This is a genomic window from Streptococcus sp. 9.1, from assembly GCF_016648815.1.
Taxonomy (GTDB): domain Bacteria; phylum Bacillota; class Bacilli; order Lactobacillales; family Streptococcaceae; genus Streptococcus; species Streptococcus salivarius_E.
Genome location: NZ_JACLQS010000003.1, coordinates 114,633 through 172,303 on the forward strand (window position 1 = coordinate 114,633; position 57,671 = coordinate 172,303).

At 40.9% G+C, this 57,671-nt stretch carries 54 protein-coding genes, 1 tRNA gene, 1 other RNA gene and 2 pseudogenes (2 of these 58 cut by a window edge); 51 read left to right on the forward strand and 7 right to left on the reverse strand.

Going from position 1 to position 57,671, the window contains the following annotated elements:
• The 20 genes and pseudogenes from H7T93_RS03870 to ilvC form a co-directional block, all read left to right on the forward strand.
• Nucleotides 1-287 carry the end of a gamma-glutamylcysteine synthetase gene (locus tag H7T93_RS03870; RefSeq protein WP_195968946.1) on the forward strand. It extends 1,009 nt beyond the left edge of the window, so only the last 287 of its 1,296 coding nucleotides appear in the window; its start codon lies beyond the left edge, outside the window; its stop codon occupies nt 285-287.
• A gap of 191 nt (nt 288-478) precedes the next feature.
• Nucleotides 479-564, forward strand: a tRNA-Leu gene (locus H7T93_RS03875).
• Between the two features lie 145 nt (nt 565-709).
• Nucleotides 710-1,591: a class II fructose-bisphosphate aldolase gene (locus H7T93_RS03880; protein WP_002885816.1), complete on the forward strand. Its 882-nt coding sequence runs from the start codon at nt 710-712 to the stop codon at nt 1,589-1,591.
• Between the two features lie 402 nt (nt 1,592-1,993).
• A complete protein-coding gene (locus tag H7T93_RS03885) occupies nt 1,994-2,350 on the forward strand; it encodes a hypothetical protein (RefSeq protein ID WP_201041625.1) in 357 nt (118 codons plus the stop codon).
• A gap of 32 nt (nt 2,351-2,382) precedes the next feature.
• Nucleotides 2,383-2,721: a hypothetical protein gene (locus H7T93_RS03890; protein ID WP_080978435.1), complete on the forward strand. Its 339-nt coding sequence runs from the start codon at nt 2,383-2,385 to the stop codon at nt 2,719-2,721.
• Nucleotides 2,722-2,736: 15 nt separating this feature from the next.
• Nucleotides 2,737-3,297: a TIGR01440 family protein gene (locus H7T93_RS03895; RefSeq protein ID WP_048790852.1), complete on the forward strand. Its 561-nt coding sequence runs from the start codon at nt 2,737-2,739 to the stop codon at nt 3,295-3,297.
• A gap of 83 nt (nt 3,298-3,380) precedes the next feature.
• Nucleotides 3,381-4,931 (forward strand): annotated as a pseudogene (locus tag H7T93_RS03900) (glucose PTS transporter subunit IIA); the annotation flags it as partial.
• Nucleotides 4,932-5,002: 71 nt separating this feature from the next.
• The gene (gene treC, locus H7T93_RS03905; RefSeq protein ID WP_175057824.1) at nt 5,003-6,628 is read left to right on the forward strand and encodes an alpha,alpha-phosphotrehalase; all 1,626 of its coding nucleotides are present in this window, start codon (nt 5,003-5,005) and stop codon (nt 6,626-6,628) included.
• 81 nt (nt 6,629-6,709) lie between these two features.
• Complete coding sequence (locus H7T93_RS03910; RefSeq protein ID WP_201041626.1) at nt 6,710-8,605, forward strand: M13 family metallopeptidase; 1,896 nt, start codon at nt 6,710-6,712, stop codon at nt 8,603-8,605.
• 115 nt (nt 8,606-8,720) lie between these two features.
• Nucleotides 8,721-11,333, forward strand: a pseudogene (gene adhE, locus H7T93_RS03915) (bifunctional acetaldehyde-CoA/alcohol dehydrogenase); the annotation flags it as partial.
• A 160-nt stretch (nt 11,334-11,493) separates the two neighbouring features.
• Nucleotides 11,494-12,339 (forward strand): hypothetical protein, encoded by an 846-nt coding sequence (locus H7T93_RS03920; RefSeq protein WP_110980819.1) that lies wholly within the window; start codon nt 11,494-11,496, stop codon nt 12,337-12,339.
• Nucleotides 12,340-12,364: 25 nt separating this feature from the next.
• Entirely contained in the window at nt 12,365-13,342 is a 978-nt protein-coding gene (locus H7T93_RS03925) for a hypothetical protein (protein WP_110980820.1), read from the forward strand.
• Between the two features lie 159 nt (nt 13,343-13,501).
• Nucleotides 13,502-14,986: a threonine synthase gene (thrC, locus tag H7T93_RS03930; protein ID WP_201041627.1), complete on the forward strand. Its 1,485-nt coding sequence runs from the start codon at nt 13,502-13,504 to the stop codon at nt 14,984-14,986.
• 60 nt (nt 14,987-15,046) lie between these two features.
• Nucleotides 15,047-16,333 (forward strand): MATE family efflux transporter, encoded by a 1,287-nt coding sequence (locus H7T93_RS03935; RefSeq protein ID WP_175057820.1) that lies wholly within the window; start codon nt 15,047-15,049, stop codon nt 16,331-16,333.
• Nucleotides 16,334-16,444: 111 nt separating this feature from the next.
• A complete protein-coding gene (locus H7T93_RS03940; protein ID WP_002885694.1) occupies nt 16,445-16,810 on the forward strand; it encodes an Asp23/Gls24 family envelope stress response protein in 366 nt (121 codons plus the stop codon).
• Nucleotides 16,810-18,477 carry a DAK2 domain-containing protein gene (locus H7T93_RS03945; RefSeq protein ID WP_014635125.1) on the forward strand — a complete coding sequence of 556 codons (1,668 nt, stop codon included), beginning with the start codon at nt 16,810-16,812 and terminating at the stop codon, nt 18,475-18,477. Before H7T93_RS03940 ends, H7T93_RS03945 begins: the two co-directional genes overlap by 1 nt.
• Before the next feature lie 169 nt (nt 18,478-18,646).
• Nucleotides 18,647-20,368, forward strand: coding sequence for a dihydroxy-acid dehydratase (gene ilvD / locus H7T93_RS03950; RefSeq protein ID WP_048790860.1), 1,722 nt, complete (start codon nt 18,647-18,649; stop codon nt 20,366-20,368).
• 133 nt (nt 20,369-20,501) lie between these two features.
• Nucleotides 20,502-22,202, forward strand: a complete 1,701-nt coding sequence (locus H7T93_RS03955) for an acetolactate synthase large subunit (protein ID WP_021144691.1) — start codon at nt 20,502-20,504, stop codon at nt 22,200-22,202.
• Nucleotides 22,195-22,671: an acetolactate synthase small subunit gene (gene ilvN / locus H7T93_RS03960; protein ID WP_002887025.1), complete on the forward strand. Its 477-nt coding sequence runs from the start codon at nt 22,195-22,197 to the stop codon at nt 22,669-22,671. Before H7T93_RS03955 ends, ilvN begins: the two co-directional genes overlap by 8 nt.
• Before the next feature lie 75 nt (nt 22,672-22,746).
• Entirely contained in the window at nt 22,747-23,769 is a 1,023-nt protein-coding gene (gene ilvC, locus H7T93_RS03965; RefSeq protein ID WP_002885764.1) for a ketol-acid reductoisomerase, read from the forward strand.
• Nucleotides 23,770-23,895: 126 nt separating this feature from the next.
• On the opposite strand, the gene tyrS is transcribed toward ilvC, so the two are convergent.
• Complete coding sequence (gene tyrS, locus H7T93_RS03970) at nt 23,896-25,152, reverse strand: tyrosine--tRNA ligase (RefSeq protein ID WP_021144690.1); 1,257 nt, start codon at nt 25,150-25,152, stop codon at nt 23,896-23,898.
• Between the two features lie 101 nt (nt 25,153-25,253).
• Here tyrS and pbp1b point away from each other — a divergent pair, with 101 nt between their 5' ends.
• From pbp1b to H7T93_RS04055, 17 genes are all read left to right on the forward strand, one after another.
• Nucleotides 25,254-27,677, forward strand: coding sequence for a penicillin-binding protein PBP1B (gene pbp1b / locus H7T93_RS03975; protein WP_048790862.1), 2,424 nt, complete (start codon nt 25,254-25,256; stop codon nt 27,675-27,677).
• A gap of 359 nt (nt 27,678-28,036) precedes the next feature.
• On the forward strand, nt 28,037-31,618 hold the full coding sequence (rpoB, locus tag H7T93_RS03980; RefSeq protein WP_002885744.1) for a DNA-directed RNA polymerase subunit beta: 3,582 nt from the start codon (nt 28,037-28,039) through the stop codon (nt 31,616-31,618).
• A gap of 99 nt (nt 31,619-31,717) precedes the next feature.
• Complete coding sequence (gene rpoC / locus H7T93_RS03985; RefSeq protein WP_002887020.1) at nt 31,718-35,356, forward strand: DNA-directed RNA polymerase subunit beta'; 3,639 nt, start codon at nt 31,718-31,720, stop codon at nt 35,354-35,356.
• A 162-nt stretch (nt 35,357-35,518) separates the two neighbouring features.
• Nucleotides 35,519-35,881 (forward strand): DUF1033 family protein, encoded by a 363-nt coding sequence (locus H7T93_RS03990; RefSeq protein WP_002887019.1) that lies wholly within the window; start codon nt 35,519-35,521, stop codon nt 35,879-35,881.
• Nucleotides 35,882-35,962: 81 nt separating this feature from the next.
• Nucleotides 35,963-36,904 carry a competence type IV pilus ATPase ComGA gene (gene comGA / locus H7T93_RS03995; RefSeq protein WP_002885658.1) on the forward strand — a complete coding sequence of 314 codons (942 nt, stop codon included), beginning with the start codon at nt 35,963-35,965 and terminating at the stop codon, nt 36,902-36,904.
• Nucleotides 36,786-37,886 (forward strand): competence type IV pilus assembly protein ComGB, encoded by a 1,101-nt coding sequence (comGB, locus tag H7T93_RS04000; protein ID WP_175057819.1) that lies wholly within the window; start codon nt 36,786-36,788, stop codon nt 37,884-37,886. Before comGA ends, comGB begins: the two co-directional genes overlap by 119 nt.
• An 8-nt stretch (nt 37,887-37,894) precedes the next feature.
• Entirely contained in the window at nt 37,895-38,209 is a 315-nt protein-coding gene (gene comGC / locus H7T93_RS04005; RefSeq protein WP_037611125.1) for a competence type IV pilus major pilin ComGC, read from the forward strand.
• On the forward strand, nt 38,169-38,597 hold the full coding sequence (gene comGD / locus H7T93_RS04010) for a competence type IV pilus minor pilin ComGD (protein ID WP_253183813.1): 429 nt from the start codon (nt 38,169-38,171) through the stop codon (nt 38,595-38,597). The genes comGC and comGD overlap by 41 nt, the downstream gene beginning before the upstream one ends.
• A 31-nt stretch (nt 38,598-38,628) precedes the next feature.
• Complete coding sequence (gene comGE / locus H7T93_RS04015; RefSeq protein ID WP_021144685.1) at nt 38,629-38,859, forward strand: competence type IV pilus minor pilin ComGE; 231 nt, start codon at nt 38,629-38,631, stop codon at nt 38,857-38,859.
• On the forward strand, nt 38,846-39,283 hold the full coding sequence (gene comGF / locus H7T93_RS04020; RefSeq protein WP_021144684.1) for a competence type IV pilus minor pilin ComGF: 438 nt from the start codon (nt 38,846-38,848) through the stop codon (nt 39,281-39,283). Before comGE ends, comGF begins: the two co-directional genes overlap by 14 nt.
• Entirely contained in the window at nt 39,261-39,578 is a 318-nt protein-coding gene (gene comGG / locus H7T93_RS04025; RefSeq protein ID WP_021144683.1) for a competence type IV pilus minor pilin ComGG, read from the forward strand. Before comGF ends, comGG begins: the two co-directional genes overlap by 23 nt.
• 44 nt (nt 39,579-39,622) lie before the next feature.
• Nucleotides 39,623-40,579, forward strand: coding sequence for a class I SAM-dependent methyltransferase (locus H7T93_RS04030; protein WP_002885753.1), 957 nt, complete (start codon nt 39,623-39,625; stop codon nt 40,577-40,579).
• Between the two features lie 56 nt (nt 40,580-40,635).
• On the forward strand, nt 40,636-41,829 hold the full coding sequence (locus H7T93_RS04035) for an acetate kinase (protein WP_002885831.1): 1,194 nt from the start codon (nt 40,636-40,638) through the stop codon (nt 41,827-41,829).
• Nucleotides 41,830-42,079: 250 nt separating this feature from the next.
• Nucleotides 42,080-42,277, forward strand: a complete 198-nt coding sequence (locus H7T93_RS04040; RefSeq protein ID WP_002885716.1) for a helix-turn-helix transcriptional regulator — start codon at nt 42,080-42,082, stop codon at nt 42,275-42,277.
• A gap of 11 nt (nt 42,278-42,288) precedes the next feature.
• On the forward strand, nt 42,289-42,945 hold the full coding sequence (locus tag H7T93_RS04045; RefSeq protein ID WP_014632546.1) for a CPBP family intramembrane glutamic endopeptidase: 657 nt from the start codon (nt 42,289-42,291) through the stop codon (nt 42,943-42,945).
• 77 nt (nt 42,946-43,022) lie between these two features.
• On the forward strand, nt 43,023-43,469 hold the full coding sequence (locus H7T93_RS04050; RefSeq protein ID WP_175057818.1) for a CAAX protease: 447 nt from the start codon (nt 43,023-43,025) through the stop codon (nt 43,467-43,469).
• Between the two features lie 112 nt (nt 43,470-43,581).
• A complete protein-coding gene (locus tag H7T93_RS04055) occupies nt 43,582-44,244 on the forward strand; it encodes a CPBP family intramembrane glutamic endopeptidase (RefSeq protein WP_175057817.1) in 663 nt (220 codons plus the stop codon).
• Between the two features lie 26 nt (nt 44,245-44,270).
• Here the strand turns inward: H7T93_RS04055 and proC are convergent, their stop codons facing one another.
• Both proC and pepA read right to left on the reverse strand, forming a co-directional pair.
• Nucleotides 44,271-45,041 (reverse strand): pyrroline-5-carboxylate reductase, encoded by a 771-nt coding sequence (proC, locus tag H7T93_RS04060; protein ID WP_013991257.1) that lies wholly within the window; start codon nt 45,039-45,041, stop codon nt 44,271-44,273.
• A gap of 15 nt (nt 45,042-45,056) precedes the next feature.
• The gene (gene pepA, locus H7T93_RS04065) at nt 45,057-46,124 is read right to left on the reverse strand and encodes a glutamyl aminopeptidase (RefSeq protein WP_175057816.1); all 1,068 of its coding nucleotides are present in this window, start codon (nt 46,122-46,124) and stop codon (nt 45,057-45,059) included.
• Nucleotides 46,125-46,223: 99 nt separating this feature from the next.
• Between pepA and H7T93_RS04070 the strand changes: the two genes are divergently transcribed.
• The 7 genes from H7T93_RS04070 (at nt 46,224) to tadA (ending at nt 51,045) form a co-directional block, all read left to right on the forward strand.
• Complete coding sequence (locus tag H7T93_RS04070; RefSeq protein WP_021152625.1) at nt 46,224-46,508, forward strand: DUF4651 domain-containing protein; 285 nt, start codon at nt 46,224-46,226, stop codon at nt 46,506-46,508.
• The gene (locus H7T93_RS04075) at nt 46,505-46,819 is read left to right on the forward strand and encodes a thioredoxin family protein (RefSeq protein ID WP_070475326.1); all 315 of its coding nucleotides are present in this window, start codon (nt 46,505-46,507) and stop codon (nt 46,817-46,819) included. The genes H7T93_RS04070 and H7T93_RS04075 overlap by 4 nt, the downstream gene beginning before the upstream one ends.
• A 3-nt stretch (nt 46,820-46,822) precedes the next feature.
• Nucleotides 46,823-47,347: a hypothetical protein gene (locus H7T93_RS04080; RefSeq protein WP_022496105.1), complete on the forward strand. Its 525-nt coding sequence runs from the start codon at nt 46,823-46,825 to the stop codon at nt 47,345-47,347.
• Nucleotides 47,348-47,378: 31 nt separating this feature from the next.
• Nucleotides 47,379-48,002 (forward strand): YtpR family tRNA-binding protein, encoded by a 624-nt coding sequence (ytpR, locus tag H7T93_RS04085; protein WP_002885779.1) that lies wholly within the window; start codon nt 47,379-47,381, stop codon nt 48,000-48,002.
• A 266-nt stretch (nt 48,003-48,268) separates the two neighbouring features.
• The gene (locus H7T93_RS04090; RefSeq protein ID WP_002887005.1) at nt 48,269-48,946 is read left to right on the forward strand and encodes a CPBP family intramembrane glutamic endopeptidase; all 678 of its coding nucleotides are present in this window, start codon (nt 48,269-48,271) and stop codon (nt 48,944-48,946) included.
• A 428-nt stretch (nt 48,947-49,374) separates the two neighbouring features.
• Nucleotides 49,375-49,767, forward strand: a complete 393-nt coding sequence (locus H7T93_RS04095) for a single-stranded DNA-binding protein (RefSeq protein WP_002885697.1) — start codon at nt 49,375-49,377, stop codon at nt 49,765-49,767.
• Between the two features lie 759 nt (nt 49,768-50,526).
• On the forward strand, nt 50,527-51,045 hold the full coding sequence (gene tadA / locus H7T93_RS04100; RefSeq protein WP_049553956.1) for a tRNA adenosine(34) deaminase TadA: 519 nt from the start codon (nt 50,527-50,529) through the stop codon (nt 51,043-51,045).
• A gap of 84 nt (nt 51,046-51,129) precedes the next feature.
• Here tadA and H7T93_RS04105 read toward each other — a convergent pair whose 3' ends face one another.
• From H7T93_RS04105 to H7T93_RS04115, 3 genes are read right to left on the reverse strand one after another with little or no spacing between them, the layout of a single operon-like run.
• Nucleotides 51,130-51,384: a hypothetical protein gene (locus H7T93_RS04105; RefSeq protein ID WP_038676855.1), complete on the reverse strand. Its 255-nt coding sequence runs from the start codon at nt 51,382-51,384 to the stop codon at nt 51,130-51,132.
• Between the two features lie 47 nt (nt 51,385-51,431).
• Entirely contained in the window at nt 51,432-51,599 is a 168-nt protein-coding gene (locus H7T93_RS04110) for a class IIb bacteriocin, lactobin A/cerein 7B family (protein WP_002885883.1), read from the reverse strand.
• Nucleotides 51,600-51,618: 19 nt separating this feature from the next.
• Nucleotides 51,619-51,777, reverse strand: coding sequence for a class IIb bacteriocin, lactobin A/cerein 7B family (locus H7T93_RS04115; protein ID WP_038676853.1), 159 nt, complete (start codon nt 51,775-51,777; stop codon nt 51,619-51,621).
• 321 nt (nt 51,778-52,098) lie between these two features.
• Between H7T93_RS04115 and ffs the strand changes: the two genes are divergently transcribed.
• From ffs to H7T93_RS04150, 7 genes are all read left to right on the forward strand, one after another.
• Nucleotides 52,099-52,184, forward strand: an RNA gene (ffs, locus tag H7T93_RS04120) — signal recognition particle sRNA small type.
• A gap of 14 nt (nt 52,185-52,198) precedes the next feature.
• A complete protein-coding gene (locus H7T93_RS04125; RefSeq protein ID WP_038676851.1) occupies nt 52,199-53,038 on the forward strand; it encodes a methyltransferase domain-containing protein in 840 nt (279 codons plus the stop codon).
• Nucleotides 53,039-53,151: 113 nt separating this feature from the next.
• Nucleotides 53,152-53,904 carry an HAD family hydrolase gene (locus H7T93_RS04130; RefSeq protein ID WP_038676849.1) on the forward strand — a complete coding sequence of 251 codons (753 nt, stop codon included), beginning with the start codon at nt 53,152-53,154 and terminating at the stop codon, nt 53,902-53,904.
• Nucleotides 53,905-53,989: 85 nt separating this feature from the next.
• Nucleotides 53,990-54,688 (forward strand): 2,3,4,5-tetrahydropyridine-2,6-dicarboxylate N-acetyltransferase, encoded by a 699-nt coding sequence (gene dapD, locus H7T93_RS04135; protein ID WP_002886999.1) that lies wholly within the window; start codon nt 53,990-53,992, stop codon nt 54,686-54,688.
• A gap of 76 nt (nt 54,689-54,764) precedes the next feature.
• Nucleotides 54,765-55,898, forward strand: a complete 1,134-nt coding sequence (locus H7T93_RS04140) for an N-acetyldiaminopimelate deacetylase (RefSeq protein ID WP_021144675.1) — start codon at nt 54,765-54,767, stop codon at nt 55,896-55,898.
• Nucleotides 55,899-55,966: 68 nt separating this feature from the next.
• Nucleotides 55,967-56,494, forward strand: a complete 528-nt coding sequence (locus H7T93_RS04145) for a 5-formyltetrahydrofolate cyclo-ligase (protein ID WP_038676845.1) — start codon at nt 55,967-55,969, stop codon at nt 56,492-56,494.
• Complete coding sequence (locus H7T93_RS04150; protein ID WP_038676843.1) at nt 56,485-57,159, forward strand: rhomboid family intramembrane serine protease; 675 nt, start codon at nt 56,485-56,487, stop codon at nt 57,157-57,159. The genes H7T93_RS04145 and H7T93_RS04150 overlap by 10 nt, the downstream gene beginning before the upstream one ends.
• 45 nt (nt 57,160-57,204) lie before the next feature.
• On the opposite strand, the gene galU is transcribed toward H7T93_RS04150, so the two are convergent.
• A protein-coding gene (gene galU / locus H7T93_RS04155) for a UTP--glucose-1-phosphate uridylyltransferase GalU (protein ID WP_003091906.1) crosses the window boundary here: on the reverse strand, nt 57,205-57,671 show its 3' portion. It continues 448 nt past the right edge of the window; 467 of the gene's 915 nt are visible here — the last part of the coding sequence; the start codon falls outside the window, past its right edge; its stop codon occupies nt 57,205-57,207.

Consider the following 57,671-nt stretch of genomic DNA (forward strand, 5'->3'; position numbering starts at 1 on the left):
TTGCACCAGCAGCTTTTCACCTTGGTCTTTTAGTCAATTTGGAAAATCTAGAAAATATTTTGAATGACGCATCTTTTTTTGAAGCATTTGACTATGATTTTCCTAAAATTCGTCGTTTATTTTCGAAAAAGGATATTTCTGCTACGGACCTCAAAATGATTTTACCTTTGACAGAATCGTTATTGGCTTGTGCTGAGGATGGCTTAAAATCGCGTGGTTTTGGAGAAGAAGTCTACTTAGCTCCCCTTAGAGAGAAATTAGATAAACTGAATAAGAGTTTAGCTTAACCTTTGATAAAAGATATAATAGATAACTTTTGCTAAAAAATTTAAAAAAAGGCAAAAAAGTATTGACGTCAGTAAACAATAAATGGTATTATATAGTAGTTGTTTCGAAAGAGACAAGAGAAAGTTATAAAAACTTTCAAAAAAAGTATTGACACGAGTTGTCAATCTTGATATAATAACTAATGTTGTTAGCGGAAATGGCGGAATTGGCAGACGCGCAGGACTAAGGATCCTGTGACCGCTTTAGGTCGTGAGGGTTCAAGTCCCTCTTTCCGCAGAGTAACCAGTCAGATGACTGGTTTTTTTGTATTAAAAAATCAAAACGCTTACAAATTGTAGAAAAGCTAGTTTTTTGAGTCTAATTGTGATAGAATAAACTTGTAAACGGGTTCAAACCCAAAAAAATATAGGAGGCCTTTATAATGGCAATCGTTTCAGCAGAAAAATTTGTCCAAGCAGCTCGTGATAATGGTTACGCAGTTGGTGGATTTAACACAAACAACCTTGAGTGGACTCAAGCTATCTTGCGTGCAGCAGAAGCTAAACAAGCTCCAGTACTTATCCAAACTTCTATGGGTGCAGCTAAGTACATGGGTGGTTACAAATTGTGTAAAGTCCTTATCGAAGAATTGGTTGAATCAATGGGTATCACTGTACCAGTTGCTATTCACCTTGACCACGGTCACTACAATGACGCTTTGGAATGTATCCGTGTAGGTTACACTTCAGTTATGTTTGACGGTTCACACCTTCCAGTTGAAGAAAACCTTGAAAAAGCAGCTAAAGTTGTTGAATTTGCACACGCTAACGGTGTATCAGTTGAAGCTGAAGTTGGTACAATCGGTGGTGAAGAAGATGGTATCATCGGTGATGGTGAATTGGCACCAATCGAAGATGCTAAAGCTATGGTTGCAACTGGTATCGACTTCCTTGCAGCAGGTATCGGTAACATCCACGGTCCTTACCCAGAAAACTGGAGCGGACTTCACCTTGACCACTTGCAAAAATTGACAGAAGCTGTTCCTAACTTCCCAATCGTATTGCACGGTGGATCAGGTATTCCTGACGATCAAATCCAAGAAGCTATCAAACTTGGTGTTGCTAAAGTTAACGTTAACACTGAATGTCAAATCGCATTTGCTAACGCAACACGTAAATTTGTTGCTGAATACGAAGCAAATGAAGCAGAATACGACAAGAAGAAACTCTTCGACCCACGTAAATTCTTGAAACCAGGTTTCGAAGCTATCACAGAAGCTGTTGAAGAACGTATCGACGTATTCGGTTCAGCAAACAAAGCTTAATTGAAAAAAAGAACAAGGTCTTTTCTGGATCTTGTTTTTTTGTACCCAATAAATAGTTAGTGTCTGCGAATCAATCTGTGATTGGGAGCAAACAAAGCTTAATTAGACTATATAAGCTTGAAAATAAAGGGTTTGTCCAATGTGGACAAGCCTTTTTCTTATGTTTTGCCACAGATTTGCCCCCGATTTCTAAATTTCAGTTCGTTTTGATTATAGAAGTAGCGCAAACAAAGCTTAATTAGCTTATTAAGACAAGGTCCTTTCTGGGTCTTGTTTTTTTGTACCCAAATAAATAGTTAGTATCTGCCAAGTAATCTGTGATTGAGGGTAAACAATTTTAAAGAGTGGATATGGCTTTGGTTGATAGATTCTATTTCCTAACTTTTTAAGATATGCTATAATATGAATATGTTTGATAATTATATTGTACCTGTATTTTTTGGTGGTGGAGCTCTTGCTCTACTAGGTTTAGTGTTATTTGGTTGGGCCTTGCCTTCATTTTTGAAGGGTAAGTGGTCTTATTTGATTTCTTTGCTAGGTTTAGGTTTGGTTGCTTTTGCCTATTTTGATTCGGCGATTGTTATCACTTATAAAATCTGGCTTGGATTGCTAGGTGTTATCATGATTGGTTGGGGACTTCCTTTTAACAATCGTAAGGGACGCCGTGCGATGACTATTTTTTGGGCTGTCATGGCAATCGTTGTAGGTATTGCTGCTATTGCATTCACTATTGCTTATGGTGTTATTAACCGCCACTAACATGAAACTGTAAAACATGCTATAATAATGGCATGTTTTATTTTATGACCCTATCATTTATTATCATGCCTGCCTTGGGCTGCTTCTTAATAGGCTTGGCTTTTGCTAAACCAGATCGTTGGGACTATTCTTGGATCTTATCCTTAATAGGTTTGGCGGCCTTTATTTCTTCTTTTTGGCATATAACACGTGTAGATTTATGGTTTATGCTAAGTTATAGTGTTGGTCCTTTTTTGATGGGATTTGGTTTCTCCTGGGACCTAAGTAAGAAACGTCGTAGGCAGTTATTATTATTAGGGGCATTTTTCCTTGTCTTTTTTGTGATTCTGTACTATCTTATTGTGCGAATCCTGAATACAGCTGTTGTCTAAAGGAGGGCTGTTGTGATGTTGCTAGATTTAGAAGAGAAGACACGTGTGCTTGTAGAAGATATTGTTGAACGTTCAGCTATTGGGAGAGGAGCTATCTTTGTCTTGGGCCTGTCTTCCAGTGAGGTTGCTGGTGGGACTATCGGCAAAGCCTCTAGCCGCGAAATTGGTCAACGAATTGTGAAAACTATTCTTGAGGTTTTGGAACCTAAAGGGATTTATTTGGCTGTTCAGGGCTGTGAACATTTGAATCGTGCTTTGGTTGTCGAGCGTGAGCTTGCCATGGCTAAAGATTTGGAAATTGTTAATGTTCTTCCTACCTTGCACGCTGGGGGAAGTGGTCAGCTGGCTGCTTTCGACTATATGAAGGATCCTGTTGAGGTGGAGGAAATTGTCGCTCAGGCTGGTATTGATATTGGGGATACCTCTATTGGTATGCATGTGAAGAGGATCCAAGTTCCTCTTCGTCCGATTATTCCAGAATTAGGCGGTGCCCATGTGACTGCTTTGGCGAGTCGTCCTAAGTTAATTGGTGGCGCTCGTGCGGAGTATCTAGCAGATCCTATTCGTAAAAACTAAAAAGTATCGGACATTCTTGTCCGATACTTTTTCTGTTAGCTGAGCCCTTTCTTTCAATGACGACGCTTGGCATAATCGACAAACTAGGTGGTAAAACAATTGTTGAAGTCTCAAAATTCTGGGAAGGTGTTAACGAAATTGTTTCGGTTATCAGTGGTGCTATCTTTGGTTTCTTGCCTGTAGGTATTACTTGGTCTGTTTCTCGTAAAATGGGAACTAGCCAAATTCTTGGAATTGTTTTGGGGATCTGTCTGGTGTCACCACAATTGCTTAACGCTTATTCAGTAGCATCGACACCAGCGTCTGAAATTGCTAAGAATTGGGTTTGGGATTTTGGATTCTTTACTGTTAATCGTATAGGTTATCAAGCGCAAGTTATTCCAGCCCTTCTTGCTGGTTTATCACTTTCTTATCTTGAAATTTTCTGGCGTAAACATGTACCAGAAGTAGTATCAATGATTTTTGTACCGTTCTTGTCATTGATTCCAGCCCTTATTTTGGCTCATACTGTTTTAGGTCCTATTGGTTGGACTATTGGCCAAGCCCTCTCAACAGTGGTTCTTGCTGGTTTGACAGGTCCTGTAAAATGGCTTTTCGGTGCTGTTTTTGGTGCACTTTATGCGCCGTTCGTTATTACTGGTCTTCACCACATGACCAATGCTATCGATACTCAGTTAATTGCAGATGCTGGTGGAACAGCTCTTTGGCCTATGATTGCTCTATCAAATATTGCTCAAGGTTCAGCTGTTTTTGCTTACTATATTATGCATCGTCATGATGAACGTGAGGCTCAAATTTCACTTCCAGCTACTATTTCAGCTTATCTTGGTGTTACAGAACCAGCCCTCTTCGGGGTTAACGTCAAATATATTTACCCATTTGTTGCGGGTATGATTGGTTCATCTATCGCAGGTCTTCTATCAGTAACCTTTAACGTTACAGCGGCCTCTATCGGTATTGGTGGTTTGCCTGGTATCCTATCAATTCAACCTAAATATATGATTCCATTTGCAGCAATCATGCTTGTTGCTATCATTGTACCTATGGTCCTAACTTTCTTCTTCCGCAAGGCGGGTCTCTTTACTAAGACAGAAGATGATACAGAACTTAAGGAAGAATTTGCAGCTCAAGAAGAGGCTGAATTTGCATCACATACTGCGACTCCAACTGTTCTTGCTGAATCAGCAGAGGTTGTTAGCCCACTTGCTGGTCAAGTTAAACCACTTAGCCAAGCCACAGACCCAGTTTTCTCATCAGGTGTCATGGGACAGGGGGTAGTCATCGAACCAAGTCAAGGCGAATTGGTTTCACCAGTAAATGGTACAGTGACAGTATTCTTCCCAACTAAGCACGCCGTAGGCATCGTTTCTGAAGAAGGTGTTGAAATGCTAATGCACATTGGTATGGATACCGTTAGCCTTGACGGAAAAGGTTTTGTGGCTCATGTTGAACAAGGTGATAAAGTTGTTGTTGGTCAACAATTGATTAGTTTTGATATGGATGTTATTAAAAAGGCTGGTTTGGTCACTGAGACTCTAGTTATCATTACAAATCAAGATGATTTCCAAGCAGATGTTGAAGGGGATCTTCCACGTGATATCAAACGTGGTGATGCTCTCATGATTGCTCATTGAACAAAATAAGCTGAGGGGGGGAGACGTTACGGTTCCATCTCTTCATATAAAGAACAAAAGAGGAAAATTACATGGCATTAGATAAAACAAAGGTTATATACCAAATTTATCCAAAATCATATAAGGACACTACAGGAAATGGAATCGGTGATTTCAGAGGCATCATTGAAAAAATTCCTTATCTATCAGAGTTAGGCGTGGATATGGTTTGGCTCAATCCTTTCTATCCGAGCCCACAACGTGACAATGGTTACGATATTTCAGACTATACAGCCGTTAACCCTGTCTTTGGAGACATGACTGATTTTGAAGAAATGGTCCGTGTCGGAAAAGAGCACAAGATTGATTTCATGCTAGATATGGTGCTCAACCATTGCTCAACGGAGCATGAGTGGTTCCAAAAAGCTTTGGCTGGAGACCAGTATTATCAAGATTTCTTCTTTATTCAGGACCAACCAACCGATTGGTTGTCTAAATTTGGTGGTTCTGCCTGGGCTCCTTTTGGAGATACAGGGAAATACTATCTTCACCTCTTTGATGAAACACAGGCGGACCTTAATTGGCGCAATCCCAATGTCCGTAAGGAGTTGTTCAAGGTGGTCAACTTCTGGCGGGACAAGGGAGTCAAAGGCTTCCGTTTCGATGTGATCAATTTGATTGGGAAAGATGAAGTCTTGGTAGATTGCCCTGAAAATGAAGGGAAACCAGCTTATACGGATAAACCAATTGTCCATGACTATCTTCGTATGATGAATGAAGCGACCTTTGGTTCTGATGGTAGCTTTATGACAGTTGGAGAGATGTCATCGACAACAATTGACAACTGTGTTCTTTATTCAGCACCGGAGCGTCACGAGTTGTCTATGGCCTTTAACTTCCATCATCTTAAAGTAGATTATGAAGATGGACAAAAATGGACTATTACTCCCTTTGATTTTGAAGAGCTCAAACGTCTCTATCATACCTGGGGTAAGGAAATGAGTGAACGAGGTGGTTGGAGTGCCCTTTTCTGGAATAACCATGACCAACCTCGTGCCTTGAATCGCTTTGTGGATATTAAGAACTTCCGTAATGAAGGAGCGACCATGCTAGCAGCTAGCATTCACCTATCACGTGGAACACCTTATATCTACATGGGCGAAGAAATCGGGATGATTGATCCAGATTATGATTCTATGGCAGATTACGTGGATGTCGAGTCCATCAATGCCTACCAAATGCTCTTGGACCAAGGCGAGTCTCCTGAGCAGGCCTTCAAGATCATTCAAGCCAAATCACGTGATAATTCTCGTACGCCAATGCAATGGGATGCTTCTGAGAATGCAGGTTTTTCAACAGGCACTCCATGGTTGAAAGTCGGTAAATCTTATAAAGACATCAACGTTGAAAATGAAATCGATGGACCAATCTTTAAATTCTATAAAGAATTGATTCGCTTGCGCAAAGAAATGCCTATCATTTCAGAAGGAAGCTATCAGCCAGCATTTGAGGATAATCAACAAGTCTACGCCTTTGAACGCTACTTAGACGATCAAAAACTCTTGGTACTCAATAATTTCTACGGAAGTGAAGTTGAAGTGGCGATTCCAGCAGAATACCAAGCAGGGCGCGTGCTCTTGTCAAACTATGATGATGCAGAGCTTGCTGAAAAGGTAAGTCTTAAACCTTATCAAACCCTAGCAATCTTAGTAAAATAAGCCAAACTTTCCTCAGTAAATGCTTTTGCTGGGGAATTTTGTTATAATGAAAGCACTTTTAATGTTGATGGAGGAAGTGTAATGACACGCTTACAAGATGATTTTTATGAATACGTCAATGGGAAATGGGCTGAGACAGCAGTCATTCCAGATGATAAACCTTCGACTGGTGGCTTTATGGACTTGGATCGAGATATCGAAAACTTGATGTTGGATATCACTGGGAAATGGCAACGAGGAGAAGAGTTGCCTGAAGACAGCATTCTGCAAAACTTTGTCAAATACCATAAGATGGTGGCAGATTTTGATGCTCGGGAAGCAGCTGGTGTAGCACCAGCCATGCCCTTGATCAATGAAATCAAGGCCTTGTCTTCTTTTGAAGACTATACCAGCAAGCTGGGCACCTATGAACTAGCTGGTAAACCAAATCTCATGCCATTTAACGTGTCACCAGACTATATGAATGCCCAAATGAATGTCTTGTGGGGAGAAGCACCGGCTCATATTTTGCCAGATACGACCTACTATGAAGAAGGCAATGAAAAAGGCCCAGAATTACTGGCTATCTGGCGCCAAATGATGGAAAAACTCTTACCAAAATTTGATTTTTCAGAGGAAGAAATCAAGGATATCCTAGATAAAGTCATTGCGTCAGATGCAGAATTGGCCAAATATATCTTGTCAAATGAAGAAAGATCCGAGTACAACAAACTCTACCATCCTTATGAGTGGGATGATTTCAAGGCCTTGGTTCCAGAATTGCCTCTCGATACCTTCTTTACAGAAGTGATCGGACAAACACCAGATAAAATCATCGTGCCAGAAGAGCGTTTCTGGAAGGAATTCGCACCAACATTCTACTCAGCAGCCAACTGGGAAACGATTCATGCAAGATTGAAACTCGGTGCAGCCGTAGATTGGACTTTATTCTTGACCGAAGAAATCCGTGTCTTGGCTGGTGAATATAGTCGTACGATTGCAGGTATTCCAGAACCTCGTCCAAAAGAAAAGGCGGCCTTGTCATTAGCAGAAGTACCATATAGCCAAGCGCTTGGACTCTGGTATGCGGGTGAAAAATTCTCACCAGAAGCGAAAGCAGACGTAGAGCATAAAGTAGCGACCATGATTGAGGTCTACAAGGATCGTCTGGAAAAAGCAGACTGGCTCGCTTCTGAAACTCGCGAAAAAGCTATTGTCAAGCTCAATGTCATCACACCGCATATCGGCTACCCTGAAAAATTACCAGAAACATACGCCAAGAAGATCATCGACGAGAGCAAGACCTTGGTGGAAAATGCTCAAGCCCTCTACGAAATTTCAATTGCTCATAGCTGGAGTAAGTGGAACCAACCAGTTGATCGGAGCGAGTGGCACATGCCAGCAAATATGGTCAATGCCTACTATGATCCGCAACAAAACCAAATCGTCTTCCCAGCAGCGATTTTGCAAGCACCTTTCTATGACCTTCATCAATCGTCATCAGCCAACTACGGCGGAATCGGTGCGGTCATTGCCCATGAAATCTCCCACGCCTTTGACACCAATGGTGCTTCCTTTGACGAGCACGGTAGCTTGAAAGACTGGTGGAAGCCAGAAGATTACGAAGCCTTTACCGCTCGGACTCAAAAGGTCATCGATCAGTTTGAAGGGCAAGACTCTTACGGTGCCAAGATTAACGGGAAATTGACCGTTTCTGAAAACGTGGCAGACCTAGGAGGCATCGCTGCAGCCCTTGAAGCCGCCAAGAAAGAAGCAGACTTCTCAGCAGAAGAATTCTTCACCAACTTTGCTCGCATCTGGCGCATGAAAGCTCGGACAGAATATATGCAACTTCTTGCAAGTGTTGATGTCCACGCACCAGGAAAACTCCGTACCAATGTCCAATTGCCAAACTTTGACGAATTCTTTGAAACCTTTGATGTCAAAGAAGGAGACGGCATGTGGCGTGCCCCAGAAGATCGCGTGATTATTTGGTAATAATGATGAAATCTGTCCAAAAATGGACGGATTTCTTTATTTTTATCGTTGTAAGGGTTTACATAGCGACTAGAAAACGCTATAATATACTTGTGTTAAAGCTTGTGAAGTTTTTAACAAGTATTCAAAGGAGTTTCATATGACTAAACAAACTAAAGATGTTCAAACAGTAATAGATGAATTGGCAACAAAAGGGGTTGAAGCCCTTGATGCTATGGCTAACTTTACGCAGGAGCAAGTGGACCATATTGTTCACCAAGCTGCGATTGCTGCTCTAGATAAACACATGTATTTGGCTAAATTGGCCGTTGATGAAACAGGGCGCGGTATTTACGAAGATAAAGCCATCAAGAACATGTATGCTTCTGAATACATTTGGAATAGTATTAAATATGACAAAACTGTAGGCGTTATTGCTGAAGATAAAGAACAAGGTTTGGTTTCTATCGCTGAGCCGGTTGGTGTTATCTGTGGGGTTACACCAACAACTAACCCAACTTCAACAACCATTTTCAAAGCCCTCATTGCTCTTAAGACACGTAACTCTATCATCTTTGCCTTCCACCCATCAGCTCAGAAATCATCTGCAGAGGCTGCTCGTATTGTTCGTGATGCAGCTATTGAAGCAGGTGCACCTAAGGACTGCATCCAGTGGATTGAAGAGCCATCTATCGAAGCAACTGGTCTTTTGATGAACCATCCTAAGATTGCCACAGTACTTGCGACTGGTGGACCTGGAATGGTTAAGGCTGCTTATTCAACTGGTAAACCAGCGCTTGGTGTAGGAGCCGGAAACGTCCCATCTTATATCGCTGCTGATGCTAAAGTTAAACGTGCGGTCAACGATATCATCGTTTCAAAAACTTTTGATAATGGTATGATTTGTGCATCTGAACAAGCAGCTATCGTTGATGCAGCTATTTATGACGAAGTTAAGGCTGAATTTGAAGCACATCAATGTGTCATCATTTCTAAAAAAGCTGACATTGCTAAATTGGAAAAAGTCGTTCTTAATGAAGCGCGTACAGCTGTAAATGGTGCCATTGTAGGTCACTCAGCTATTGAAATTGCTGAAAAAGCTGGCCTTAAAGTTCCTGCAGGTACAAAAATGCTTTTGGCAGAAATTCCAGATGCAACAATGGAACACCCACTTGCCTTGGAAAAATTGTCTCCAGTACTTGCTCTTATCAAATCTGATGGTGTTGAAGATGGATTCAAAAAAGCAGAAGGCATGCTCAATTTGGGTGGTCTTGGACACACTGCTGTTATCCACACTGAAAATGAAGAGCTCCAACTCCAATATGGTATCCGCATGAAAGCCTGCCGTGTCTTGGTTAATAGCCCATCAGCTGAAGGTGGTATCGGTAATATCTACAATAACATGATTCCATCATTGACTCTTGGTTGTGGTTCACACGGTCATAACTCAGTGTCACACAATGTTAGCTCATTTGATCTCTTGAATGTCAAAACATTGTCAAAGCGTCGCAATAACATGCAATGGTTTCGCGTCCCACCAAAAATCTTCTTCGAAAAAGATTCAATAACTTACTTGCGTCACATTGAAGCTGAGCGCGTGATGTTGGTTTGTGACCCTGGTATGGTTCAGTTTGGTTATGCAGACTTGGTTAAACGCCAATTGGAACTTAACCGCCACAGACCGGCAGTAGATGTTTTCTCAGATGTTGAGCCAAACCCATCTACTAATACCGTTTATAAAGGTCTGGAACGCTTTGTAGATTTCCAACCAGATGTAATCATCGCTCTTGGTGGTGGTTCTGCAATGGACGCTGCTAAGGCTATGTGGATGTTCTTTGAACACCCAGATGTAAGCTTCTTCGGTGCTAAACAAAAATTCTTGGATATCCGTAAACGTACTTACAAGATTCCTTACGCTCAGAAGACACAATTCATCTGTATCCCAACAACTTCAGGGACAGGTTCAGAAGTAACGTCATTTGCGGTTATCACTGATAGTGAAACTCATATCAAGTACCCATTGGCAGATTATGCTTTGACTCCGGACATTGCTATCGTTGACCCTGCTTTGGTTATGAGTGTACCTGCCAGCGTTACAGCAGATACAGGTATGGACGTTTTGACTCACGCCATTGAATCTTATGTATCAGTCATGGCTAGTGACTATACACGTGGGCTTTCACTCCAAGCAATTAAACTTGTTTTTGAAAATCTTGAACATTCTTACCGCTTTGGTGATGAAGAATCACGTGAAAAAATGCATAATGCGTCAACAATGGCTGGTATGGCCTTCGCCAATGCCTTCCTTGGTATCAACCACTCACTAGCTCATAAGGTTGGTCCTATGTTTGACATTCCACACGGACGTACTAATGCGATTTTGATGCCTCACGTTATCCGTTACAACGGTCGTGATCCTCAAAAACACGCTATGTTCCCTAAATATGACTACTTCCGTGCAGACAAAGATTACGCAGATATCGCTCGTTTTATGGGATGGGGTACTGACAAGCAATCAGATGCTGAATTAGTTGAAGTTTTGGCACAAAAAGTATACGAATTGGGTATTGCCGTTGGTATTGCCATGAACTGGAAGGGGCAAGGTGTTACTAAGAAACTTCTTCAAGACACTGCCTATACTTTGGCCGAACATGCTTATGAAGACCAATGTACAACAGCTAATCCGAAAGAACCACTTATTTCAGAATTGAAAGAAATCATCGAAATTGCCTTTGATTATAAAGGATAAGCGATAGACTAAAGTAGCTCTATAAGGGCTACTTTTTTTGCTAGAAACCTTCTATATTAGAGTGTTTATCCAAATTAAAAATAAAGGACTTTCCCGAATAAGATAGAAAAACGCTTTAAGAATTGTTATAATAACCTTACAGCGAGATAAGGAGATTCCTATGACAAAAGAAGAAGGGCTTAGTTTGGGTGAAACAGCACATCCTCTCAAGTCTCGTGAATTGAGGCCACCAGTGGCTTCTGCAGCAGGAAATAGAGCGACTAATAAGTTTAAAGAGTTTAATGCTGATAGGATGGTGAGTGTTCAATTCAATCCTAGTCAACAAGTAAAAGAATCAAAGGAGCCAGTAACCTCAAAGAATATTGTGGGGATGGTATCAGGTGTGATTGCAGCGATACTCACCATACTTTTGATTGTTTGTCTCGTGATGGGATACCGTTATCGAGCCGCAAGCATTGAGGGCGATTGGACAAGCCCAACCTTTAGTGAGAAAATGTTAGCCACTCTGAAAGATACTGCTAATACTAAGAATAAAGTTAGTAATGCTTTACCACAAGGTCAAGATCTTATCACCGATATCAATACAGCAATGAGTATTACTGACAATAAGGCTCACTTAAAAGTGAGCTTTGTTTACAATCGTAAAGGTCTTTATCAGGCTTACCAGAGTAGAGTTACTGAATTGAAAGGTCAGTACGGCGAGGAGTTCTCGGAGGTTTTTGATAGTTATTCATTGTCAGAAAAAGACTACTATAAACAGTTTGATGAGACAGTGAAGAAAGAACTTCCAAAGAGTTATACCTACGATGCCAAAACCGGTCGTGTCACAACAACTGCTTTTACGGGTGATATTAACCGTTGGGAGCAAACAATCACTGTGGATAAGGCTGGAGATTCAGATGCTTTTAAAAAAGGTGATGTATTAGATTATACGACTAACAATGGAGGCTTTACTATTAAGGCACACAGTGAATTTGGTGACATTAGCTTTACAAAAAATAAATAAAAAAGGAAATTAAAGGGGAATATAAATGACAAGAGCAGAATGGTTGGACTATTTTGAAACGGTAAACGGACGCAAGCCGAGTGTTCAGGAAATGGCGGATGCTTTGAAAGCTGGGGAGTTTGTTAATGAAGCACCGGCTAAAACTGAAGATGCAGCTACTACTGAACCTATTAAGGTTGAGGCAGAAATCGTCGAGACAAGTACTAGTCCTCTACCAACTGAAACGGCACCAGTAGTAACAGCAACTGCACCTTCTACGGTTCCTTTTCCAGAAGGACAAGCAGCTATGGCAAATTTGGCTCCTAAAAAACCAATGGATCCCAAAAAGAAAAAACGCATCCTAGTCTCAGTTTTGTCAGCAGTAGTCCTTGTCTTCTTATGTATCGGTGGCTTTATGACTTACCGTTATGTGACAGGTAATATTGATGGCAAATGGTACAGTAGTTCTCTAGGTAGAGAGTATAGCTCAAGCATGTCTGAAAGTTTGACAGACTTGGATAGTAAGGAGCTTGAAAAGTACTTTAAAGATACTGCTGTAACCATGAAAGTAAAGGGTAGCAATGCCAAGGTGACTGCTAGCTATACTTTTGATAAGAAAACCTATATCAAGGACTATCGTGAGAGGGTTCAGAAGTCCTTCTCAGCCTTTGGAGATTTATTTAAAGCCTTCTATGGAGATTCCTTTGAAAACTATTATAGTGAGGAAACCATAGAAAAAGAACTTGATGAAGCTCTTGAAAAAGCTGCGAAAGATAATGGTCAAAAGTATGATTCGAAGACAGGCGAAACAACAACAACCCTTTTCAAAGGGAAGGTTAGTCGCTTGGGGCATAAGATGACTGTTACTTCTGTCAACAAAGATGTTGATATCGATGGTCTCAATGTGAAAAAAGGTCAAGAGCTAAAAGTGACTAAAAAAGACAAGAAAGTAACGCTTAGTGGTGATGGTAAATCAAAAGATATTACTTTCTCAACTAAGAATGACACCAAAGATAAATTTTAAAATGACATCCGGAATCGCTATTCCGGATTTTTTCATGTCTTTGAGGGAAGAGAATAAGGTGATATCCGAATGATTTTCTCATAAGTCACAATACGTGTAGAAATATTCTGACAATTATGCTACAATAGAGCCACAGACTATCTAAAAAGAGGATTTACCATGACACTTGTATACCAATCAACACGTGACGAAAATAATAAAGTAACTGCTAGTCAAGCTATTCTTCAAGGTTTGGCAACAGATGGTGGCTTGTTCACACCATTGTCAACACCTGAGGTTGCTTTGGACTTTGATCAATTGAAAGACGCTTCTTACCAAGAAGTTGCTAAATTGGTCTTGTCAGCTTTCTTGGATGATTTTACGGAAGAGGAATTAGATTACTGTATCACAAATGCTTATGACGACAAGTTTGATACAGCTGCTATTGCACCAGTAGTTAAACTTAAGAACCACTACAACCTTGAACTTTTCCATGGTTCTACTATCGCTTTCAAAGATATGGCCCTTTCAATCTTGCCTTACTTGCTAACAACATCAGCTAAAAAGCAAGGTGTTGATAATAAGATTGTTATCTTGACAGCGACATCAGGTGATACTGGTAAGGCTGCTATGGCTGGTTTTGCAGATGTTCCTGGAACTGAAATTATTGTCTTTTATCCAAGAGACGGTGTTTCAAAAATCCAAGAATTGCAAATGACCACTCAAACAGGAGCTAACACTCACGTTATTGCCATTGATGGTAACTTTGATGATGCCCAAACCGATGTGAAACGTATGTTTAATGATGTTGACTTGCGTGAGAAATTGTTGGCTCATCATACGCAATTCTCATCAGCTAACTCAATGAACGTCGGTCGTTTGGTACCACAAGTGGTTTACTATGTATATGCCTATGCGCAGTTGGTTAAGGCAGGTCATATCCAAAACGGAGATAAGGTTAACTTCACAGTACCAACAGGAAACTTTGGTAATATCTTAGCGGCTTATTATGCACGTCAGATTGGTGTTCCTGTTGGCAAATTAATCTGTGCTTCTAATGAAAATAACGTCCTCACAGACTTCTTCGCAACGGGTACTTATGACAAGAAACGTGACTTCAAGGTAACGACAAGTCCTTCTATGGATATCTTGGTATCTTCTAACTTGGAACGTTTGATTTTCCACCTTCTTGGTAATGATGCTGCTAAGACTAAAGAGCTCATGGATGCACTTGTGACTAAGGGCGAGTATACTTTGGCTGGTGCAGATAAAGATATTCTTGATTTGTTTGCAGCAGGTTTTGCAACTGAGGATGAAACAGCTGCTGAAATTAAACGTGTCTATGATGAAAACAAGTATATCGAAGATCCTCATACAGCGGTTGCCTCAGCTGTTTACGAGGCATATGTTCAAAAGACAGATGACCACACCCCTACAGTTATCGCTTCAACAGCTAGCCCATATAAATTCCCACGTGTTGCTATTTCAGCTGTCACTGGTAAAGACAGTGGGGATGATTTCAAAGCAGTAGAAGATTTGCACCAACTTTCAGGTGTAGCTATCCCAGCTGCTGTAGATGGACTTGAACATGCGGAAGTTCGCCATAAAACAGTTGTTGCGGCAGCTGATATGCAAAAAGCAGTTGAAAGCTATCTTGGTGTATAAGAATAAAAAAATAGGAGCTGAGAAATCAGCCCTATTTTTATCAATATAGAAGAGAATATTATGACAGAAACAAAGAAAATTCTAAACATAGCCTTGCCTGCTATGGCCGAAAACCTTCTACAAATGTTGATGGGGGTTGTCGATTCTTACCTAGTGGCTCAGGTTGGTATTGTCGCCATATCAGGGGTTTCCGTAGCCAATAATATAATCACGATTTACCAAGCTATCTTCATTGCTCTAGGAGCCTCAAGTGCCAGTGTCATTGCTAGAAGTCTTGGGAAGGGAGATGTTAAAGCGACTAACCGAGACACCTGGGATGCTATTATTATTACCCTTGCTCTTAGTCTCATTCTTGGTTTACTTTCCATTTTTGGTGGTGGAGCTATTCTTAATCTTTTAGGTACTGAGCAATCTGTAACTCAGGCTGGTAGTCTCTACCTTGCTCTTGTCGGTGGAGGAGTGGTCTTCCTAGCCTTAATGACTACTTTTGGTAACATCCTACGGGCCAAGGGACGGCCTCGTATTTCCATGGTCGTCAGTCTTTTGACTAATGTCCTTAATGCTATTTTATCTTCTTTAGCTATCTTTGTGGGACATTGGGGGATTATTGGGGTCGCAACGGCTACGGTTTTTTCTCGTCTGGTTGGGACAGTGATACTGTGGCAAGCGATGAAATTGGATGTGAAGCAGCTTGAAGTTACCAAACCTTTCAACAGGGAGTTGTTGGGGATTGCTCTGCCAGCAGCAGGTGAACGACTGATGATGCGTGCTGGAGATGTGGTCATTGTGGCTATTATTGTTACCTTTGGTACAGCCGTTGTCGGTGGTAACGCCATCGGTGAAAACCTTACTCAGTTTAACTATATGCCTGGTATGGGAGTCGCAACGGCTACGGTTATCTTGGTTGCCAATAGTTTGGGTCGAGGGGATAAGGCTCAGATGAAGCGTATTGTACGAGAGTCTTATTGGATTTCAACCTTCTTGATGGTTCTGGTTTCAGGGGGTATCTTGCTTTTTGGACAAGGATTATCAGGTCTCTTTACAGATAATAAAGCAGCTATTGCGGCTAGTCAGGTAGTTATTCTTTATTCTTTCCTTGGGAATCCTGTGACTTCGGCGACTCTAGTCTACACTGCAGTTTGGCAAGGTCTGGGTAAGGCTAAGATGCCTTTCTATGCGACAACTATTGGGATGTGGATTATCCGAATGTTCTCAGGATATTTCCTTGGGGTGAGTCTGGGAATGGGTCTTGCGGGTGTTTGGATTGCAACCGTTGTTGATAATGTATGGCGTGCGGTCTTCCTCTATGTGATGTACCGTCGTTATCTCATAAAGAGAAAGTTTTAATGATAAATATTGAGGAGATACTCTTATTCAAAGGGTATCTTCTTCTTATTTTTTACAAGTAAGCTCGAATATGGTAAAATAAGCTGATAAAAACTTTTTGAGGTAGTAATTATGACTGTAAAAATCAATACAAAAGATGGTCAAATCGAATTGTCAGATGATGTCATCGCAACAGTAGTTGGCGGTTCAGCAACAGAAATTTTTGGCGTTGTCGGTATGGCAAGTAAGAGTGCTATCCGAGATAATTTTCAAGCACTTCTTGGAAAGGAAAACTACGCAAAAGGAGTTGTCGTGAAATCTACTGATGCAGGTATCACTGTTGATGTCTACACTGTTATGAGTTACGGTGTTAAGATTAGTGAGGTTTCAAAAAATATTCAAGAACGTGTGAAATTTAATCTTGAGAATCAACTCGGTATCAAGGCTGAAACAGTAAATGTTTACGTTCAAAATATTAAAGTCGTAGGAGAAAACTAGTGTCTAAAATTACAACAAGCTTGCTTCAGGAGATGGTCCAAGCGGCAGCAACACGTCTAGGTAAGCAAGCAGAATATGTGAATTCACTCAATGTCTTCCCAGTACCAGATGGAGATACTGGAACAAACATGGGAATGACTATGGATAACGGAGCCAAAGCTGTCGCAGATCAATCAGCTTCAACAGTTGGTGAAGTTGGTCAGATTTTATCTAAAGGTCTTTTGATGGGTGCCCGTGGTAACTCAGGTGTTATCACGTCACAATTGTTCCGTGGATTTGGTCAAAGTATCAAGGATAAAACGGAACTTGATGGTCAAGATTTAGCCCATGCCTTCCAAGCAGGGGTTGAAGTTGCTTATAAAGCAGTTATGAAACCTGTCGAAGGAACAATCCTTACAGTATCACGTGGTGCAGCTTCAGCAGCGATTAAGAAAGCTGAATCTACAAATGATGCTGTTGAGGTTATGCGTGCAGCTCTCGATGGAGCTAAGGCTGCCTTGGCTAAGACACCAGAGATGCTTCCAGTTTTGAAAGAAGTTGGTGTGGTAGACTCAGGTGGTCAAGGTTTGGTCTTCATTTATGAAGGTTTCTTGTCAGCCCTCACAGGTGAGTATATCGCTTCAGAGGACTTCCAAGCGACACCTGCTACGATGACAGAGATGATCAATGCAGAACACCATAAGTCAGTTGCTGGTCATGTTGCAACAGAAGACATTACCTTCGGTTACTGTACGGAAATCATGATTGGTCTCAAACAAGGTCCGACTTATGTGAAAGACTTTGACTATGAAGAGTTCCAAAATTACTTGAGTAACCTTGGGGATTCTCTCCTTGTGGTTAACGACGATGAAATTGTAAAAGTTCACGTCCATACAGAGGATCCAGGTCTTGTCATGCAAGAAGGTCTTAAATATGGGGCTCTTGTCAAAGTTAAGGTTGACAACATGCGTAACCAACACGATGCACAAGTTCAAAAAGAAGAAGCTATCCAAGCTGCACCTTCTGCTCCTAAAGACTTTGCCCTTATTGCAGTTGTTGCCGGAGATGGACTTGCAGATATCTTCAAATCACAAGGTGTTGACTATGTGATTTCAGGTGGTCAAACAATGAACCCATCAACAGAAGATATTGTTAAGGCTATTGAACAGGTCAATGCTAAGAATGTAATCATCTTGCCAAACAATAAAAACATCTTTATGGCAGCGCAATCAGCTGCTGAAGTAGTAGATGTCAATGCGGCTGTTGTTGAAACACGTACAGTTCCACAAGGATTTACAAGTTTGCTCGCTTTTGATCCTAGCCAAAGTATCGAAGCTAATGTTGAAGCTATGACAGCTAGTCTTTCAGATGTAACAAGTGGTAGCGTGACATTGGCGGTACGTGATACAACTATTGATGGTCTTGAGATTCATGAAAATGATATCCTTGGTATGGTGGATGGTAAGATTCTTGTGTCTACACCAGATATGGACCAAGCCCTTCTTGACACCTTTGACAAGATGATTGACGAAGACAGTGAAATTGTTATGATTTACGTCGGCGAAGAAGGTAATCAAGAACAAGCTCAAGCACTTGCGGAAAAATTGGAAGAGGCTCACGAAGATATTGAAGTTGAAATCTTCCAAGGAGACCAACCAGTTTATCCATACCTCTTTAGTGTTGAATAATATTGAAATAATCATTTAGGAAGTCTTAGGGCTTCCTTTTTGTTTTGTCAGTTTTGATACGGTTGGGACATCTTTTCGGAATTACAGAAATATTCTGAAAATTCCTTGACATTACTTTCCAAAGTGGTAACATATGTTGTAAGAAATTTTATAGATTGAAGGTAACATCATGAGAAGTGATATGATCAAAGTTGGTGTTGATAAGGCACCAGCACGCGGACTTTTGTATGCGACTGGGCAAGTTAAATCTGCCAAGGATATGCAAAAGCCCTTCATTGCTATTTGTAACTCTTATATTGATATTGTTCCAGGGCATGTTCACTTGCGTGAATTAGCAGATATTGCCAAGGAAGCTATCCGCGAGGCTGGCGGTATTCCTTTTGAGTTTAATACCATTGGTGTGGACGATGGGATTGCCATGGGGCATATTGGGATGCGTTACAGTCTTCCATCTCGTGAATTGATTGCCGATTCTGCAGAAACAGTTATTAATGCCCACTGGTTTGACGGGGTTTTCTATATTCCTAACTGTGATAAGATTACGCCAGGGATGATTTTGGCAGCCATGCGTACTAATGTGCCAGCAGTATTTTGTTCTGGTGGACCTATGAAGGGTGGCGTTGACATGACTGGTCATCAAGCGACGCTATCAAGTTTGTTTGAAGCTGTAGGTACTTATCAGGCTGGAGATATGAGCAAGGAAGAGCTCGATTATTTGGAGAAAAATGCTTGTCCAACTTGTGGTTCATGCTCAGGAATGTTTACCGCTAACTCAATGAACTGTTTGATGGAAGTTTTGGGTCTTGCCCTTCCAGGTAACGGTACTGTTCTAGCCGTTTCAGATGAACGTCGTGAATTGGTTCGTCAAGCAGCCACAAAATTGATGGATAACATCAAAAACAATGTTCGCCCACGTGATATTGTGACCAAAGAAGCTATCGATGATGCTTTTGCTCTAGATATGGCCATGGGTGGTTCAACCAATACTGTTCTCCATACCCTTGCTATTGCGCGTGAGGCTGGTATTGACTATGACCTTAAGGACATTAACGAAATTGCCAAGAAGACACCTTATCTCTCTAAAATTGCTCCTTCAAGTGTTTACACCATGCATGATGTGCATGAAGCTGGTGGTGTTCCAGCCATTATCAATCAGTTGATCAAAAAAGGAGCCATCAAGGGTGATCGTATCACAGTTACTGGTAAAACCTTGAAAGAAAATGTAGCTGGTGCTGAAATCAAAAATGAAGAAATTATCCATCCAATCGAACATCCGATTTCACCTGTAGGTGGTTTGTCGATCCTTTACGGAAATATCGCTCAAGATGGGGCTGTTATCAAGGTCGGTGGTGTAGATCCATCTGTTAAAACTTTCCGCGGTAAAGCTATTTGTTGTGATTCACAAGATCAAGCCCTTGAGTTGATTGACAATGGAACAGTTAAGAAGGGCCATGTCGTTGTCATTCGTTACGAAGGTCCTCAGGGTGGACCTGGTATGCCAGAAATGTTGGCACCAACTTCTAAGATTGTCGGACGCGGTCTTGGTAAGGATGTGGCTCTGATTACGGATGGTCGTTTCTCAGGAGCTACTCGTGGGATTGCTATTGGTCACGTTTCTCCAGAAGCAGCAGAAGGTGGTAATATCGCCCTAATAGAAGATGGCGATGAAATTGTGATTGATCTTCCAAATCGTACCCTTGATCTACTTGTCGATGAAGCAACCCTTGAAGAACGTCGCAAACATTTGAAACCTTTCAAATCAAAAATTTCAAGTGGTTGGTTGCGTCGCTATACAGCCTTTGCCAAATCAGCCAATGTCGGCGGAACTTTGATGAGTGACGAAGAATTCGAAGAACGTAAAGCAGAACGTCAAGCACAAGAAAAAAACTAAGAACATTCTTTCCGAAGAGTTTGTGATATTTTTCTCTGAAACCCTTGCAAATTTGGTTAAAAATGTTATCATAGTATACAAGGTTTTGAATTTTTAGACAATTCGAAAAAAACAACTACTAAAGGAGGTCCATGTGAAGAAAATTGAACTTAAAGAAGCACGCTCTGGTGCTGATTTGATTCTTGATACACTTCTTGAACTTGGGATTTCAACTATCTTTGGATATCCTGGCGGAGCGGTTCTTCCTTTGTATGATGCTATTTACAAAAATGACAAGATTAATCATATCTTATCTCGTCATGAGCAAGGAAGTCTGCACGAAGCTGAAGGTTATGCCAAATCAACTGGTAAACTCGGTGTTGCTCTTGTAACGAGTGGTCCTGGTGCCACTAATGCTATTACAGGGATTGCAGATGCTATGAGTGATAGCGTACCTCTCCTAGTCTTTACTGGTCAGGTCGCAACACCAGGTATTGGTAAGGATGCCTTCCAAGAGGCTGACATTGTCGGAATTACCATGCCGATTACAAAATACAATTATCAGATTCGCGATACAGCTGATATTCCTCGTATTATTAGGGAAGCGGTTCATATTGCAACAACTGGTCGTCCTGGTCCAGTTGTTATCGACCTCCCTAAAGATGTCGTAGCTAAGGAAACAGCCTTCATCAACGATCCTGAAATTAATCTTCCAAGTTACCAACCGACGCTAAGACCAAACGAAATGCAAATCAAGAAAATCTTGAAGCAGTTGGGTAAAGCTAAGAAGCCGGTTATTGTAGCTGGAGGTGGGGTCTCTTATTCTGAATCTGCTAAGGAGCTAGTTGCTTTTGCAGAACGCTACCAAATCCCAGTTGTCACAAGTCTTCTAGGACAAGGGACAATTGCTACTAGCCACCCCCTTTTCTTGGGTATGGGTGGTATGCACGGTTCATATGCGGCTAACATTGCTATGACCGATGCTGACTTTATGATTGCTATTGGTTGTCGTTTTGATGATCGTTTGACAGGTAATCCTAAAACATTTGCTAAAAATGCTAAGGTTGTCCATATTGATGTAGATCCAGCTGAGATTGGTAAAATTATTGCAGTGGACCTTCCAGTTGTTGGTGATGCCAAGCAAGCTCTTGAAATGCTCTTGGCAGAGCCAGTGGTTCAGAATAACACTGAAAAATGGATTGAAAAAGTCACAAAAGACAAAGAGCGTGTACGTTCTTACGATAAGAAAGAACGTATGGTACAGCCTCAGGCAGTTATCGAGCGTATCGGTGAATTGACTAAGGGTGATGCCGTTGTTGTTACTGACGTTGGTCAACATCAAATGTGGACAGCTCAGTATTATCCATACCAAAATGAGCGTCAACTGGTGACCTCAGGTGGTCTTGGAACAATGGGATTCGGTGTCCCAGCAGCAATTGGTGCCAAAATTGCTAATCCTGATAAAGAAGTTATCCTTTTTGTTGGTGATGGTGGTTTCCAAATGACGAACCAAGAATTGGCTATCTTAAATATTTACAAGGTGCCAATCAAGGTTGTTATGTTGAACAACCACTCACTTGGTATGGTACGTCAATGGCAAGAGTCCTTCTACGAAGGGCGTACATCAGAGTCTGTCTTTGATACCCTTCCAGATTTCCAATTGATGGCTCAAGCTTATGGCATTAAGTCTTACAAGTTTGATAATCCAGAGACAATTGATCAGGATTTGGAAGTTATCAAGGAAGACGTGCCAATGTTCATCGAGGTAGATATCTCTCGTAAAGAGCATGTCTTGCCAATCGTTCCGGCTGGTAAGAGTAATCACGAAATGTTGGGGGTGAAGTTCAATGCGTAGAATGTTAACAGCTAAACTTCAGAACCGTTCGGGTGTCCTTAACCGCTTCACAGGTGTTCTTTCACGACGTCAAGTTAATATTGAAAGTATCTCTGTAGGGGCTTCTGAGGATCCTAACGTTTCACGTATTACGATTATTATTGATGTGAATTCTCAAAATGAAGTGGAACAAATCATCAAACAACTTAATCGTCAGATTGATGTGATTCGTATCCGTGATATCACGGATCAGCCACACTTGGAACGTGAAGTTATCCTAGTTAAGGTGTCAGCACCAACTTCTAAGCGTGCTGAAATCTTGGCGATTATTCAACCTTTCCGTGCATCGGTGGTTGATGTGGCACCAAGCTCTATCACTATCCAGATGACTGGTGATGCTGAAAAGAGCGAGGCGCTTCTACGAGTTATTCGTCCTTACGGAATTAAGAATATCGCTCGTACGGGTGCTACTGGATTTACCCGTGATTAAAAAATCCAACCTAAATTTGTTAACCCAGCCTTAAAAAGGCAATAAAATATTTTTTTAGAAAAGAGACATATTACTATGGCAGTTCAAATGGAATATGAAAAAGACGTAAAAGTAGCAGCACTTGACGGTAAAAAAATCGCCGTTATCGGTTACGGTTCACAAGGTCATGCACATGCACAAAACTTGCGTGATACTGGTCACGATGTGATCATCGGTGTTCGTCCAGGTAAATCATTTGATAAAGCTAAAGAAGATGGTTTTGATACTTACACAGTAGCAGAAGCAACTAAATTGGCTGACGTTATCATGATCTTGGCTCCAGACGAAATCCAACAAGAACTTTACGAAGCAGAAATTGCTCCAAACCTTGAAGCTGGTAATGCTGTTGGTTTTGCACACGGATTTAACATCCACTTTGAATTCATCAAAGTTCCTAAAGATGTTGATGTCTTCATGTGTGCTCCTAAAGGACCAGGTCACTTGGTACGTCGTACATTTGAAGAAGGTTTTGGTGTTCCTGCACTTTACGCAGTATACCAAGATGCTACAGGTAACGCTAAAGACATCGCTATGGACTGGTGTAAAGGTGTTGGTGCAGCACGTGTTGGTCTTCTTGAAACAACATATAAAGAAGAAACTGAAGAAGATTTGTTTGGTGAACAAGCAGTTCTTTGTGGTGGTTTGACTGCCCTTATCGAAGCTGGTTTTGAAGTCTTGACTGAAGCTGGATATGCTCCAGAATTGGCTTACTTTGAAGTGCTTCACGAAATGAAATTGATCGTTGACTTGATCTACGAAGGTGGATTCAAGAAAATGCGTCAATCAATTTCTAACACTGCTGAATTCGGTGACTACGTATCAGGTCCACGTGTTATCACTGAACAAGTGAAAGAAAACATGAAAGCAGTTCTTGCTGACATCCAAAACGGTAAATTCGCTAACGACTTCGTTAACGACTACAAAGCTGGACGTCCAAAACTTACTGCTTACCGTGAAGAAGCTGCTAACCTTGAAATCGAAAAAGTTGGTGCTGAATTGCGTAAAGCAATGCCATTCGTTGGTCAAAACGACGATGACGCATTCAAAATCTATAACTAATGTGATAGTCTCAAAAACCAGTCTAGTACTGGTTTTTTTGTGTTCTGAAGAGAGTAGTTGGGAATCCGACTGCTCTTTTTTGGTAAAAAAAAACTCACTCCATTAAGGAGTGAGAATAGCTATAAATTAGTAAGTCAAGACAAAGTTTTTCTTCTTACCACGACGGATAACAGTAATTTCATTATCAATTTTATCTGCATCTGATAGAGTGTAATCCAAGTCTTGCACACGTTCACCATTGATGTAGATAGCACCGTTTTGTACATCTTCACGTGCTTGGCGTTTAGAAGGTGAAATCTTAGCGTTGACGAGAAGTTCAACGATGTTCAGATTTTCATCTGCTGAGATCTCATAAGTTGGGACACCGTTAAGGGCAACTTTAAGGTCGCGTGCTGAGAGAGCTTTAAGATTACCAGCGAAGAGTTGTTCAGTGATGTGAACAGCTTGTTCGTAGGCCTCTTTACCGTGAACCAAGGTAACAACTTCGCGAGCCAAAATCTTTTGTGCCAAACGTTGGTGACGAGCTTGGTCAAATTCTTTACCGATTTCTTCGATTTCTTCAAGTGACAAGAAAGTGAAAATCTTCAAGAAGCGAACAGCATCGTCATCCATAACGTTGAGCCAGAATTGGTACATTTCGTAAGGTGTTGTTTTAGTAGCATCAAGCCAGACAGCGTTACCTTCAGATTTACCGAATTTTTTACCAGTTGAATCTGTGATAAGTGGAACTGTGATAACGTGTCCAGATTTGTCCGCTTTACGACGCAAGAGCTCAGTACCTGCTGTCATGTTACCCCATTGGTCAGAACCACCAATTTGGAGGGTTACGCCGTACTTATCGTTGAGTTCGTAGAAATCGTAACCTTGCATGATTTGGTAGGCAAACTCAGTGTAAGAGATACCTGTTTCGATACGTTTCTTAACAGATTCTTTACTCATCATGTAGTTAACTGTGAAATATTTACCCACGTCACGCAAGAAATCGATGAAGCTGACTGAACCAAACCAATCATAGTTGTTGACCATAACGGCTTTATTGTCACCATTTTCAAAATCAAGGAAACGAGAAAGCTGACCTTGGATTTTTTCAACCCAACCTTCAACGGTTTCTTTGGTTTGGAGGCTACGTTCGGCATCTTTAAATGATGGGTCACCAATCAAACCTGTTGCACCACCAACGAGGGCGTAAGGTTTGTGTCCAGCCAATTGAAGTCGGCGACTTGTAAGGATAGCGACAAGGTGTCCAAGGTGGAGACTGTCTGCTGTTGGGTCATAACCAGTGTAGTATGAGACGGGTCCCTCTTCAAAGGCTTTTACAAGGGCTTCTTCATCTGTGGTTTGAAAAATCAAGCCACGTGCTTTTAGTTCTTCAAAAATTGTCATGATATTCTCCAGTAAAGTATATTCTGCACCATTATACCAAAAGAAAGTAGGCCTATGCAAGCTTTGTCAAAGTTTGTTATAATAGGCTTTGAGGTATTTCTATGAATTTTGAAAAAATAATAAATTATTTTAGACGACTAGGGCAGGCTATTCGCACAAGGTTTGCTGGTTTTAGGTCTAAAAGAGGGGATAAATCTTTTAATGAAAGGAAAGCTACGACTGATTCTAAGTGGAATCGTAAGCAAGGGAGAAAGTCGACTGAGGACCGGATGACACTCTTAGACATGGGCGATGTTTTCTTAAAAACCTTAAAGCTTTTGTCTGATTTCTTTTATGTGGTTATTATCGTCCTTACCTTGTTCGGTGCAGGAATTGGTTTGGGTTATTTGGGGAGTCAAATTGAGTCTGTTCCGTCGATTAAGGACAAAACCTTGTTGAATCAGATTAGTGAGGTTAGTTTGGTATCTTCGATGAGCTATTCCGATTCTAAGAAGATTACGGATATTGATACTGACTTGCTGAGAACACCTATTGAGAGTGATGCGATTTCTAACAATGTCAAAAATGCCATCATTGCGACTGAGGATGAAAATTTTAAGAAGCATAAGGGTGTTGTGCCAAAGGCAGTATTTAGGGCTTTGGTGTCATCAGTTTTGGGAGTTGGCTCTTCAAGTGGTGGTTCGACGCTAACGCAGCAGTTAATTAAGCAACAGGTAACAGGAGATGCACCAACCTTTAAACGTAAGGCGGCAGAGATTATCTATGCCTTACAATTGGAGCGTCGTGTTTCTAAAAATGAAATTTTAACCGATTATCTGAATGTTTCTCCTTTTGGACGTAATAACAAGGGGAAAAATATTGCTGGTATTGAGGAGGCTGCTCAAGGTATCTTTGGCGTATCTACAGCGGATTTGACAGTTCCTCAGGCTGCCTATCTGGCAGGTTTACCACAGAGCCCAATTGTCTACTCACCTTATACAGCTGACGGTCAATTAAAAAACGCAGAGGATCTTTCTTATGGCTTGGCACGTCAACAAGATGTACTCTACAATCTTTATCGTGGCGGCTATCTAGATAAGTCGCAGTACGAAAGCTATAAGAGTTATGACATCACTAAAGATTTCAAGGCTGGTGAGAAGTCTGATGCCGTAAGTCATGACTATTTGTACTATTCTGTCATGTCTGAGGCTCAGGATGTCATGTATGATTACCTCGTTAAACGTGACAAGGTATCGAGTCAAGATTTGAAAAATGATAAGACAAAGGAAAGCTATCGTGAGAGAGCCCTTCAAGAGCTCCAAACCGGTGGCTACAGCGTTAAGACAACTATTGATAATGCAGTTTATAATGCGATGCAAGATGCTGCGAGTCAATATGGTGGCCTCCTCGACCAAGGTGGCAATAGTGGAGTTGAAGTCGGAAATGTGCTCATGGATAATGCGACTGGAGCAATTCTAGGATTTGTTGGTGGTCGTAGTTACGAAAATAATCAAAATAACCATGCCTTTGATACGGCACGCTCCCCAGGCTCATCTATTAAGCCTATTATCGCTTATGGAATTGCTATTGATCAAGGTTTGATGGGTAGCTCAAGTATCCTTTCTAACTACCCAACTAATTTTACGGGTGGAACGCCTATTCTCCATGATGGTGATAAAGGTACAGCTATGATGAACCTACAAGAGGCACTCAATACCTCATGGAACATTCCAGCCTTTTGGACTTACCAAATGCTTCAACGTCATGATGTTGATGTTGAGGGTTACATGACCAAGATGGGTTATAAGATTGCTAATTACAATATCGAGAGTTTGCCTCTTGGTGGAGGAATTGAAACCACGGTTGCCCAACAGGTAAATGCCTATCAAATGCTTTCAAATGGTGGCGTCTATGAGAAGGGCTATATGATTGATAGTATTACCGACCGGACTGGCGAAGTTATCTATCAGCATAAATCTGAAGGGGTTCAAGTCTTTTCAAGAGCTACGGCTAGCATCATGGATAACTTGCTCAAAGAAGTGGTAGTTAAGGGAGCAACAACTCAATTTCATTCTGAATTGAAAAATGTCAATGGTGCAGCAGCCTCAGCGGACTGGATGGGAAAAACAGGAACGACAGATAACTTTGCGGATGCTTGGTTGATTGTGTCAACGCCTGGTATTACTCTTGGTGGTTGGGCTGGTTATGACAATAATACACCAACCAATTCTAAAACGGGTTACACCTATAATGCGCAATATATGGCTCGTTTGACTTCCGCTATCTATAATGCTAATCCAGGTATTTTTAAAACTGGAGACAAGTTTAATATCGATTCAAGTGCCATTAAGGCAAGTGTACTCAAATCAACAGGTCTTAAACCAGCAACAGTGTCTGTCAATGGTCGTAATGTTTCTGTAAGTGGTGAAATGGTTGATACTTACTGGGCTAAAAATGGACCTGGAGATACGACTTACAAGTTTGCTATTGGTGGAACCGACAGTGACTATCAAAAAGCCTGGTCTAGCATTCTTGGAGGGCATTAGGAATTGCCAAGAAAACTTGCAAAAAAGTAAAAAATTAGGTATAATATAGACAACTATTTGTCGTCTTACTTGGTTGAAATATTGTCCAATCAAGAGATACAGCAGTTAAATCAACGTTTTTTCGGTCAGATTTAGCTGCTATTTTTGTGCTTATTTTTAGGATTTTCAAGTGTTGTAATGCATATTTAAAGGTTCTAAAAATTCACAGATTAAGTTTTTCGCTTATCATTAATCAGCTAAGTGGACCTTGGTGTTTGATCACTTGTCAATAGGACAAGCAACTGAAAAAGGCAGAAGACAAATATTTAAAGTGCACGACTTGCAAAGCAAGTCTCGAATGTAGAAAAGGAGTAGAAGACTTGGCAGGACATGACGTTCAATACGGGAAACATCGTACCCGTCGTAGTTTTTCAAGAATCAAAGAAGTTCTTGATTTACCAAACTTGATTGAAATCCAAACGGATTCATTCAAAGAATTCTTGGATACTGGTCTTAAAGAGGTTTTTGAGGATGTACTTCCTATCTCAAACTTCACAGACACTATGGAATTGGAATTCGTTGGTTACGAATTGAAAGAGCCTAAGTATACACTTGAAGAAGCTCGTATCCACGATGCATCATACTCAGCACCTATCTTTGTGACTTTCCGCCTTATTAACAAAGAAACTGGTGAAATCAAAACTCAGGAAGTCTTCTTCGGAGATTTCCCTATTATGACTGAGATGGGTACTTTCATCATCAATGGTGGTGAACGTATTATCGTTTCTCAGTTGGTGCGCTCACCTGGTGTTTACTTTAACGATAAGGTTGATAAAAACGGTAAAGTGGGTTATGGATCAACAGTTATCCCTAACCGTGGGGCATGGCTTGAGCTTGAAACAGATTCAAAAGACATCGCCTACACTCGTATCGACCGTACACGTAAGATTCCATTCACAACGCTTGTGCGTGCGCTTGGATTCTCAGGTGATGACGAAATTGTTGATATCTTTGGTGATAGCGAGTTGGTTCGTAACACCATTGAAAAAGATATCCACAAAAACCCAGCAGATTCACGTACTGATGAAGCGCTTAAAGAAATTTATGAACGTCTTCGTCCAGGTGAACCAAAAACTGCCGACAGCTCACGTAGCTTGCTTGTAGCTCGTTTCTTTGATCCACGTCGTTATGACTTGGCTGCTGTTGGTCGTTACAAAGTCAACAAAAAACTTAACATCAAGACACGTCTTTTGGGACAAACAATTGCTGAAAACTTGGTAGATCCTGAAACAGGTGAAATCCTTGTTGAAGCTGGTACTGAAATGACACGTGATGTGATTGATTCAATCGCAGAATACTTGGATGGTGATTTGAACAAATTTGTATACACACCAAATGATTATGCGGTGGTTACAGAACCTGTTGTTCTTCAAAAATTCAAGGTTGTTGCACCAAATGATCCAGATCGTGTAGTTACAATTGTTGGTAATGCCAACCCAGATGATAAAGTTCGTGCTTTGACAACAGCGGATATCTTAGCTGAAATGAGCTACTTCCTCAACCTTGCTGAAGGTATCGGTAAAGTAGACGATATCGACCACCTTGGTAACCGTCGTATCCGTGCCGTTGGTGAATTGCTTGCCAACCAATTCCGTATTGGTTTGGCTCGTATGGAACGTAACGTACGTGAGCGTATGTCAGTTCAAGATAACGAAGTCTTGACACCACAACAAATCATCAATATTCGCCCTGTAACCGCAGCTGTTAAAGAATTCTTCGGTTCTTCACAGTTGTCACAGTTCATGGACCAACACAACCCATTGTCAGAGTTGTCACACAAACGTCGTTTGTCAGCCTTGGGACCTGGTGGTTTGACACGTGACCGTGCCGGATATGAAGTTCGTGACGTGCACTACACGCACTACGGTCGTATGTGTCCAATTGAAACACCTGAAGGACCTAACATCGGTTTGATCAATAACTTGTCTTCATACGGACACCTTAACAAGTATGGTTTCATTCAAACACCATATCGTAAGGTTGACCGTGCAACTGGTAAAGTAACCAACGAAGTAGTTTGGTTGACTGCCGATGAAGAAGATGAGTACACAGTTGCTCAGGCTAACTCTAAATTGAACGAAGATGGCACATTTGCAGAAGAAATCGTTATGGGTCGTCATCAAGGTAATAACCAAGAGTACCCATCACACCTTGTAGATTTCGTGGATGTTTCTCCTAAACAGGTAGTTGCCGTTGCGACAGCATGTATTCCTTTCTTGGAAAACGATGACTCTAACCGTGCCCTCATGGGTGCCAACATGCAACGTCAGGCTGTGCCTTTGATTGATCCTAAAGCACCTTATGTTGGTACTGGTATGGAATATCAAGCTGCCCATGATTCAGGAGCTGCAGTTATTGCTCAACACGACGGTAAAGTTGTTTACTCTGATGCTGATAAAGTTGAAGTTCGTCGTGAAGATGGTTCTCTTGATGTTTATACTATTCAAAAATTCCGTCGTTCAAACTCAGGTACTGCCTACAACCAACGTACTTTGGTTAAGGTTGGCGATATTGTTGAAAAAGGTGACTTTATCGCTGACGGTCCATCTATGGAAGGTGGAGAAATGGCCCTCGGTCAAAACCCTATTGTCGCATACATGACATGGGAAGGTTACAACTTCGAGGATGCCGTTATCATGAGTGAGCGTCTTGTGAAAGATGACGTTTATACATCTGTTCACTTGGAAGAATTCGAATCAGAAACACGTGATACAAAGCTTGGGCCTGAAGAAATTACACGTGAATTGCCAAACGTTGGTGAAGAAGCCCTCAAAGACCTTGACGAAATGGGTATTATCCGTATCGGTGCTGAGGTTAAAGAAGGTGACATTCTTGTTGGTAAGGTAACACCTAAAGGTGAAAAAGACCTTTCTGCTGAAGAACGCCTTCTCCATGCTATCTTTGGTGATAAATCTCGTGAAGTACGTGATACATCACTCCGTGTACCTCACGGTGGTGATGGTGTCGTTCGTGATGTTAAAATCTTCACACGTGCAAACGGTGATGAATTGCAATCAGGTGTTAACATGCTTGTTCGTGTTTACATCGCACAAAAACGTAAGATCAAGGTCGGAGATAAGATGGCCGGTCGTCACGGTAACAAAGGGGTTGTTTCTCGTATTGTTCCTGTTGAAGACATGCCTTACCTTCCAGACGGTACACCAGTTGATATCATGTTGAACCCTCTTGGGGTGCCATCACGTATGAACATCGGTCAGGTTATGGAACTTCACCTTGGTATGGCTGCTCGTAACTTGGGTATCCACATCGCAACACCAGTCTTTGACGGGGCAAGCTCAGAAGACCTCTGGGATACTGTTCGTGAAGCAGGTATGGATAGTGATGCTAAGACAATCCTTTACGATGGACGCACAGGTGAACCATTTGATAACCGTGTGTCAGTTGGTGTCATGTACATGATCAAACTTCACCACATGGTTGATGATAAACTTCACGCCCGTTCAGTTGGTCCTTACTCACTTGTTACCCAACAACCTCTTGGTGGTAAAGCACAATTTGGTGGACAACGTTTCGGTGAGATGGAGGTTTGGGCCCTTGAAGCTTATGGTGCATCAAATATCCTTCAAGAAATCTTGACTTACAAGTCAGATGACGTTAACGGACGTTTGAAAGCCTATGAAGCTATCACTAAAGGTAAACCAATTCCAAAACCAGGTGTACCAGAATCATTCCGAGTACTTGTTAAAGAATTGCAATCACTTGGTCTTGATATGCGTGTCCTTGATGAGGATGACTACGAAGTTGAATTGCGTGATCTTGATGAAGGTGAAGACGACGATGTCATGCACGTTGATGATCTTGAAAAAGCACGTGTACAACAAGCCAAAGAAGCTGCTGAATTAGAAAAAGCTAAAGAAGAAGCTTCAGATAAAACAGAATAAATAAGCTTTAGAGAGGGAGTTCACACTCTCTGCTAAGGTAGCTGATAAAGGTGAGAATAGCGCTGCTATTGTCAATAGAACAAAAGAAAGGTAATACTAGTGGTTGACGTAAATCGATTTAAAAGTATGCAAATCACACTAGCTTCACCAACTAAGGTCCGTTCATGGTCTTATGGTGAAGTTAAGAAACCTGAAACAATCAACTACCGTACGCTCAAACCAGAACGCGAAGGTCTCTTCGACGAAGTGATCTTTGGTCCTACTAAAGACTGGGAATGTGCGTGTGGAAAATACAAACGTATCCGTTATAAAGGTATCGTTTGTGACCGCTGTGGTGTTGAAGTAACACGTGCTAAGGTTCGTCGTGAACGTATGGGTCACATCGAGTTGAAAGCACCAGTATCACACATCTGGTACTTCAAGGGAATCCCTTCTCGTATGGGATTGACTTTGGATATGAGTCCTCGTGCGCTTGAAGAAGTTATCTACTTCGCAGCTTACGTGGTTATCGATCCAAAGGAAACACCACTTGAACCAAAATCTCTCTTGACAGAACGTGAATATCGTGAAAAATTGCAAGAGTATGGACATGGTTCATTTGTCGCTAAAATGGGTGCAGAAGCTATCCAAGATCTCTTGAAACAAGTGGATTTGGAAGCTGAAATTGCTGAACTCAAAGAAGAGTTGAAGACAGCAACTGGTCAAAAACGTGTTAAAGCTGTTCGTCGTTTGGACGTTCTTGATGCCTTCTATAAGTCTGGTAACAAACCAGAATGGATGGTTCTTAACATCTTGCCAGTATTGCCACCAGACCTTCGTCCAATGGTTCAATTGGATGGTGGACGTTTTGCGGCATCTGACTTGAACGATCTTTATCGTCGTGTTATCAACCGTAACAACCGTTTGGCTCGTTTGCTTGAATTGAATGCCCCAGGTATCATCGTGCAAAACGAAAAACGTATGTTGCAAGAAGCGGTAGATGCCCTTATCGATAATGGACGTCGTGGTCGTCCAATCACTGGACCAGGTAGTCGTCCACTTAAATCTTTGAGCCACATGCTTAAAGGTAAACAAGGTCGTTTCCGCCAAAACTTGCTTGGTAAACGTGTTGACTTCTCTGGACGTTCCGTTATCGCCGTTGGTCCAACACTTAAAATGTACCAATGTGGTGTGCCACGTTTGATGGCCATCGAACTTTTCAAACCATTTGTGATGCGTGAAATCGTTGCGCGTGAATACGCAGGTAACGTGAAAGCCGCTAAACGTATGGTTGAACGTGGTGACGAACGTATTTGGGATATTCTTGAAGATGTTATCAAGGAACACCCAGTACTTCTTAACCGCGCACCTACCCTCCACCGTTTGGGTATCCAGGCCTTCGAACCTGTCTTGATTGATGGTAAGGCCCTTCGTCTTCACCCATTGGTATGTGAGGCCTACAATGCCGACTTTGACGGTGACCAAATGGCCATCCACGTTCCATTGTCTGAAGAAGCTCAAGCTGAAGCACGTTTGCTCCTTCTTGCGGCTGAACACATCCTTAACCCTAAAGACGGTAAACCGGTCGTAACACCATCTCAGGATATGGTTCTTGGTAACTACTACTTGACTATGGAAGAAGAAGGCCGTGAGGGTGAAGGTATGGTCTTCAAGGATATTGATGAGGCAGTTATGGCTTATCGTAATGGTTATGTTCACTTGCATAGCCGTGTCGGTATCGCAGTAGACAGCATGCCTGATAAACCTTGGAAAGAAAACCAACTTCACAAGATTTTGGTTACAACTGTTGGTAAGATTCTCTTTAACTCAATCATTCCAGCAGAAATTCCATATCTTCAAGAAACAACAAATGAGAACTTGACAGATAGTACACCAGATAAGTACTTCCTTGAACCAGGTCAAGATATCCAAACAGTTATTGATAGTTTGGAAATTAATGCGCCATTCAAGAAGAAAAATCTTGGTAACATCATCGCTGAAACCTTCAAACGTCTTCGTACGACTGAAACATCAGCCTTCCTTGACCGTTTGAAAGACCTTGGTTACTACCACTCAACACTTGCTGGTTTGACAGTGGGTATCGCCGATATCCCAGTTATCGATAACAAACAAGAAATTATCGATGCTGCTCACCATCGTGTTGAAGAAATTAACAAGGCCTTCCGTCGTGGTTTGATGACAGATGATGACCGTTATGTTGCTGTTACAACAACATGGCGTGAAGCGAAAGAAGCACTTGAAAAACGTCTGATTGAGACACAAGATCCTAAGAACCCAATCGTTATGATGATGGACTCAGGAGCTCGTGGTAACATCTCTAACTTCTCTCAACTTGCCGGTATGCGTGGTTTGATGGCCGCGCCTAACGGACGTATCATGGAATTGCCTATCCTTTCAAACTTCCGTGAAGGTTTGAGCGTTTTGGAAATGTTCTTCTCTACTCACGGTGCGCGTAAAGGTATGACCGATACGGCCCTTAAGACAGCCGACTCAGGTTACCTTACTCGTCGTTTGGTTGACGTTGCCCAAGATGTTATCATCCGTGAAGATGACTGTGGAACAGACCGTGGTCTTCTCATCCGTGCGATTACTGACGGTAAAGAAGTTACGGAAACACTTGAAGAACGTCTTCAAGGTCGTTACACTAAGAAATCAGTTAAGAATCCTACAACAGGTGAAGTAATCGTAGGTCCAGATACTTTGATTACTGAAGACATGGCTGCTGCTATTGTCAATGCTGGTGTTGAAGAAGTAACTATCCGTTCAGTCTTTACATGTAACACACGTCACGGTGTCTGCCGTCACTGTTACGGTATCAACTTGGCAACAGGTGATGCGGTTGAAGTTGGTGAAGCAGTTGGTACTATCGCCGCTCAATCTATCGGGGAACCTGGTACACAGCTTACTATGCGTACCTTCCACACCGGTGGGGTAGCCTCAAACACCGATATCACACAGGGTCTTCCACGTATCCAGGAAATCTTTGAAGCACGTAACCCTAAAGGGGAAGCGGTTATCACTGAAGTTAAAGGTACTGTTATTGAAATCGAAGAAGATGCCGCAACACGTACTAAGAAAGTCTTCGTTCAAGGTAAGACTGGAATGGGTGAATACGTTGTTCCATTTACAGCTCGTATGAAAGTTGAAGTGGGTGACGAAGTACACCGTGGTGCAGCCTTGACAGAAGGGTCAATCCAACCTAAACGTCTCCTTGAAGTGCGTGATACCTTGTCAGTTGAAACTTATCTTCTTGCAGAAGTACAAAAAGTTTACCGTAGCCAAGGGGTAGAAATCGGTGACAAACACGTCGAAGTAATGGTTCGTCAAATGCTTCGTAAAGTACGTGTTATGGATCCAGGTGATACAGATCTCCTTCCAGGTACACTTATGGACATTTCTGACTTCACAGATGCTAACAAGGATATTGTTATCTCTGGTGGTGTTCCTGCAACATCTCGTCCAGTTCTTCTTGGTATTACGAAAGCCTCACTTGAAACAAATTCATTCTTGTCAGCGGCTTCCTTCCAAGAAACAACACGTGTGCTTACAGATGCAGCTATCCGTGGTAAGAAAGACCATCTCCTTGGTCTTAAAGAAAATGTTATCATTGGTAAGACTATTCCTGCTGGTACAGGTATGGCTCGTTACCGTAACATTGAACCACTTTCAGTTAACGAAGTTGAAGTTATTGAAAATATTGCTGTTGATGAAGCAATTGTGGAATCATCTGAAGACTAAAACGAAATCAAAAGAACTCACAATTCATTGTGAGTTCTTTTCGTATTTATATGACTAGAATTTCTTCAATTTTTGATAAATATAAAATATAAGACCATTTTTTTTATCTTTTCCAGAAAATTTTGTATAATAGGAACACCAAAGATGAAGTGAGAAAGAAAAATGTACCAAGTAGTTGAAATGAAAGGGGATTTGGAACCGTGGTGGTTCTTAGAAGGCTGGCAAGAAGATATCATCAGTACTAAGGAATTTGAAAATTTTTATGATGCCCTCAAGTACTATAAAAAACTTTGGTTTGCCATGGAAGAAACCTTGCCAAGTTATATCAGCCGTAGTAGTGTCATGACTGCTTTTTGGGACCAAGAGGATAAACACTGGTGTGAGGAGTGTGACGAATACCTGCAGGTCTATCAATCGATTGCTCTTTTGGATGATTGGCAGGAAATTCCTGAGGAAAAATACCGTCCGGGATATGAAAAGCGAAATGATCTTCCAAATCATGCCCACTGTAAAATTAAACGTTAAACAATGCAGAAGCTCGAATTTTTTTCGGGCTTCTTTTCATTTTCTTAAACTTTTTACGAATAGGTTTATGAGGAGGTCCTTATGGTAACAGAATTTGCTAAGGAAATGATCAAAAATGCTGATAGTTGTGGGGCTCAAGACATCTATGTCATTCCACGTCAGGATAATTACGAGCTCTATATGCGAGTTGGCCAGGAGAGGAGATTAATTGATGTATATCGGCCTGATTTCATGGCTAGTCTTATTGGTCACTTTAAATTTGTGGCGGGAATGATGGTGGGTGAGAAGCGTAGGAGTCAACTAGGTTCCTGTGACTATGATTGTGGTGATGGTCAAAGGGTTTCTCTGCGTTTATCAACCGTTGGGGATTATCGCGGCTTAGAAAGTTTAGTTATTCGTGTTCTACATTCCGAACGTCGAGAATTGGTGTATTGGAATCAAGGAATCCAGCCGATTATGGATGCTTTGGATTATCGTGGCTTGTATCTCTTTGCAGGTCCCGTAGGTTCTGGAAAGACTACGCTTATGCATGAATTGGTTCAGGAGCGTTTTAAGGGACAGCAGGTGATTTCGATTGAAGATCCTGTGGAAATTAAACAGGATAATGTCTTGCAACTCCAGGTAAATCAGGCAATTGACATGACCTATGATAATTTGATTAAGCTATCACTACGTCACCGCCCGGATGTTTTGATTATTGGAGAAATTCGAGATAAGGAGACTGCTCGAGCGGTTATTAGAGCTAGTCTGACAGGAGTGACTGTTCTTTCAACTATTCACGCAAAGAGTGTGGCAGGTGTTTATGAGCGTCTTCTGGACCTTGGTGTAGATAAGTCTGAGTTGGATAATGCTCTTCAAGGGATTGCCTATATGCGTTTGATTAAGGGAGGAGGTGTGATTGATTTTGCCAGTGAAAATTTCCAAAGCCATTCGTCAACCAGCTGGAACCAACAGTTGGAAGGCTTGGTTCAACAAGGATATCTCACTGAAGGGGATATCCAAGGGGAAAAAATTAAAGATTAATCAGCAAGTCAAGGTTATCCAGCTTTTCAAACAACTTCTAAAGGCAGGGTTTACTTTAACTGAAATCGTAGCCTTTTTGGAGCGAAGTCACTTGTTGAAAGAATCGTCATTATCTCTTATGAAAGCAAGCTTAATGCGAGGCGACAGGCTAGACCAGATGTTTGCGTCAGTGGGTTTTTCGGACAATATTGTTACTCAGATTGCCCTTGCTGATAAGCACGGTAATCTTCTAGGTAGTTTAACCAAGATTGAAACCTACATGCTTCGCATGACCAAGGTTCGCAAGAAACTCATGGAGGTAGCGACCTACCCTATCCTACTCCTGGGTTTCCTGATTCTGATTATGTTAGGACTTAAAAATTATCTTTTACCTCAACTGTTAGAGGGTGATGGTAAGGATAATTGGGCTGTACAGTTGGTTCAAATCTTTCCCCAGCTCTTTTTTGTGACTTTGTGCGGACTGCTTGTATTAAGCTTAATTCTCTATCTATGGGTGAAACGCCAGCCAGCCCTTGTCTTTTATCGACGAATGGCAAAAATCCCTTTTATAGGCCAAACTGTCAGGCTATATACGACCGCCTATTATGCTAGAGAATGGGGAAATCTCTTAGGGCAAGGTATTGACTTGCTAGACTTGGTTGCTCTAATGAAAGAGCAAAAGTCCAAGCTCTTTCGTGAGCTGGGGACTGATTTAGAAGAAGCCTTGATGCTAGGACAGAGTTTTCCTGACCGTATTGCTAGTCACCCTTTCTTCACTAAGGAACTATCCTTAATTATTGCTTATGGAGAGGCTAATGCTAGGTTGGGCTATGAGTTAGAAGTCTATGCTGAAGAGGTTTGGCAGGCTTTCTTTAACCGTCTTAATAAGGCAACAACCTTTGTGCAACCCCTCATTTTTGTTATTGTTGCTGTCGTGATTGTAATGATCTATGCAGCTATGCTATTACCAATGTATCAAAATATGGAAGGAATGATGTCATGAAAATGATGTTGAAAAAATTGAATGCCGTTAAATTACGTGCTTTTACGCTGATTGAAATGCTGGTCGTGCTTCTCATTATCAGTATTCTCCTTTTGCTCTTTGTACCTAACTTGAGCAAGCAGAAGGATTCTGTTAAAGAGACTGGAAATGCGGCTGTGGTCAAGGTCGTGGATTCTCAAGCAGAACTTTATGAAATGAAGAATAACAAGACAGCTAGCTTAGCCGCTCTTGTTTCAGAAGGTCAAATCACGCAAAAACAGGCAGATTCATACAATGATTACTATGCGAAACATGGTGGCGAAAGCCGCTCAGTGGCCAATTAGAGCCTTTACCTTGTTGGAGAGTCTGGTGACTTTAGCAGTGGTTGCCTTTCTCACTCTGAGTTTATCAGGCTCAGTCACAGGTATTTTTCAGCAGGTTGAGACTAATCTTTTTTATCTGCGCTTTGAGTACCTATACCGAGATAGTCAGCGCTTGGCAGCGGCGGAAGGGTCCAATGTTGAATTGCAGTTGGCCAAGGATAAAATCAGTAACGGAAAATCAAGTCTGGTGATTCCTAAAAATATACATCTGGATAAGGGGCAGACGCTAGTGTTTGATGCCAAAGGAGGCAACTCTAGCCTCACAAAGATTCGTTTTTCAAGTGATAAGGAGGTGGTGACCTATCAGCTTAATATGGGCAGCGGTAAATATAAAAAGACGGTCTCTTAGAGGCTATATTCTTATCGAAAGCCTGGTAGCAATGGCTGTTTTAGTACTTGTCAGTGGTCTTATTTTGGAACAAATCAATACCAATCGTAGGCTAATGGCTAGGAATCTCCACCAACAGGAGGTCTTGAGTGTGGCAACCATGGCAGTTCAGACCAAACAGGATCAGTTGACCTTAAATGGCATCACAGTGACAGTTAAACGTAGCAAGCAAGGTATCGCGGTTTATGAATCAGGAAAGGAGATTATTCATGTCTCTCAATAGCAAGGTTCGTGCTTTTACCCTCTTGGAATGTCTAGTAGCTCTATTGGTGATTGCTGGTTCAATTCAAGTTTATCAAGGTCTGACCACAGTATTGGTGAGCAATGTTAAGCAGGTCAAGCAACAAGAAAACCAAGACTGGCTCCTATTTGTTCAACAAATGGAGGCAGAATTAGAAGGTTGTCAGTTGGTAAAGGTAGAGGGGAACAAACTCTATGTCAAGCAGGATAATCAAGACTTAGCTTTTGGACTATCAAGTGCTACTGATTTTCGAAAAACAAATGCTGATGGTCGAGGTTACCAACCTATGCTTTTTAATGTAAAATCTAGTACGATAAGCCAAAAGAGCCAGATAGTCACCATCCAAGTGACTCTTAAAAATGGGCTACAAAGGAGTTTTGTTTATGCTTTTGAAAAAACAAGTTAGGGGAGGTGTTCTCCTATATGCTCTGTTTATGGCTGGCATTTTCACACTCCTTCTTCATGTTTATCTGGAGCGGGTGGTTGCTAGCTCTAGACAGAACCAAGCGCAAATGATCTCCAGTCAGAGTCGTCTCATGGCAGAGATGACCATGGACTTGGCGGACAAGGAAGCAGGTGCTTTTAGTTTCTCTCAGGGAACTACGACTTATGAGGTTAAGGACAAACAAGTGATTGTTAGAGTTGCCAGTAAAGGTCAAATCAAGACCTATCGTTATGTGAAGAAGCAGGAGCAGAAATAGAAATTCTCTTTCCTTTTTGATATGATAGAAGGACGGAGGAAATCATGAATTTTGAAGCAATTGAGACAGCCTTTGAGCTGTTGTTAGAAAATGTCCAAACCATTGAAAATGATCTTGGAACCCATGCTTACGATGCGCTTATTGAGCAAAATTCCTATTATTTGGGGGCTGAGGTAGCTAATGAAGTCATCATCAAAAACAACGAGAAATTACGTGCCCTTGATCTAAGTAAAGAGGAGTGGCGTCGTGCTTTTCAGTTCTTGTTTATTAAACTAGGGCAATTGGAAGCCTTACAAGCCAATCACCAATTTACACCGGATGCTATTGGATTTATCATTCTTTACCTACTTGAAGGTTTGACCAAGGACGACCAATTAGATATTTTGGAGATTGGTTCGGGGACAGGAAACTTGGCTGAAACTCTTCTAAATAATAGTCAGAAAACCCTTAATTATATGGGAATGGAAGTTGACGATCTCCTTATCGATTTGTCAGCTAGCATTGCTGATGTGGTGAATTCAAGTGCAGTTTACATCCAAGAAGATGCTGTTCGACCACACATTCTCAAAGAGAGTGATGTTATTATCAGTGATCTACCTGTTGGTTATTACCCAAATGATGAGATTGCGAGTCGTTTCAAGGTTGCAGCAACCGGTGAACACACCTATGCCCATCACCTTCTCATGGAGCAATCACTCAAGTACCTGAAGAAAGATGGTATTGCTATTCTTTTGGCACCAACTAATCTTTTGACAAGCCCACAAAGTGATTTGCTTAAGAAATGGCTATCAGGATATGCTGATATTATTGCCGTTATCACTCTTCCAGAAGCAGCTTTTGGCAATAAACATAACATGAAGTCTATCTTTGTGCTTAAAAAACAAACTGAAAATGCTCCTGAGACCTTTGTTTATCCACTTAGTGATTTGCAAAACCCAGAGGTCCTCAAAGATTTTACAGAGAATTTCCAAAAATGGAAATCAGATAATTCCATTTTCTAGCAAAACATGTTAGAATAGGACTATATTATTGAAAGCGTTTTACAAAGAGGTGGCTTATGACAAAAACAATAGCAATTAATGCAGGAAGCTCAAGCTTGAAATGGCAACTATATGAGATGCCAGATGAAGTTGTTCTTGCTAAGGGTTTGATTGAACGTATCGGCTTGAAAGATTCTGTTTCAACAGTAAAATTTGATGACCGTTCAGAATCGCAAACTCTAGATATTGCTGACCATGTTCAGGCAGTAAAAATCTTGCTTGATGATTTGATTCGTTTTGATATTATCAAGAGCTATGATGAAATTACAGGTGTTGGTCACCGTGTGGTTGCTGGTGGAGAATATTTCAAAGAATCAAGCTTGGTGGATGAAGATGCCTTGGCTAAGATTGAAGAATTGTCAGCCTTAGCGCCTTTACACAATCCAGGTGCAGCTTCAGGGATTCGTGCCTTTAAGGAGCTCCTCCCAGATATTACAAGTGTTGCTGTTTTTGATACAGCCTTCCATACATCTATGCCGGAAGTGGCCTACCGTTATCCAGTGCCTAATCGTTACTATACAGACTACCAAGTCCGTAAGTATGGAGCACACGGAACTAGCCACCAATATGTTTCTCAAGAAGCAGCTAAGTTGTTAGGTAAGCCAATTGAAGAAACTAAGATTATCACAGCCCATGTGGGAAATGGTGTTTCTATTACTGCCGTTGATGGTGGTAAATCAGTAGACACGTCAATGGGGTTGACACCACTTGGTGGCGTTATGATGGGAACACGTACTGGGGACCTTGACCCTGCGATTATTCCATTTGTTATTGATCGTGAGCCTGAAATGGCAGATGCTGAGCGTATCCGTCACGTCTTTAATAAGGAATCAGGTCTTCTTGGCATTTCTGAAAAATCAAGTGATATGCGTGATATCATTGCTGGTAAGAATGCTGGTGATGAAAAATGTGCCTTGGCCTATGATCTTTATGTGGATCGTTTGCGTAAATACATCGCTCAATACTTCGGTGTGTTGAACGGAGCGGATGCTATCGTCTTTACAGCAGGTATTGGTGAAAACTCTGCGGAAGTTCGTGCTTCAGTTTTGGATGGTCTCACTTGGTTTGGTATTGAAGTGGATCCTGAAAAGAATGTCTTTGGACATGTAGGCGATATTACAACAGCAGAGTCAGCTGTTAAAGTATTTGTTATCCCAACAGATGAAGAGTTGGTGATTGCGCGTGATGTTGAGCGCCTTAAAACTAAATAAGTTATCAAAAATTTGATAAGACCAGAAAAGTTGGCCGAGTGATTGGCTAGCTTTTTTGAATGCTCTGAAAGCATCATTTGTCGATGTCTATATATGTGTAATTCAATAAGTAAAGAAAACTTTACAAAAAATGTAAAAAAGACTTTACAAAATATGTAAAGTAGACTATACTATAAATGTAAAGTTAACTTAACAAATAAAAGTAAGGAGTTTAACTATTTGAGAATAAACGATAAGGTTGAGGTACTACATGGAAACAAAAATTCAGGAACTTCGCAAGGCTAATAAGATTAGTCAGGCAGAGTTAGCAGATGAAATGGGGGTCACGAGACAGACCATCATTTCACTCGAAAAAGGTCGCTATAATGCGTCGTTGGAACTGGCTTTTAAAATTGCTAGATATTTTGGAAAGACTATTGAAGAAGTCTTTATTTTTGAGGAAGATTAAGGAGAAAAGATATGTTTAAACAAGTCATGAAGAAAATTGGTGTTATTGTTTTAGCGCTCACTCTACTAATCTTAGATTTAACACTATTAGGTGCTTTCCCGCTACTTACTCAGGATGGTAAGTTTTCACTTGTGGAGCAAATAGGTTACGGTATTTGGGCATTAGGGAGTTTGGCTATTTTTATCGTGATTGCTTATAGATTTAAACTCTTATCGCTTAAAGAGATTAATTGGAGACGTCTCGTTGCGATTGCTTCTCTCAATCTCGTCATCTTTTTCCTAGGTGATCTTCTAGGGTATTTTATTGGTCAGTTAACACACAATGCGACTATGGAAAATCAAGATGCTTTAAATGATATCTTTGCCCACGTACCATTCTATCTTCACCTAGTAGTCGCCGGTTTTATTATTCCGATTATGGAAGAAATCATTTTTAGGGGACTCTTAGCCAAGGTGCTCTTTGGAAAATACTTTAAGACGGGTCTTGTTATTTCCAGTCTTCTCTTTATGGCTGGTCACTCAGCATTTACGCTTCAGACAATTGTCATCTATGGTATTATGTCAGCTGGTCTTGCGATAACATATTATAAGACTAAGCGTATCGAGTACAGTATGGGTGTTCATATCTTAAACAATAGCATAAGTGTACTACTCAGTCTTTTCGTTTAAGGTGAATAAGTGTTTAAAGTTGTCAGTGAAAAAAGTTATATTGCTCTTATAAAGGATAATAGAGGGAGTGTTAAGATATGTTAATAAAAATGTTATTAGGAAAGAGAAAAACAGAGGCCGAGTTTAAGAAATACATTACACGAGTAGCCTGTTCTCTTTTGTCTTTGGGTGTTTTGGGTTTGTTTGTTGTTCGCTCTAACAGTCTTAGTGATTATGCTCTAGGATTAGTATTGGGATTTACCATTGGGGTTTATGTCTTGTCAATCTATTATTTTGCTACACTTACCCATCCCAAACGTCTTCATCGGATGTATATTGCTGCCTACGATGAGCGAAATAAACAGATTTTAATGGCGACAGCAGTTGCAACTCTGATTTTAGAGTTTTTGCTTATCTTTGCTTTGATTGCCCTATATGCCTTTGTCAATATTCAGTTGCCATATGTTACAGTCTTATCAGTCTTGCTCTATGGTTTAGTATTGGGATTTGCTCTTATTCGTCTCATCCTATCTAAAATAGGATAAGAGTCTATATTATCTTGAAAAACTCCTCTTTCGTTTTCTTTTTGTCTTGTCAAATAAGTTATGTTGTATTATAATAAAAGTACAAACAGATGATGAAAAGAGGTGGATTCTCATGAACAAAGGGTCAATTCTCAAACGCTTTCTTTATTTTTTACTAGCTTTCCTAATACTAATTATTGATCAAGTTCCAACCATCTATTTAGGTGTCAAAGATATAAGGCTGGTCTGTCTCTTAATTTTTGTCTTGCTTCTTATGAGCGCAGGAGCTCTTTTCTTAGGAAAACGTCTTGGGCTTTTCGAAGGCTTTAAGGCCCTTTCTTCCCTGAGGGCCTGGGGTATGATTGGCTTGACCTACCTAGGTATTTATATCGTTACTAGGATTGGTTCTATAGTCATGATGATGGAAGGTGTTAGTAATAGCACCAATCAGGCAGCCATAGAAAATGCCCATATGAATCCCTTCCTTCTCATAACGTTTACAGTAATTATGGCACCAATTGTGGAAGAGCTGGTTTTTCGCGGGCTTCTCATGGGACGCGTCTTTAATCCAGATTCTATTGTTGGCTTGATTGTTAGTAGTTTACTTTTTGGCCTTGTTCATATGCCGAATAGTATCGGTGTTTGGATTATATATGCAGGTATGGGGTTTGTCCTTGGGATAGCATATCGTAAGTTTCAAAAGTTAGAGTATTGTATCATGGCCCATATCATTAACAATAGTATTGCGGTTTCAATGTTATTACTCTTACAATTTTTAGCACCATATATCAAATAAAGCTCGGAATCTTCCGAGCTTTTTTCTTATAGTTTTTTAGCTTTAGCAATGGTGGTATCAATACTTGAAACCACACTATGGGTGAGGCCTGTACGCTCAAGGTCCATGAGACCGGCGATAGTAGTCCCACCAGGGCTACATACCTTGTCAATAAGATCATGTGGACTGTCGCTACCAAGACTGAGATTTTCAGCGGTAGCTAGAACAGTCTGTGTGGCAATGGTCAGAGCGACCTGCTTACTTAGGCCGTTTTTGACACCAGCCTTGGCTAGAGCCTCGATAAAGAGGGCGATGTAGGCAGGGCTAGAACCTGCTAAGGCAGTAAAGGTATCAAAATCCTTCTCAGCCAATTCAACAGTGGTTCCAAAACTGTCTGTGATTTCCTTGGCAACTGCTAAAAGGTCCTCGGATACCTTATCATTAGTGCAAAGACCAGTAGTGCTTTTGAGAATTTGAGCATTAAGGTTCGGCATGATACGAATAAGAGGAAGGTCTGGACTGGTGAGGGAAGCGAGGCGTTCTAAGGTCACTCCAGCAGCCATACTTATGATAGGTTGATGGAAATTGAGATCGGCTAGTACCTTATCAAACATTTGAGGTTTGATACCAAGGATGACCAGGTCAGCATTATCCAACAATTCCTGATGGGAAGCAGCCGCTTCAACCTCTAGTTCCTCTGCAATCTGGCGTGAACGAGCCAAGGAAGACCCTGAAATAATGATACGATGTGAGCTTGTATTTAGGCCGTTGATAATGGCTGTTGCCATTTTTCCGACACCGATAAAACCTATAATCATGGGTTACTCCTTGTCTTAGTAGTTTTTAATTAAATCTACTGTCGAGCGATCCAACTTCTTAACAATAGCTTGTAAGAAGGCCTGTGCTTCTAGGAAGTCATCCATCGCATAAAGGGTTTGGTGTGAGTGAATGTAGCGGGCACAAACACCGATAGTTGTTGATGGAACACCAGCATTCTGCAAGTGAGCGGCACCAGCATCTGTTCCGCCCGCAGCACAGTAGTATTGGTATTTGATACCAGCTTCTTCAGCAGTAGTTAAAAGGAAATCTTTCATATTGGGCAACATGATGTGACCTGGATCGAAGAAACGAATAAGTGTACCATCACCTACCTTACCTTGATTACCATAGATATCACCTGCAGGAGAACAGTCCACTGCAAAGAAAACTTCAGGATCAATTTTAGTGGTAGAGACATGGGCACCACGTAAACCAACTTCTTCTTGAACATTGGCCCCAGCGATTAGAGTATTGTTGAGTTCTTGATCCTTAACGTTTTCCAAGAGTTCACGAATCATGAGAACACCATAACGGTTATCCCAAGCTTTAGAAATGACATTCTTTTGATTGGCTGTGAGAATCGTTTCTGATTCAGGAATGATGACATCACCTGGGAAAACGCCGTAGGCATTTGCTTCTTCTTGGTTGGCAAAACCAGCATCAAAGACGATATCAGAAACACTGGGAAGACTTGAAGCTCCACCGCTAGCACGTAAGAAATGAGGTGGCACTGAACCTGAGATGACAGGATAGGTACGGCCGTCACGAGTGTGTAGAGTGAAGCGTTGTGAGCTGACAACAAGTGGGTTCCAACCACCAAGTTCAACGACACGGAAAGTTCCGTCTGCTTTGATTTCCTTAATCATAAACCCAACTTCATCCATGTGGGCAGCCACAAGCACCTTAGGGGCATTTTCTGCTTGGCTATGCTTGATACCGAAAATACCACCGAGACCATCTGTTTGGACTTCATCTACAAGTGGGGTGATGTTGTTGCGAAGGTAGTCGCGTACAGGAGCTTCAAAGCCTGAAGTAGCACTGAGCTCGGTTACTTCTTTAATTTTGTCAAATAGGGTAGTCATAAAATCCTCCTTGAGTAGTACTTGCTACTATTTTAGCACGATTCTCAAGAGATAGGTAGCCTCTCCCCATTCGTCTAAAATTATGGTAAAATGTTTCTTATGAAACGTAAAACATTGGCCTTGTTTGCTGGAGGCGTAGGAGCTTTAGGTCTCTTGGCAATGGCAGAGAAGTATAGACAGTCACGTACAGAAATGAAGAAGGCTGCATTAATCCAAGATATTAGACAAGAATTATCTCACTTGGGGACTATCGCAGTCCTTTATACAAATCCCACTGATAAGGAAAATCCAGGACTTACAGGAGGTATCGTCTTAGAGGATGGACGTTCCTATAGCTTTGTTTATGCAGAGGATATCTTGACCTATGAGGAGGAGCAGGCATGATTATTCCTAAGAATCTTGAAGAATTGGCAAGCTATGTTGAAAGTGATCAAAAGGTGGTTTTCTTTTTCACTGCCGATTGGTGTCCAGACTGCCAGTTTATCTATCCCGTTATGCCTGAAATTGAAGCCCTCCATCCAGATATGACCTTTGTGCGTGTTAACCGTGATGATTATATGGCTTTGGCGCAAACTTGGAATATTTTTGGTATCCCAAGTTTTGTCGTGACTCAGAAAGGTCAGGAATTGGGACGCTTGGTCAATAAAGCTCGTAAAACCAAAGAAGAAGTCAATGCCTTTTTGTCGGAGATTTAAAAGATGAAAATCAATCACTTTCCTAATATCTCTCTTGATATTTCAGAAACTAAAGAAAAGTATCTGACAGAAAAAAATGAGGAGATCATCGAAGAATTATGCCAAATTTTAGTAGAGCATTCCAAAATTGAAAGTGATATCTTCCTAAAACACCAAGAAATAAACACCTACAAAAAGGAAAATAATCTGCCTACACATCAAACTATTCCTGGGGAAATGGAGTTATTTGATGAATTTAAAGAGAAGTTGACTCCTTTAGCTCAAAAATACTTGACTGATAACTGTTATAAAAGAGGTTTTTCAGCTTCTTTTGGTTCTCCAGGCACCTATGATTTTGTGTTAGAGCCCTGTCGAGTTAAGTTTATTATGAAGAGTAAGGCTAAGATGTTTCTCGAATTTTCTTATGGGAATGACTTTTGGTACCATAAACAATTTATCGTAAAATTAACAGAGAGTGACTGGAAAATTGACAAGATTAGTTATCGCTATGGTAGTAATGACGATTCTTGGCATGTCAGTCGATTTTAAAATCTATAAAAGAACTATTGAAGGAGAACCCATGATTTTTGCATACAATAAGGAACAAGTTGGTGACGTTTTGTTGGTTATCTTGGAAGATACTAAGGACATCAAACGTAGCGTAGAACGTAAAGGTAAAGTGGCGCGTGTCACAGCTGATGAAACAGGCAAGACTCTTGCTTGGAATATTTTTGAAGCGTCAAGCCTCATTGATATTGAAGGTAACGGTCAAGTTTTCTTGTCAGACCAAGATGTAGCTGTTTTGAACGAGGAATTGGCTAAAGAGGGCTTTGAAGAGCGTTTGGAAAACACACAAGGTCCAGTCTTTGTGGTTGGACAAATTGATGAAATGGTTGCACATCCAGACAGTGACCACCTTAACATCTGCCAAGTGAACATCGGTGATAAGAAGGTCCAAATCGTTGCAGGAGCACCAAACGCAGCGCTTGGGCTTAAAACTATCGTAGCCCTTCCTGGTGCTATGATGCCTAGTGGTGCCCTTATCTTCCCAGGAAAACTTCGTGGTGAAGATAGTTATGGTATGATGTGTGCCCCACGTGAGTTGGCACTTCCAAATGCCCCACAAAAACGTGGTATTATTGAGCTTGATGATTCAGCAGTAGTCGGTGAGGCTTTTGATCCAGCTAAACACTGGAAAGGGTAAATAAGACAAGAAGCGGTAAGTATATACCGCTTTTTTTTAGGAGAGCTCGTCTTGGCAAATGGTTCAAAATTTCGAGAACCTCTTTATGCTTACCAAGTTCATCATCAAAATATAATAGTATTGCTCTCAATCTCTATTATTTGCCAAAACAACTTTATCCGAGCAATTATCTAAAAAATGTGGCTTCAAGTTTATTAATCAAGTTGTGTTTTATTTATCTGTCAGACTCAGATTTGGTGATGATTATATAAAGAAAGGAAAGTTCAATGGTTTACAACAAACATAAGGGAGTCCTTGTTTTTATGATTCTCTATACAGTCCTTTTTGTTTTTGACGGTATACGAGTATTTGATGCTCCCTTACCTTCTTCTTTAACGACCTATTTAGTTTATACCATCATGTTTTTGTATGGTTGCTTCTTATTTAAGTCTGAATTGCTCAAAAAGTGGAAAGAGGTCAGAAGTTCTAAAAGAAAATTTTTCTTGGGGGTTTTAAAAGGCTGGCTCTTACTTGTCCTGGTGACCATTTTCTTTGGACTACTATCGGCAATATTGAGGCAGGTTTTGGGACTAAGTGAACAAGGACTAAACGAGGCTAATATACAAAGTACCTTTAAAGAACAACCACTACTGATAGCAGTTTTCGCCTGTATCATTGGACCTTTTGTGGAAGAACTCTTTTTCCGTCAAATTTTATTGCATTGTTTACAGAGACATTTGCCAAGCTGGCTAAGCATTTGTGTGGTAGGATTTGTTTTCGCCTTGACCCATATGCACAGTTTGTCTTTATCAGAGTGGGTCAGTGCAGTTGGTTACTTAGGTGGCGGAGTAGCCCTTTCAATTATTTATGTGAATGAAAAGGGAAATATTTACTATCCCTTGATGGTTCATGTGCTAGGAAATATTTTATCTTTTATAGTATTGGTCATTGGTAGTGTGCAATAAGTGAATTCCAAACTATTTCAGCTTACAAAGAAAAGGCAAAGGACTCTCGTCTCTCTTCTATCAATAAAACAACTTCAAAACGGAGTGTTAAAATTATTTTAAGTGGTAATTCTGGGTCAGCAGAGGATGATTTGAGTAAGTAAACTAATGACAAGTTTGTATGGCGATAACTGTTCTTTGAATCGACAGCTCATACCAAGCTTCCTACTTCCTTTGCTAGTAGCTCAGCTCATCTTCAGATGTCTAATATTTAGTGACAAGTACATTTATTGCAGAACTCATCCTGCTTTTCACCCGAATAGATTTTACTTTTTTCTATTTAATTGAAGTCAATAATGTGATATATATATCTTATTTTTATTCTTGCTTTTTCAAAATCTGTCACTTTTTTTACTTCTGCTTACGAATAGATAGGTGGAGGTAAAAAAATGTATAACAAAGTTATTTTAATTGGACGTTTGACGGCGACTCCTGAAATGGTAAAAACTGCTAGCGATAGGTCTTTTACACGTGTTACAGTTGCGGTTAATCGTCGCTATAAGACGCAAAATGGTGAGCGTGAGGCTGACTTTATTACAGTGGTTGTCTGGGGGCGTTTGGCTGAGACCTTAGCATCTTATGCTAGCAAGGGGAGTTTAATTTCTCTTGATGGTGAGCTTCGTACTCGTAAGTACGATAAGGATGGTCAAACTCATTACGTTACTGAAGTGCTTTGTTCCTCTTTCCAACTTCTGGAGAGTCGTGCTCAGCGTGCTGTTAGGGAAAATAATCCTGATAATGACTTGGCTGACCTCGTCTTGGAAGAAGAACTTCCCTTCTAGTTTATCCTTTGACTAGCTATCTAGGTCTCCTATCTTTGAAGCAACCTCTCTAAAAAATCATGATCTTGTTCCATACCTTGTTTTAAAGAATTGTTGGAGATAAAATATTAAACACTTGTTAGACTAATAAACAGTAAAATTAGATAAGACTTAGGATGATAGGTGTTTAATAGTGTAGATAGACTAGAAAAAATAGTTTAGGAAGCCTTAAAATGTTGATATATCAACGTTTTAAATGTTAAACAAAATATTCAAAACAATGCATACAATTAACAGTTATTTCTAATGCATATCATTGTTTTATTACCGATTTTTAAATTAAATGATAGAGGTTTCATGATAAACTATAGGTGGGTAAGGAAAAAGCTATAAAAGTTACTTTTATAGTAGGCATTATTTGTTTGGAAGGAAAGTGTGAAATATCACAACTATAACGCTATCCTTGCAATTGTTTGAAACAGTTGCATTTTTGTTTATCGTTGTGAGGCCTTAGGCCTATATAATGATTTCACAGACAATTGACTATGACACTCCGACTGACATATGAATTAGGATGTTAAGCGGTCGTTGACTTTTCGTCTAGCCTTGGGGGAACACATTGGTGTGATTCCTAAGACTCACCAGACTAATGTGTTTGAAGCTAGGATGATTCGTCTTAGCTTTTTTTGTGTCCTTTAGAAAGGGAATATCATTCTTATGCTATAATAGAAGGACTAGGCGAGATATTGTCTCGCAAATCTTGGAACGGGAGTGACACTAATGCTTGACTTTACCCAAGAAGAGAAAGATTTTTTTATGTCTGAAGCTCTTAAGGAGGCCGAAAAATCTCTAGATAAAGCAGAGATTCCAATTGGATGTGTCATCGTTAAAGATGGAGAAGTCTTAGGTCGTGGGCACAATGCACGTGAGGAGCTCAATCAAGCTATCATGCATGCGGAGGTCATGGCTATTCAGGAGGCTAATAGGACTGTGGGCAATTGGCGTTTGTTAGATTGTACCCTCTTTGTAACCATCGAACCCTGTGTAATGTGTAGTGGGGCAATTGGCTTGGCTCGTATTCCTAAAGTTATCTATGGAGCAAGCAATCAAAAGTTTGGTGGTGCGGGTAGCCTTTACGATATCCTAAGAGACGAGCGCCTCAACCATCGCGTAGAAGTAGAGACTGGTGTCATGGAGGAAGAGTGTGCTAAGATTATGCAAGACTTTTTCCGTCAGAGTCGTGAACGTAAAAAAGAAGCCAAACGATTGGCTAAATTGGAAACAAGGCAAGATATGTAAACAAAAGTGCAAGGCCCTTTGGCCTTGCACTTTTTAATGGAAGATGAGTTTTTGTTTTCCTGAAGGCAATTTAGGTCACTCTTTCTATGCTTTATTTTTTTCTTTCTCTCTTGTCAAAAGAAAAATAGGCATAAAGAGGATCAGAGTACCAAAAGCGGACTTCAAATTAGCATCAATAATTGGTGTTCCTAATCGTACATGAAAGATAAGGTTGATTAGGAGTATCAGAAGTAGGCTACCGATAATTCCAGCTAAAGCTATTTTTACGAGTAAATAGTTATTCGTTTTAGGTGATTGATTAGCAGTAGTATCATTTGTTTGATTTTTTGTATGTTTCATGAGTTATCATCCTCAAAATCTTTGAGATGTCAGCTGAGTTCTGTTAGTTAGTGGGTGAGGTTATAGAAAGACTTACCTGCAGCATAGCTAAGGTCATAAGTCAGTTTTGCAGCAGCAATGCCAACAGAAATAGCGGCCCAAGGAACCACTCCACCTGATACAGCTTCAAGTTCTTGAGTAGTCATGTTTTTACGATTGTTAATGGTCTTAGTCATTGTTCATATGTCCTTTCTTTTATCGCGCAGAGTCCATGTAGCCATTGTAGGCTCCAAGGCATACCATAGTTCCAATAGGTCTTGAAGCTAGGCAGAGCCCTCCAATGGCAAGGTTAGTCTTCCATCCGCCTCCTGTTACTGAGGCTAGGTCAGCTGCCTTCATTTCTTTGTTAATCACTGTCATTCTCCTTTTTTTATTTTTGGTGAGTTTTTAAATCTCATACCCTCTCACCACGAGTTAAGAGGTATGTTAAACATGACTTCTCCTTTAAATAAAGTCAGCCATGTCACTAGCTTTTGGTGCTTTCCTCAAGCTATGGATTTATTATAAGGTGTCGAGAAATAAAAAAGTAGTGACATAAATGTCACCATGGTAAGTCTTATGTTTTATCGAAGTTTAGACTGACCGAAGGAAATAATAGGGATTGATAGGGGATAGGTCTAGCTAGTCTTATCATAAGTTCTCTACTTGCAATCACTGCAATTTATGGTATAATATTTTTCGGAGCAACATCTGTGCGTGAAGCGGGTCAGGGGAGGAATCCAGCAGCCCTAAGCGATTTCAGGTGTGTGCTCTTTTTTTGTGTCGAGGAGGATTTATGGCCAAATTTAGTGTTTTTAAAGATCAAGAGAGTCTTTTTGCTTGTCCTATCTGTCAAGCGCCAATGCATTTGGATTTGTCTAGCTTGGTTTGTCAGAATAGGCATACCTTTAATATCGCCAAGCAGGGCTTTGTCAATTTTTTGAGACAGACTAAGGGAGATAAGAACTATGATATGGCTTCTTTTGAAAAGAGGAGTCAGATTCTTGCGGCAGGCTATTACGATCCTATCCTGGAGGTGATTTCAGAGCGCTTGCGTGACCTTCCTGAACACTCGCACGTTCTAGATGTTGCCTGTGGTGAGGGCTATTATAGCCGTCAGTTGGCTCAAGAGTTTGACAAGGATTTCATGGCCTTTGATTTGTCTAAGGATTCTATCCTTCTTGCGGCTCGTCAAAATCCTCAGAAAAATGTAGCTTGGTTTGTTGGCGATTTGGCTCAATTGCCTTTACGTGAACACTGTATCGATGTGATTTTAGATATTTTTTCACCAGCTAATTATCAAGAATTTGGACGACTTTTGTCTGATCATGGCTTGGTTTTTAAGGTTATTCCTCATGAGGATCATCTTAAAGAGTTTCGCCAATTGTTACCGGAGGCGCAGGCTTATTCGAACCAGGATGTTCTGGAACATTTTCAAGAGTCCTGTGACCTTTTGGAGCGTGTGACGATTGCTAAGACTTGGTCTATGCCATCAGAGCATGTTCAAACATTTGCTGAGATGACACCTCTTTTTTTCCATGCCAATAAGGATACTTTGGACTTGACTTCAGTGACGCAATTAACCGTTGCGGGAGAACTGCTGATTGGCCGTATTAGAGATGATAAGCAATCCTAACAGTCGTTGGGATTTTTTTGATGGGAAAATGTCTCAGTTAGCTTGTTTGGTCTTCCTAAAAGGTGTATGATGAGAGCAATGAGTAAGAAAGTTTCAGTAATGGGTAAAAAGCGATGAAAAATAGAGCTTATAAGAACTACATTTTTGATTTTTATGGTACCTTGGTTGATATCTTAACTGATGAGAAGGATCCTGTGTTATGGGATAAACTAGGCCAACTATATCAGGCTTATGGAGCGGCTTATGAGGGCGAGACTCTTAAAAAGGCTTATGCTAAGCACGTGGATCAGGCCCGTAAGGAGTTAATAGATCTCAAAGGAGTTGCTTATCCAGAAATTGATTTAGCCCACATTTTTAACCAGCTTTATGTAGACGCTCGGCCTCAGTCTCGTAACTCTAATCAGCCGGAAGATTGGGGACAATTGATAGCAATGGTCTTTCGCGTCTTATCTCGCAAACATGTGACGGCTTATCCCCATACCAAGGAGGTGCTAGCCTTTCTAAAAGAGCAGGGCTGTCGGATTTATCTCTTGTCTAATGCTCAAGCAGCCTTTACTAACGCTGAGATTGACCTAATGGCGTTAAGACCTTATTTTGATGCTATTTACTTGTCTTCGGATGCCGGTATCTGTAAGCCGCAACCTGAATTTTTAAAGCAAGTTTTGGATGATCATGGGTTAAACCCGTCTGAGACAGTCATGGTTGGAAATGACTTAACGACTGATATTGCTGTGGCTGAAGCAGTTGGAATCGATAGTATCTTGCTCAATACCTTCCCTTATTCTCGTCGAGAACTGGAGAATTCCCCAATCAAGCCAGACCGAGTGATTACTGATATAGAAGCTCTAAAGACCAATTTTACATAAAAATACACTGTATTTGGCAAAAGCAAAGACAATTATCAGAATTTTTGGTATAATAATTCCTAACTTTATGTGAATGGAGAATCTCATGACTGCACAAAAAATGTCTGCACAAGAAATTATCGCTTTTATCGGTAATGCTGAAAAGAAAACGAATGTTAAAGTAACTTTTGAAGGGGAATTGGCAACTGCTGTTCCAGCTTCTGTCACTAAACTTGGTAACGTTCTTTTCGGAGACTGGAAAGATATCGAACCACTTCTTGCGAATTTGACTGAAAACAAGGACTATGTTGTGGAACAAGATGGCCGTAACTCAGCTGTTCCATTGCTTGATAAACGTCACCTTAATGCACGTATCGAACCAGGTGCTATTATCCGAGACCAAGTAACTATCGAAGACAATGCTGTCGTTATGATGGGTGCTGTAATCAATATCGGTGCTGAAATTGGTGCTGGTACTATGATTGATATGGGTGCTATCCTTGGTGGTCGTGCTACTGTTGGTAAAAACAGCCATATCGGTGCGGGTGCAGTCCTTGCTGGTGTGATTGAACCAGCTTCAGCAGACCCAGTTCGTATCGGTGATAACGTTCTTGTTGGTGCTAATGCTGTTGTTATTGAAGGTGTTCAAGTTGGTAACGGTTCAGTCGTTGCTGCTGGAGCTATCGTTACTCAAGATGTTCCTGAAAATGTGGTTGTAGCTGGTGTTCCAGCTCGTATCATCAAGGAAATTGATGAAAAAACACAACAAAAAACAGCACTCGAAGACGCTTTGCGTAACTTATAACATATTGATAGTAGAGGCCTGTAAGGCCTCTATTTCTAGATTCTCTATAAAATAAGACAATAAAAAGGATAAAAACATGACACTTGATTTAATTAAAATCAGACGAGACCTTCACCAAATTCCTGAAATTGGTTTGGAAGAATTTAAAACTCAGGCTTATCTCTTAGAGCGTATTGCTGAAATGACTGAAGGTAAGGACTTTGTGGAGCAACGTACTTGGCGTACAGGGATCCTTGTCTATCTTCACGGGCATGCTCCTGAAAAAACTATTGGTTGGCGTACAGATATTGATGGTCTCCCAATCGTAGAGGAAACCGGTCTTGACTTCAAGTCTACTCATGAAGGTCGTATGCATGCTTGTGGACACGATATGCACATGACCACAGCACTTGGTCTTTTGGACCAGATGCTTCAAGTACAGCCTAAAAATAACATGCTCTTCCTCTTCCAACCAGCCGAAGAAAATGAAGCTGGTGGTATGCTTATATATGAAGATGGTGCCTTTGGAGATTGGTTGCCAGATGAGTTTTATGGTCTCCACGTCCGTCCAGATTTCAAGGTAGGTGATATTGCGACTAACACAAGCACCCTTTTTGCTGGGACTTGTGAAGTCCTCGTTACTTTCAAGGGGAAAGGTGGACATGCGGCCTTTCCACATGAGGCCAATGATGCCCTTGTAGCAGCTTCTTACTTTATTACTCAGGTGCAAACGATTGTCAGTCGTAATGTTGACCCTATCCAGGGTGGGGTAGTTACCTTTGGTTCTTTCCATGCAGGAACTACTAACAATGTTATCGCTGAAACTGCAGAGGTTTATGGAACTATTCGTACCCTTACTCAGGAAATGAGTCTCCTTATCCAGAAGCGCGTGCGCCAGATTGCAGAGGGTGTAGCAGCTAGCTTTGGTATGGAAGTGGATATCATGTTGAAACAAGGTGGTTATCTTCCTGTGGAAAATAATCCAGCCTTGGCTAAAGAGTTAATGAGCTTCTTTGATGCTAGCCCAGAGGTCAACCTGATTGATTGTCCACCAGCTATGACTGGAGAGGATTTCGGTTATTTGCTTAGTAAGGTTCCTGGTGTCATGTTCTGGTTGGGAATTGACACGCCATATGCACTTCACCATCCTAAGATGAGTCCAAATGAAGATGCTCTCGCTTTTGCAGTGGCTGAAATTGGAAAATTCCTTAAACACAAGGCAGAAGCCTAACCATAGTTGATACAGCTAAAAAATCTACCAAGTCTGACTTTTGGTAGCTTTTTTGATATGATAAACCTATGAAAAATGAACTTAGAAAAACAGTCTTGGCTCAGTTAACTTCACAAGATCCTGAGACTAAGGCTAAGATAGATCAATATCTTTTGGAGCAATTGATTGCCTTACCTGCTTATAAAGATGCCCAGGTGATTGCGACTTATTTGTCTTTTCCTCATGAATATGATACCGGTCTTTTAATCAATCAGGCTTTAAAGGATGGTAAACGACTTTTGATTCCTAAAACATATAAACAAGGTCGAATGATTTTTGTGGATTATGATCCAGATAATCTTGTTGCAACCTCTTTTGGCTTGATGGAACCTGTGTCTGATTTGGCTGTGGAAAAATCAGAGATTGATTTAATTCATGTGCCAGGAGTAGTTTTCAATGATGAAGGCTATCGCATTGGTTACGGAGCAGGTTACTATGACCGCTATTTGTCTGATTTTGAAGGGGAGACCGTTAGTACGGTTTATCCTTGCCAGAAACATGATTTTCAACCAGATAGCTATGATATTCCTGTTAAGGAGGTTGTTACATGCAAGTAAATGAGTGGAAGAAATACCCAGCAACCTATCTATTGTTGGGGCTTACGACGCTGACTTTCATCTGTCAATATCTCTTAAATGGCTTTCAAGCGACCTCACCTTTGAGCCTCTTTAAGATGGGGGCCATGTACGGTGCTTTTGTTCAGTACAGCCCACTGAACCTCTGGCGTCTTGTAACACCGATTTTTGTGCATATAGGTGTTGAGCATTTTCTATTTAATATGCTTGCCCTTTACTTTATGGGGAAAATGGCTGAGCAGATTTTTGGGACTCTACGTTTTCTAGGGCTCTATTTGTTGGCTGGTGTTATGGGAAATGCCTTTACCTTACTTTTTACGCCTAATGTTATTGCAGCTGGTGCTTCGACATCCTTGTTTGGACTTTTTGCGGCTGTTGTGATTCTTGGCTACTATAGTCATAGTCCTTTGCTTAATCAGTTAGGTCGCAATTACTTGGCTTTGATTGTCATAAACTTAATCTTCAACCTGTTTACACCTAGTGTTGGGATTACAGGCCATCTTGGTGGTTTAGTTGGAGGTGCTCTTGCAGCTATCTTTTTGGCTAACAAGGTTGAAAGTCGCTTATTTAGTAAAGGTTGGCGTTTTACAGCTCTTTTAACTTACATTTTACTATTGCTGATTCTTCTAGGATTTACTTATTTTTAAATTATATGAAAAAACCATCGAACCTGACATTCGATGGTTTTTATATTAGTCTTTTTTAGCTGCTTTGCCTTCAAGTTTGTGGCCCAAGTCAATGAGGTATTGCTTGAGGTCATCTTTAACTTGAGGATGTTTAAGTGCGTAATCGATTGATGTTTTCATGAATCCGAATTTGTCACCGACATCATAACGGTCTCCAGTAAATTCGCGAGCAAAGACGCGTTGTGTCTTGTTAAGTTTATCGATAGCATCAGTCAATTGGACTTCATTTCCAGCACCTGGTTCTTGAGTTTCCAAAATACCGAAAATTTCAGGTGTTAGAAGGTAACGCCCGATGATAGCAAGATCACTTGGTGCATCCTCTGGATTTGGTTTTTCAACGAAAGTTTCAACGCTATAACGTCCATTTTCACCTTTGCCTTGAGGGGCGATGACACCATAAGAAGAAACTTCTTCATGAGGTACAGGCATAACTGCAATGGTTGATGCGTGTGTTTCCTCATAATCATTAATGA

Coding starts and splice junctions, on each gene's coding strand:
- H7T93_RS04045 (WP_014632546.1), top strand. CDS start 42,289: ATGTTTAAACAAGTCATGAAGAAAATTGGTGTTATTGTTTTAGCGCTC.
- H7T93_RS04140 (WP_021144675.1), top strand. CDS start 54,765: ATGACACTTGATTTAATTAAAATCAGACGAGACCTTCACCAAATTCCT.
- ytpR (WP_002885779.1), top strand. CDS start 47,379: ATGATTTTTGCATACAATAAGGAACAAGTTGGTGACGTTTTGTTGGTT.
- treC (WP_175057824.1), top strand. CDS start 5,003: ATGGCATTAGATAAAACAAAGGTTATATACCAAATTTATCCAAAATCA.
- H7T93_RS04090 (WP_002887005.1), top strand. CDS start 48,269: ATGGTTTACAACAAACATAAGGGAGTCCTTGTTTTTATGATTCTCTAT.
- H7T93_RS03910 (WP_201041626.1), top strand. CDS start 6,710: ATGACACGCTTACAAGATGATTTTTATGAATACGTCAATGGGAAATGG.
- H7T93_RS04050 (WP_175057818.1), top strand. CDS start 43,023: ATGTTAATAAAAATGTTATTAGGAAAGAGAAAAACAGAGGCCGAGTTT.
- H7T93_RS03885 (WP_201041625.1), top strand. CDS start 1,994: ATGAATATGTTTGATAATTATATTGTACCTGTATTTTTTGGTGGTGGA.
- comGD (WP_253183813.1), top strand. CDS start 38,169: ATGCGAAACATGGTGGCGAAAGCCGCTCAGTGGCCAATTAGAGCCTTT.
- pbp1b (WP_048790862.1), top strand. CDS start 25,254: ATGAATTTTGAAAAAATAATAAATTATTTTAGACGACTAGGGCAGGCT.
- ilvC (WP_002885764.1), top strand. CDS start 22,747: ATGGCAGTTCAAATGGAATATGAAAAAGACGTAAAAGTAGCAGCACTT.
- H7T93_RS04110 (WP_002885883.1), bottom strand. CDS start 51,599: ATGACTAAGACCATTAACAATCGTAAAAACATGACTACTCAAGAACTT.
- H7T93_RS03880 (WP_002885816.1), top strand. CDS start 710: ATGGCAATCGTTTCAGCAGAAAAATTTGTCCAAGCAGCTCGTGATAAT.
- H7T93_RS03925 (WP_110980820.1), top strand. CDS start 12,365: ATGACAAGAGCAGAATGGTTGGACTATTTTGAAACGGTAAACGGACGC.
- dapD (WP_002886999.1), top strand. CDS start 53,990: ATGACTGCACAAAAAATGTCTGCACAAGAAATTATCGCTTTTATCGGT.
- H7T93_RS03895 (WP_048790852.1), top strand. CDS start 2,737: ATGTTGCTAGATTTAGAAGAGAAGACACGTGTGCTTGTAGAAGATATT.
- H7T93_RS04075 (WP_070475326.1), top strand. CDS start 46,505: ATGATTATTCCTAAGAATCTTGAAGAATTGGCAAGCTATGTTGAAAGT.
- tadA (WP_049553956.1), top strand. CDS start 50,527: ATGCTTGACTTTACCCAAGAAGAGAAAGATTTTTTTATGTCTGAAGCT.
- comGA (WP_002885658.1), top strand. CDS start 35,963: ATGGTAACAGAATTTGCTAAGGAAATGATCAAAAATGCTGATAGTTGT.
- H7T93_RS04150 (WP_038676843.1), top strand. CDS start 56,485: ATGCAAGTAAATGAGTGGAAGAAATACCCAGCAACCTATCTATTGTTG.
- H7T93_RS04040 (WP_002885716.1), top strand. CDS start 42,080: ATGGAAACAAAAATTCAGGAACTTCGCAAGGCTAATAAGATTAGTCAG.
- H7T93_RS03940 (WP_002885694.1), top strand. CDS start 16,445: ATGACTGTAAAAATCAATACAAAAGATGGTCAAATCGAATTGTCAGAT.
- comGF (WP_021144684.1), top strand. CDS start 38,846: ATGTCTCTCAATAGCAAGGTTCGTGCTTTTACCCTCTTGGAATGTCTA.
- comGG (WP_021144683.1), top strand. CDS start 39,261: ATGCTTTTGAAAAAACAAGTTAGGGGAGGTGTTCTCCTATATGCTCTG.
- ilvN (WP_002887025.1), top strand. CDS start 22,195: ATGCGTAGAATGTTAACAGCTAAACTTCAGAACCGTTCGGGTGTCCTT.
- H7T93_RS03890 (WP_080978435.1), top strand. CDS start 2,383: ATGTTTTATTTTATGACCCTATCATTTATTATCATGCCTGCCTTGGGC.
- pepA (WP_175057816.1), bottom strand. CDS start 46,124: ATGACTACCCTATTTGACAAAATTAAAGAAGTAACCGAGCTCAGTGCT.
- H7T93_RS04070 (WP_021152625.1), top strand. CDS start 46,224: ATGAAACGTAAAACATTGGCCTTGTTTGCTGGAGGCGTAGGAGCTTTA.
- H7T93_RS04055 (WP_175057817.1), top strand. CDS start 43,582: ATGAACAAAGGGTCAATTCTCAAACGCTTTCTTTATTTTTTACTAGCT.
- H7T93_RS03920 (WP_110980819.1), top strand. CDS start 11,494: ATGACAAAAGAAGAAGGGCTTAGTTTGGGTGAAACAGCACATCCTCTC.
- H7T93_RS04130 (WP_038676849.1), top strand. CDS start 53,152: ATGAAAAATAGAGCTTATAAGAACTACATTTTTGATTTTTATGGTACC.
- H7T93_RS04095 (WP_002885697.1), top strand. CDS start 49,375: ATGTATAACAAAGTTATTTTAATTGGACGTTTGACGGCGACTCCTGAA.
- H7T93_RS04145 (WP_038676845.1), top strand. CDS start 55,967: ATGAAAAATGAACTTAGAAAAACAGTCTTGGCTCAGTTAACTTCACAA.
- H7T93_RS04125 (WP_038676851.1), top strand. CDS start 52,199: ATGGCCAAATTTAGTGTTTTTAAAGATCAAGAGAGTCTTTTTGCTTGT.
- H7T93_RS04035 (WP_002885831.1), top strand. CDS start 40,636: ATGACAAAAACAATAGCAATTAATGCAGGAAGCTCAAGCTTGAAATGG.
- tyrS (WP_021144690.1), bottom strand. CDS start 25,152: ATGACAATTTTTGAAGAACTAAAAGCACGTGGCTTGATTTTTCAAACC.
- H7T93_RS04105 (WP_038676855.1), bottom strand. CDS start 51,384: ATGAAACATACAAAAAATCAAACAAATGATACTACTGCTAATCAATCA.
- H7T93_RS04030 (WP_002885753.1), top strand. CDS start 39,623: ATGAATTTTGAAGCAATTGAGACAGCCTTTGAGCTGTTGTTAGAAAAT.
- H7T93_RS03990 (WP_002887019.1), top strand. CDS start 35,519: ATGTACCAAGTAGTTGAAATGAAAGGGGATTTGGAACCGTGGTGGTTC.
- H7T93_RS03935 (WP_175057820.1), top strand. CDS start 15,047: ATGACAGAAACAAAGAAAATTCTAAACATAGCCTTGCCTGCTATGGCC.
- proC (WP_013991257.1), bottom strand. CDS start 45,041: ATGATTATAGGTTTTATCGGTGTCGGAAAAATGGCAACAGCCATTATC.
- comGE (WP_021144685.1), top strand. CDS start 38,629: ATGGCTGTTTTAGTACTTGTCAGTGGTCTTATTTTGGAACAAATCAAT.
- thrC (WP_201041627.1), top strand. CDS start 13,502: ATGACACTTGTATACCAATCAACACGTGACGAAAATAATAAAGTAACT.
- H7T93_RS04080 (WP_022496105.1), top strand. CDS start 46,823: ATGAAAATCAATCACTTTCCTAATATCTCTCTTGATATTTCAGAAACT.
- ilvD (WP_048790860.1), top strand. CDS start 18,647: ATGAGAAGTGATATGATCAAAGTTGGTGTTGATAAGGCACCAGCACGC.